Below are 56,929 nucleotides of genomic sequence, written 5' to 3'. Positions count from 1 at the left end.
CAGCAAGGCGGGCAGGCGCATGCAGGCTGGCTGCAACTGCGCTTCGACCTCGAACGCGAGCAACTGCTGCTGTCGGTCAGCGATTCGCTTGCCGCGGTGCTGCCCATCGTCATCAGCCGCGCCCGTGCCCTGTTCGACCTCGATGCCGAACCGATGGCCATCAATGCGGCGCTGCATGCGGCCTTTCCGCATGGCGACGGGCTGCGCGTGCCGGGCACGGTCGACGGCTTCGAACTGGCGGTGCGCGCGGTGCTGGGCCAGCAAATCACGGTGGCCGCGGCGCGCACGCTGGGCTCGCGGCTTGTCGAGGCCTTCGGCGAACCGCTGGCTACACCCATCGACGGGCTGAACCGGCTGTTCCCCACGCCCGCGGCCATTGCCGCTGCGAGCGGCGATGCGCTGGGGCAGCTCGGCATCGTGCGGCAGCGGCAGACGGCCCTGCACGCCATCGCGCGCGAAGTCGCGTCCGGCAAGCTGGCGCTGCATGCGGGGGCCGACGTGCCTTCGACCATCGCGGCGCTGCAGGAGCTGCCCGGCATCGGCGCCTGGACCGCGCAGTACATCGCGATGCGCGCGCTGCGTTGGCCCGATGCCTTCCCGGCCGGCGACGTGGCACTGCAAAAGGCGCTGGGCGTAACCACAGCGCGCGCTGCCAGCGAGGCCTCGCAAGCCTGGCGGCCATGGCGCAGCTATGCGGTGCTGCGGGCCTGGCATGCACCCTCTTCCACTCCTGCGACCGCCACCGAAACGGCGGCCGCGGAATTCCCTCTCATCACTACGGCAGGCCTCACCGCCTGAAATGTCATGAAGTTCAAGAGCAAAGTCATCTACACCTCGCACATCGACACGCCTCTCGGCGGCATCACGATGGCGGCCACCGACCAGGGCCTGGCCGGCGTCTGGTTCGACCAGCAGCGCCACTGGCCCGACACCAGCGGCTGGATCACGAAGGACGACCACCCCGCGCTGGTCGAGGCGGCCGCGCAGCTGCACGACTACTTCGCCGGCAAGCGCGACAACTTCGACATGAAGCTCGACCTGTCGCACGGCACCGCGTTCCAGCAGAGCGTGTGGCAGCAACTGCTGGCCATTCCGGCGGGTGCCACCACGAGCTATAGCGCGCTCAGCGTCAACGTGGGCAACCCTGCTGCGGTGCGCGCAGTGGGCGCGGCCGTAGGGCGCAACCCGATCAGCGTGATCGTGCCTTGCCACCGCGTGCTGGGGTCGGACGGGTCGTTGACCGGTTACGCTGGCGGGCTCGACCGCAAGACCGCCCTGCTGGAACTCGAAGGCGCGCTGTAAAAACTTCCAACAAAGAAGAGACAAAGAGCGAAAGACGCATGACCACAACGAACAACAACATCGCAGCTGCCAAGCCCCTCGCACCCACCGCCTGGCTCATCGACCTGGTGCTGCTGGGCGCGCTCTGGGGCGCGTCTTTCCTCTTCATGCGCATCGGCGCGGCGGAGTTCGGCGCGCTGCCGACGGCTGCGGTGCGGGTGGCGATTGCCGCACTGTTCCTGCTGCCCATCGCGCTGCTGCGCGGCCATGGGCCGTCTCTCGCCAAGCACTGGAAGGCCAGCTTCGCGGTCGGCGTCTTCAACTCGGGCATGCCGTTCGCGCTGTTCTGCTTCGCGCTGCTGACCATCAACACCGGTCTCGCCGCCGTGCTCAATGCCACGACGCCGATGTTCGGCGCACTTGTGGCCTGGGCCTGGTTCCGCGAGCGGCCAGCGGGCTCGCGCATCGTCGGGCTGGTGATCGGCTTTGCCGGCGTGGCAATGCTCGCCAGCCGCAGCGCCGGCCTGCATGCGGGTGCCAGCGGCAATGCCGCACTCTTCGCGGTGCTGGCCTGCCTGGGCGCATGCCTTTGCTACGGCATCTCGGCCAGCGCCACGCGCGCCCATCTGGGCGGTGTGCCCGCGCTGACCACAGCCACCGGCAGCCAGATCGGCGCCACGCTGTTCCTCGCCCTGCCCGCCTTCTGGCTCTGGCCCGCGCAGATGCCCAGCCTGCGCGCCTGGCTCGCGCTGCTGGCGCTCGGCATCGCCTGCACGGGCGTCGCCTACATCCTGTTCTTCCGGCTGATCGAACGCGCCGGCCCGGCGCGCGCGCTGACGGTGACCTTCCTGGTGCCGGTGTTCGCGCTGTTCTACGGCGCGGTGTTCCTCGGCGAGAACATCACGCAGTGGATGCTGATCTGCGCGGCCGTCATCGTCTGCGGCGTGGCGCTGTCGACGGGCATCGTCAAGCTGGGGTGGCCCCGCAAGGCCTCGGCCTGAGAGTGCTTAGGCCGGGCGCCTACACGGCGCCCGCGACGACGTTCACCGAGAGTGCGAGCACCAGCATGTTGAACGCGAAGGCCAGCACGCTGTGCAGCAAAGTGATGCGCCGCATCTCCTTCGACGTCGCCTGCACGTCGGACACCTGCGAGGTCATGCCGATCACGTACGAGTAGTAAAGAAAGTCGAAGTAGTCGGGGGCGTCGTCCTTGCCCGGAAAGTCGAGCCCGCCGTCGGGCGTGCCGCTCTTCTGGTCGATGTAGTAGCGGTGTGCGTAATGAAAGGCGTAGATCGTGTGCATCATCAGCCACGAGCCCGCCAGCGCCACCAGCCCGAGCGCCACGTGCGCCGCGCGCTCCCAGCCGCTCAGCGCCTTCACCTGCTGGAGCAGCATGGCGATGGCCACCACGCTGGCGCCGACCACCACCAGCATCGAGACCAGGATCACCACGTTGGGCTGGTCCAGCGACTGCGCGCGCTCGCGCGTACGCTTCGCATCGAAGGTGTCGGCCAGCCACCACGACAGCACCTGGTAGACCGCCACGGCCACGCACCACCCGGCCAGCGCGCGCGCCATGCCGCTCATGGGCGCCGGCATCAACGCCGCGGCGGTGGCGCAGCCGGAGACAGCGCCGTAGAGAAGACGTTGGGGACCGGTGGTGGTGGAAAGGTGTTTGCGCATGGCGGCACTGTAGCGCCGCACAGTCTCCCGTCGTCGGCGTTCAAGGGAGTTATGCCCGGAGACATTCGCTTCTAGCGCTGCCTCGGCTCTGCTTCGTCCGACAGCAATGCTGCACGCACTTCCTTCTTCAGCACCTTGCCCACCTTGGAGCGCGGCAGGTCGAGCCACACCTCGATCTGTTTGGGCGCCTTCACGCTGCCGATGCGCGCCTTGACGAAAGCCTTGATCTCTTCCACGTTCACCTGCCGACCGACATGCGGCTGCAACACGGCCACCACGCGCTCGCCCCATTTCTCGTCAGGCAGGCCGACGACTGCGCTGTCCTGCACGTCGGGGTGTTGCATCAGCACCTGCTCCACTTCGGCGGAGTAGACGTTGAAGCCGCCCGAGATGATCATGTCCTTGGCGCGGTCCACGATGTAGAGAAACCCGTCGGCGTCGAGGTAGCCGATGTCGCCGGTGTGGTGCCAGCCGTGGCGCGAGGCCTCTTCGGTGGCGCGCGCGTCCTTGTAGTAGCCGAGCATCACGAGCGAGCCGCGCACCACGATCTCTCCGCTCTCGCCCGTGGGCAGCAGCGCGCCGTCGCCGTTCATCACGCCCACCTGCACGAGCGGCCCGGGGCGGCCGGCCGATGACAGACGTTGGCGTGCGACCGTGCCGTCATTGTTGAAGTGGTCGCGCGGCGACATCATCGAGATCATCATCGGCGCCTCGGTCTGGCCGAAGAGTTGGGCCATGACGGGGCCGATCTTCTGCAGCGCCTCTTCGAGCCGCGCGGCCGACATGGGCGCCGCGCCGTACCAGAAGCATTGCAGCGAATCGAGCTTCGCATCTGCCAGCTGCGGGTGCTGCAGCAGCATGTAGATCAGCGTGGGCGGCAGGAAGGTGTGAGTGACGCCGTGTTCTTCGATGAGGCCGAGGAATTCGCCAAGGTCGGGCTTGGGCATGATCACGACCTGCCCGCCCAGCGCCATCACAGGCAGGCACAGCACGCCGGCCGCATGCGTGAGCGGCGCAAGCGCGAGGTAGACGGGCCGGCCCTCGAAGGGGTAGCCCATCAGCGTCAGCGCCGACATCGCCTCGAGGTTGCGCCCCGACAGCATCACGCCCTTGGGCTGGCCGGTGGTGCCGCCGGTGCCGGCGATCATCGCGACGTCGTCGACCACCTGCACATCGATGGGGGCATCGCCTGCATCCCCCAGCCATTGGTCGAGCGATGGCGCGAAGGGCTGCGCCTTGTCGAGGCAGACCAGCGTCGTCACCTTGGGCAGGTCGGACCGCATCTGCTCGACAAGCGGTGCGTAGTTGCTGTGGAAGATCAGGCAGCTGCAGTCGAAGGCGTCGAGCACGTAGCGGTTCTCGGCTGCCTCGTTGCGCGGATTGATCGGACACCACACGGCCGCTGCGCGCGACAGCCCGAAGACGCATGCGAAGGCGACCGGATCGTTGCCCGACAGCACCGCCACCTTGCTGCCCGGGGCGATGCCGCTGCGCTGCAGCGCCCGCGCCACCCGGTAGCTGAAGCGCTGCGCGTCGCCGTACGACAGCAGCACGGCCCCCATGCGCAGGCAGGGCGCCGCGGCTCCCAGCGAAGCGCCCTTGTCCAGGTAGTCGATCAGGCGCATGGAAGTCAGCCCAGCCGGGTGAGCACGGGCTCCTGCACCAGTCCGAAGCTGCGCAGCGCGCCCAGCAGCTCGCGATGCCCGAAGGCCTGGCAACCCGAGGCGAAGCCGGCGCGGCGCGGTGCCTGCTGCAGCAGCGAGGCGGCCGCATAGGCCTGCAACAAGCCGGTCTGCTTGTAGTTGCAGTTCCCGAAAATCACGCAGTGCATGCGGCCCAGCGGACCCGAGGCATGCACCGAATCGACGGACTTGTTGATGCGCGGGTTCTCGCGCGGGGGCATGGTGTTCATCACGCCTGCCGCCGTCTGGGCCAGGGCGGCATAGCGATCGTCGTCGTTCATGCCCTCGGTGGCCTTGAGCGCGGCTGCCACGATGTGCGGCACGCCCTGCATCAGCGCCTTGTTGAAGACCCCGCCGAGCACCTTCACATTGGCCACGCGCGGATCGCGCTTGAACCATACCGGATGCGAGGTGCCACCCCATGGAAGTGCCAGCGCCGCCTCGTGCTGGCCGGGAATCGACAGGTGGTACAGGCCCGCGTCGGGTTGCCACTCTACGTATTCGTTCTGCTCCAGGTAGTAGGCCTTGGACGTGGCCGCGTTGACCAGGATGGTCTGGGTGGATGCGATGGTCGGGCTGCCGCCCCAGAACACGGCGATGTCCAGCGTGTCGAGCCCGGGTGTCTCCAGGCACAGCTGCGCGGCGATCTCGCCGGTGGTGTACATCTGCGCCAGGCCGGGCGAGAGCAGCAGGCCCGCGGCGGCGAACCTGGCGCCGTACTTCTGCTCGAGCGTGATGAGCCAGTCCTGCTCGCCAGTGGTGTCTGTGTAGTGGCATCCCGCGGCCAGGCAGGCCTCGACCACCTCGGGGCCGAACTTGGCGAAAGGCCCTACCGTGTTGAGCACCACCGAGGCGCCGGTGAAGAGCTCCGTGAGCGCCGCCACCGAATGCTTCACCTCCACCACCTCATAGCTAGCGGTCTCGATACCGGGCACGTTCGACTTCATCGCCGCTTCCAGCTTCTGCGCGCTGCGGCCCGCGGCAACGAAGGGGATGTTGTACTCGCGCAGGTATTCGCACACCAGTCGGCCGGTGTAGCCGGAGGCGCCGTAGACGACGACGGGCTTCTTCTTGCTGCTGCTCATGTTGTGTCTCCGTTTTTTTGCTCACATGCCCATGCCGCCATCCACCGCAATGCCCGCGCCGGTGATGAACCGGGCCGCATCGGAGCAGAGGAAGACCACTACATCGGCCATGTCGCCGACCTCACCGAGACGGCCCAATGGCGTCTGGCCGATCACGTCGCCCACTGCCGCCTCGACGCTGGGTGCGAGCCCCGCGGCGACGATGTCGTTGGCGAGCTTCATGCCCATGTCGGTGGGCACCAGTCCGGGGTAGATGCAGTTCACGCGCACGCCGTAGCCCAGCTTGCCGGACTCCATGGCCGCGACGCGCGTGGCGCGGTCGACCGCGGACTTGGTGGCCGAGTAGCCGGCAATGGCCGGGAAAGCGATCGTCGCCGCTACAGATGCGATGTTGACCACAGCCCCGCCGCCGCCCGCGCCGCCACCGGGACGCATCGCACGGAACGCGTGCTTCATGCCCAGCAGCGTGCCGGCCACGTTCACGTCGAGCATGCGGCGCAGGTCGTTGCCGTCGACGTCGATCACCAGCGAGGTGATCTCGATGCCGGCGTTGTTGACGAGGATGTCGAAGCCGCCGAGCTCCTTGACGGTGGTTTCGGTGGCAGAGGCCCAGTCGCCGTCTTTCGTGACGTCGAGCGGAACGAAGCCCACCTTCGCTCCAGAGGCAGACAACCTGGAAGCGGTTTCGCGCCCCAGGTCGGCAAGCACGTCGCCAATCATCACGGAGGCGCCGGCCGCCGCCAGTGCTTCGGCAATGCCCGCGCCAATGCCGCGCGCACCGCCCGTCACCAGGGCCTTGCGCCCTTTCAAGTCGAACTTGGCCATCACTTGTCTCCTGTAGATGTGTTGTGAGATGGAGCGGTCATCGTAGAAATCGACTTTACGGGTGTCAAGTTTTTCTTTGACGATTGTCAAAACTTCGTAAAATGACATGCGTGGCACGCCGGATGCGGGTTCTCCCGCTTGCGTGCTATGGTTTGGAATCACGAAGAACACAGGGGCCGGCATGCGTGCGGTCCGGCTTTCAATGACGACACATCAACGGCTGAAGAAACACGCTGAACGAGTGCCCAAGGCTCGGGTCGACAAATTCTCGGAACGGCGCGCCGAACTGGGCGAGGCCGCACTCACCACGCTGGCGGCACTGGGCTATGCACGCACGAGCCTGCGCGAGATCGCCCAGAACTCAGAGTTCTCGCACGGCGTTCTGCACTACTACTTCAGCGACAAGGTCGACCTGATCATCTGCAGCGTCAAGCAGTACAAGGCACGCTGCGTCACGCGCTACGACCACGCGGTGGAAAGCGCCACCACCTACGACGAGCTGATGGATGGCTTCCTGCAGAGCCTTGGCGACACGCTGCGCGACGAAGGCCACGTGCACCGCCTCTGGTACGACCTGCGTTCGCAGGCGCTGTTCGAGGAAGCCTTCCGCGCCGATGTCGTGCAGATCGACAAGAGCCTCGAGGACATGATCTGGCGCATCATGAGCCGCTTTGCCGAGCTCTCGGGCGAAGCACCCGGCATGCCGCCCTCGGCCACCTATGCGCTGTTCGACGGGCTGTTCCAGCAGGCACTGCTGAAGCACCTGTCGGGCGATGCGAAGGCCATCGACGACATGCAGGTCGATGTGCGCCAGGCCATCTCGCGCCTGTTCGCTGCCCCTGCCAAGGCCGCAGCGCCGGCCCGCAAGCGCCGCGCCTGAAACGAAGGGCCGGGCTTCAGGGCCTTGGCCCTTTCGCCGGCGCGACGGCACGCGCGCCCGCCCACTGCCCGCTCTCGCACAGATCGCGCACCACGTCGCCGATCAGCGTGCACACGGCGCGCTTCGCGTTCGTGGTCGGCAGATGCACCGACACGCACAGCCCGAGCGTGCGAAACATCGAAGGCGAGTCGATGCGGTGCGCAACGAGCCGGCCTTCCTGCACTTCGCGCTGGGCGAGTCCGAACGGCATGATGGTCGGCCCGAGCCCCGCCTCCACCGCCGCCTTCAGCGTGTAGACCGAATTGATCTCCGCGGCCACCTGCGCCGTGGAATGCCCCTCACGCTCCAGCACCGCATCGACCAGCCAACGCGTGCAGTGGCCGTGCGCATTGGCAGGCCACACCAGCGGTCGCGCGGTGGCCTGCGCAATGCTCACGTCGCCGGGCGGCAGCGCATGCGGGCTCTGCGGCGATTCGAGGAACACGAAGTCTTCCTCCACCAGCGGGACGAACCGGATGTCTTCCGCCGGCATGGCGGGCGAGAACACCGCCACGTCGACCCGGCCGCGCAGCAGCTGGTCGGCCATGTTGCCTGTGAGTTCCTCGTTGAGATGCAGCACCACGTCGGGATAGCGCCGGGCCGCCGCGCGCATCAGCGGCAGCGCGATCATGGGCGACACGCTCTGCGGCAGCGCCGCCACCACCGAGCCCGCCACCGAATCGGCCGCGACATGCACCGCGGCCTTGGCGTCACTCACCTGTTTGGTGATGCCCTGTGCGTATTCATAGAAGACCTTGCCCGCCTCGGTCATCGCCACGCCGTTGCGGCTGCGAAGCAGCAGCTGGGTGCCTAGCTCGGCTTCGAGCTCGGCCATCTGCTTGCTCAATGCCGACTGTGCAATGAAGAGCTGCTGCGCGGCGCGCGACAGGCTGCCGCAATCCACGATGGCAACGAAGTACTTGAACTGACGCAGCTCCATCGAAGGGCCTCCGGCCGCGCACTGCGGGGTGCAGGCGAGGCCGGGGATTCTAGGCCGCACATCTCCGCTCGGGCACTCGGGCACTCAGGCCCCGGCCGGAGCAACGACCTTTCCCGGGTTGAAGATGTTGTGCGGGTCCAGCGCCTGCTTCACGGCACGCATCAGCGCCACCGTGTGCTCTCCGTGCTCCTCGACCAGGTACTTCATCTTGTGCATCCCCACGCCATGCTCGCCGGTTGAAGTGCCGCCGTGGCGCAGCGCGCGCTGCACAAGCCGGTGGCTGAAGGCCTCGGCGGCTTCGTTCTCTGCCGCGCTGTTCGGGTCCACCAGCACCAGGCAATGGAAGTTGCCGTCGCCGACGTGGCCGAACACCGGCACCAGCAGGCCGTGTTCGGCGATGTCGGCCTGCGTCTCCTCGATGCACTGCGCGAGCGCGGACAGCGGCACGCACGCGTCGGTGGTCAGGCTGCGGCTGCCCGCTTTCAGCTGCAGGCAGGCGAAGTAGGCGTGATGGCGCGGCGTCCACAGGCGCGAGCGCTCCTCTGGCCGGTTGGCCCACTGGAAGGCGCCGCCGCCGTGGTTGCCCGCGATCTCCCGCACAATGCCGGCCTGCTCGTCGATCTGCGCCTGGCTCGCGCCGAACTCCAGGAACAGCGTCGGGTTCTCGCCCAGGTTGGTGTGGCTGTACGCGTTCACGGCGCGGATGGTCAGCGCGTCCAGCATCTCGGCGCGCGCCAGCGGCACGCCCATCTGGATCGACTCGATCACGCAGTCGACCGCCGCGCGCACTGACGGAAAGTGCACCACCGCTGCCGCATACGCCTCGGGGTGCGGATGCAACCGCACGGTGGCCTCGGTGATCAGCCCCAGCGTGCCTTCGGAGCCGCAGTACAGCTGCGTGAGGTTGTAGCCCGCCGAGCTCTTGCGTGCCCGCGAGGCGGTGTGGGTGATGTCTCCGTTGGCCGTGACCACCGTCAGGCTCACGAGGTTGTCGCGCATGGTGCCGTAGCGCACGGTGTTGGTGCCCGATGCGGCCGTGGCGATCATGCCGCCGATGGACGCATTGGCACCAGGGTCGACCGAGAAGAAAAAGCCGGTGCCCATCAGCTCCGCGTTCAGCTGCCCGCGCGTCACGCCGGCCTCGACCGTGGCCGTGAGGTCACCGGGGCGAATTGCCAGCACTCTGTTCATCTGCGAGAAGTCGATGCACACGCCGCCTTCGACCGCCAGCAGATGCCCTTCCACCGACGAGCCCACGCCGAAGCCGATGACCGGCACGCGCTCGCGGGCGCAGGCCCGCACCACGAACGCCGTCTCTTCGGTGCTGCGCACGAACACCACCGCATCGGGCGGTTGCGGCAGATAGGTCGACTCGTCGGTGCCGTGCTGCAGCAGCACGGCCGGGCTGGTGGAAAAGCGCTCGGCAAACTTGCGCTGCAGCAGCGCGATCAGCTCAGGCGACGGGGAACGCCGCGTGCTCGAACTCACGACCGTGTCCATGGGGTTCCTTCAAGGAGGCAGACAAATAGATCAGCGCTTCGGCTTCACGAACAGCACCAGCACCGCGCCAGTCACCAGCAGCGCGGCAAGCATGTGCAGGCCGGCATCGGTGCTCTGCGTCGCATCCTTGATGAGGCCGATAAGAAACGGCGCGCTGAAGCCCGAGAGGTTGCCGAAGGAGTTGATGAGCGCAATGCCCGCGGCCGCCGCGGCACCGCCGAGAAAGGCCGTCGGCATGCCCCAGAAGACCGGAAAGGTCGACATGATGCCCATCGTGGCCAGCGTGAGGCCGGCCATCGCGAGCGTCGCGTTGCCGTGGAAGGCCACGCTCAGCACCAGGCCGATCGCGCCGACGATGGCGGCCAGCGCGCTGTGCCAGCGGTACTCCAGCCGGCGGTCGGCGCTGCGGGCCACGAAGTACATCGCGACCACGCCAAAGGTCCACGGAATGGCGCTGAGCAGGCCGATGTCGAGCGCGCCCTTCACGCCAATCGCCTTGATGATGCTCGGCAGCCAGAACGAGATGCCGTAAAGCCCCGAGGTGTAGGCGAAGTACACCAGCGCCAGCAGCCACACGCGGCCGTTGCCCAGCACGCTCAGGATGCGCGGCTCGGCCTTGCCGGCGTCTTCGGCGGCAATGTCGCGGGCGATGAGTTCGCGCTCGGCAACGGTGAGCCACTGCACGTCCTTCACGCGGTCGTCGAGGTAGCGCCACACGACCAGGCCCAGCGCCACGGTCGGCAGGCCCTGCAGGAGAAACAGCCACTGCCAGCCCGCCCATCCGTTGACACCGCTCATGCCCTGCAGGATCCAGCCCGAGATCGGCCCGCCGAGGATGCCCGCGAACGGAATCGCCGCGAGGAACAGCGACGTGGCCTTTCCGCGCCGCGCGGCCGGATACCAGTAGGTGAGGTACAGGATGATGCCGGGGAAGAAGCCCGCCTCGGCCGCGCCGAGCAGGAAGCGGATCACGTAGAACGACACCGGCGAACTCACGAACATGGTGGCCGCCGAGAGCAGACCCCAGGTGATCATGATCCGCGCGATCCAGCGGCGCGCACCCACGCGGTGCAGCACCACGTTGCTCGGCACCTCGAACAGGAAGTAGCCGATGAAGAAGATGCCCGCGCCCAGCCCGTAGACCGCATCGCTGAACTGCAGGTCGCCCTGCATCTGCAGCTTGGCGAAGCCGACGTTCACGCGGTCGAGGTACGCCACGATGTAGCAAACGAACAGCAGCGGAATCAGCCGCCATCCGACCTTGCGGTAGACGGCGTCGGAGGTGCTGTCGAAGCGGCCACTGTAGGGCGGCGTTGCGATGGTGCTGGTGCTCATGGGTGCGTCGCTTTCGTTCGTTCTGGCCCGGTTGCAGCCAATAGTCTCGTTCGCACCCCGCCGCGCCGGTGCGGGTTTCTACGCAAGATTCATATGGATTGAAGATCCGCGTATCTCCGAACGAGATGTGCATGCCGCCGGTTCGCCGAAGTGTTGTTTCATCAGGGCTAACCCTGCGGTCAGGGCTCTGTTCCTCCGCCCCAATGAATGTAATAATTTAGTTACAACATTACCCATCAACCGGAAGAAGGCCTCCATGAATCACCGCACTCTTCGTCCTTCGCTTCGCACCGTCGCTCGCGGTACAGCGGGGCTGCTTCTGGCAGTCGGCGCCTCGGCGCACGCCTTTGTGATCGGTGTCAGCGAGGGCGTGAGTTACAACGTGTCCGACGCGCAGGTCAGCGCCCGCTTCGAGCCCATTGCCGAAGTGCTGTCCAAGGCGCTCAAGCAGCCGGTGACGGTCAAGGTGCTCAACTCGTACAACGGCGCGCGCGACGCGCTGAAGCAGCAGCAGGTCGACTTCGCCTTCGTGCACCCGTCGCACGTGGCGCTCGCCGCCATCAAGGGCGGGCAGTACAGCGCCTTCGCCTGGACCACCGGCTACACCGACTACAAGGTGTCGTTCCTGTGCAAGGAGCAGCAGCCCATTTCCGACTGGAAAAGCGTGGCGGGCAAGCAGCTGGTCATGCCCGATGCCGACTCGATCACCGCAGTGATCACGCGCGCGATGCTGCGCGAACAGGGCCTGCAGGGTCCGACGGCGGTCAAGGTCACCAACACGCGCTTCCAGGAGGCCGTGCCTTTCTACGTGCAGAACGGCTTTGCGGCTTATGGCGCGACGGCGGCCTCCAGCGTGGTCAAGACCTGGAAAGACGGCGGCGGCAAGGTTTGCGCGGAATCGCGCGCGGTGCCAATCAAGCAATGGCTCGCGTCACGCAAGCTCGACGCGGCCACGGTGGCTGCAGCACGCGAAGCCTTGCTGAGCCTGGCGCAGACCGATGCGGGCAAGCGCGCGCTCGCGGCATCCAGCTACGTCGGCTTCGTTGCGCCTTCGGCCGATGTCGAGGCTTCGCTGATGAGCTGGCTGGGGATCTGAGGGCAAGCCAGAGAGGGCAAAGCCGCACGCGCACGCCATCTGCCCGACCCGGGCAGAATCCGGCGCTTGCAGTTTCCTCCCTCTCAAGGACTCCCTCCATGACCGATCTCTCGAGCTTTCCCATCACGAAGAAATGGCCCGCGCAGCACCCTGACCGGCTGCAGCTGTACTCGCTGCCCACGCCCAATGGCGTGAAGGTGTCGATCATGCTGGAGGAAACCGGCCTGCCCTACGAGCCGCACCTCGTGAGCTTCGAGACCAGCGACCAGATGTCGCCGGAGTTCTTGTCGCTCAACCCGAACAACAAGATCCCGGCCATCATCGACCCCAACGGCCCGGGCGACAAACCGCTGGCGCTGTTCGAATCTGGCGCCATCCTCATGTACCTCGCCGAGAAGACCGGCAAGTTCATTCCGCAGGACGCCGCCGGCCGCTACGAAACCCTGCAGTGGGTGATGTTCCAGATGGGCGGCATCGGCCCGATGTTCGGCCAGCTCGGCTTCTTCAACAAGTTCGCTGGCAAGGACTACGAAGACAAGCGCCCGCGCGACCGCTACGTGGGCGAGTCGAAGCGCCTGCTAGGCGTGCTCGACAAGCACCTGGCAGACCGCGCATGGATCATGGGCGACAGCTACACGATCGCCGACATCGCCACCTTCCCGTGGATCCGCAACCTGATCGGCTTCTACGAGGCAGCGGACCTCGTTGGCTTCAAGGATTTCAAGAACGTGGCGCGTGCGCTCGAAGCATTCGTGGCGCGCCCCGCCGTGGTGGCGGGGCTGGGCATTCCGAAGCGCGGCTGATCCGGTCAGTTCGCGATCAATTCGCGATCAGTTCGCGGATAGGTCCATCAGCATGCGCGAGAGCAGGTAAAGCCGCGGCACCACGCTCTCGACTTCCGCGTATTCCTCCGGCGTGTGGATGCCGCCACCCACAATGCCGAAGCCGTCGAGCACCGGCACGCCGACGCCCGCCACCAGGCTCGCGTCGGCCGCGCCGCCGCTGCTCTCGATGGTGAGCTTCTTGCCGATCTCGCCGTAGATGCCTTCGGCCATGCGCACCAGCTTGTCCGACGCGGGCAAACGCGGCATCGGCGGCAGGCCGCGGATCAGGCGCACGCGCACTTCGGTCTCCGGAATGAGCTTGTTCTGCGAGATGCGGATCAGGTCTTTCTCGACACGATCGAACTCTTCCGGCGTGGCCACGCGCACATCGCCCTTGGCGCTGGCCGTCGCGGGAATCACGTTGGTCGGGCCGTTGGCCGTCAGCACCGTGAAGTTGACCGTGGTCTTCTTCGCCGCATCCGCCGTCTTCGACAGCTGCAGCACCTGGTGCGCCACCTCCATCGCCGCGTTGCGGCCCGCCTCGGGCGCCACGCCCGCGTGAGCCGCCACGCCCTTCACCTCGATGAGCGCGGTGGCCGAGCCCTTGCGCTCGACCACGAGGCCGTCGGCCGGGCGGCCTGGCTCCAGGTTCAGCGCCACGTCGTGCTGCTTGGCAATGCGCTCGATGAGCGCGCTGGTGCCGACGGAGCCAACCTCTTCGTTGGTGTCGAGCAGGAAGGTGATCTGCCCATAGTCCTTGAAGCCGATCTGCTGCAGGATCTTCAACGCATACAGGCCGGCCACCACGCCGCCCTTGTCGTCCATCACGCCGGGGCCGTAGGCGCGGCCGTCCTTGATGTAGAAGGGCTTGGCTGCGGCCGTGCCTTCCTTGAAGACGGTGTCCATGTGCGCGAGGATCAGGATCTTCTTCTTGCCCTGGCCGGTCAGCGTCGCGACCACGTTGGTGCCGGGGTGCGGATCGGCCGGAAAGGTCTCGATGCGCGCACCGAGCTTGCGCAGTTCTTCCACCGCGATCTCGCGGACCTTTTCCAGGCCAGCGGTGTCGGCCGAGCCTGAGTCGATGTTGACCATGCGCTCCAGCATCTTGACCGCCTCGTCCTTGCTTTGCGTGGCCGCGTCGAGCACGCCCTGGTGCGGCTTCTGGGCCATGGCGTTACCAGCCAGCAGCATGGCGCAGGCGAGTACGGCGCCGTGGCAGGCGGTGCGCGCCCAGCGGCGGGTGGATGTGGGGGTCGAAGAAATCTGGAAGAGATGGCGCGAATGAATCGTCATGTTGTGCGTTCTGTGCTTTCTGTGGAGGGACGGGGGAAGCGGCGGCAGGCTATCACCCGCTTCGAGAACGGGTCAAGCAGGATGCGGGCCGCGGCACACCGCACCGGCACGCACCTCTAGCCGGGGAAGTCCTCGCCGCGCAGCTCGATCGGCTGGCCATGCGGCGTGCGGTCTGCTGCGTGGTCCCAGGCGTGGCGGTAGCGGGCCAGTTCGTCGTCGGAGCTGGCGCCCTTGCGGGCCACGATGCCTTCGAGCGCGGCGAGCCAGTGGCGGTAGTAGGTCTCGCCGGTGTCGGGGTCGCCCGCGGCCTGTGCAGCGGCAATCTGCCCGGCCAGCACCTCGGCCCATTCCGGCCAGGTGAAGAGGCCGCGTTCATGCAGAGCGAGCGTCATCGCGAAGGCCTGCGCCTCCCACGGTGCATTGAACACGGGCCCATCGGCATCGCGCGGCATGCCGGGCGACAGGGGCATGTCGCTCACGCCGTGGCCTCCAGATAGCTTTCCCACGCATCGACCGACACCGACAGGTTCTGGCGCGGCGCTTCGTCGCCCCAAAGCTCGGCTTCGTCGAACTCCACCGTGTAGAGCCACTGCGGCTGCTCGCCGAGCCCCTGCGCATGACTGTCGGCGAACACGTGCGCGCCATGTACGTGCGTGATGGTGCCGCGCTTGCCCTGCACATAGCCCGGCAGCCGCGTGTGATGGTCGACCTTGCCGAAGTGCATGCGCACCGGCTGGCCCATGGCGAAGTGCGCCGGGGCCGACGCAGGCCGCCCGGTCGGCGAGCCCTTGGCAAGAACGGCAGGCACATTGCCCACCTCCAGCACGCGGGCCACGGGCGCGGGCGCGTGGCGCATCTCTCCGCTCGCGATCTCGTCGGGAAAGAGCTGCCCGCGCTGCAGCATCAGTTGTTCGAGCGCGCTAAGCCAGATCTGGTAGTAGCTCAGGTCGCGATAGTCCGGCAGCGTCTCGCGCACGGCGCGGCTCGCATCGATGTTCCATGAGCCGGTCGCGCCCATGGCCAGCACGAGCGCCAGGGCGCGCGGCTCCCAGGCCGCATGAAAGAGTTCACCCTCGGGCTCCGGCACCACTTTGCCAAAGCCGGGCTGGCCGCCAAGGTCGGCCTTCGTGACGTAGCTCATGCGGCGCTCCCCTCTTCGGCAGGCACCTCGACCAGCCGCGTGCCGATCATCGAATCGCGCGAGACCAACGCGGCGAGTTCATCTTCACTCAGGTCTTCGGTGCCGGTGGGGCGCTGCGGAATCACGAGGTAGCGCACCTCGGCGGTCGAGTCCCACACGCGGATGCGCGTGGCCTCGGGCAGCGTCACGCCGAAATCGGCGAGCACGCCGCGCGGGTCTTTCACCACGCGCGAGCGGTACGGCGCGCTCTTGTACCAGGTGGGCGGCAGGCCCAGCACCGGCCACGGGTAGCAGCTGCACAGCGTGCAGACCACCATGTGGTGCAGCTCGTCGGTGTTCTCGACCGCCACCATGTGCTCGCCCTGCCGGCCCGTGTAGCCCAGCGAGGCGATCGCCGCCGTGGCATCGGCCAGAAGCCACTGCCGAAAGGCCGGATCGACCCAGGCCCGCGCCACCACGCGCGCGCCGTTGCGCGGGCCGACGCGGGTCTGGTAGGTGTCGATCAGCGCATCGACCGCGGCGGGGTCGATGTAGCCCTTCTGGGTGAGTACGCTTTCGAGGGCGCGCACGCGCAGGTCCATCTCGCCTAGTTCGCTGTGTCCGTGGGAGTGGTCATGGCCGGTCATCGGCCAATGCTAGCGCCGCCCCGTAAAATTCCCAACATGACCTCGCCCACCCGCCCCGTCCGCTCCCAGTACGAAGATTTCATGCGCCATGTCGACACTCATGGCGTCTTCAAGAGCGACCGCACCGGCACCGGCACCAAGAGCGTGTTCGGCCACCAGATGCGCTTCGACCTGAACGAGGGCTTCCCGCTGATCACCACGAAGAAGGTGCACCTGAAGTCCATCATCCAGGAGCTGCTGTGGTTCCTGACCGGCTCGAGCAACAACAACTGGCTCAAGGAGCGCGGCGTCACCATCTGGGACGAATGGGCGCGCGAAGACGGCGACCTGGGCCCCGTGTACGGCGTGCAATGGCGCAGCTGGCCCACGCCCGATGGCGGCCACATCGACCAGATTTCCGACGTCATCAAGACCCTCAAGACCAACCCCGATTCGCGCCGCATCATCGTGAGCGCATGGAACGTGGCCGAACTGTCGAAGATGGCGCTGATGCCTTGCCACGCCTTCTTCCAGTTCTACGTGGCGCCGCCGCAGGCCAAAGGCGAGCGCGGCAAGCTCAGCTGCCAGCTCTACCAGCGCAGCGCCGACATCTTCCTGGGCGTGCCCTTCAACATCGCAAGCTACGCGCTGCTCACGCACATGGTGGCGCAGCAATGCGACCTCGAAGTGGGCGACTTCATCTGGACCGGCGGCGACTGCCACATCTACAGCAACCACGCCGAACAGGTCGCGCTGCAGCTGAGCCGCACACCGTACCCGTACCCGACGCTGCACATCAAGCGCAAGCCAGCGTCGATCTTCGACTACCAGTACGAAGACTTCGAAGTGCTGGACTACCGGCACGGCGATCCGATCAAGGCACCCGTGGCGGTGTGAAGCCCGACGCCCTTCCCGCCACGCCGGGGAGCACCGCGGCTGGAGCCACAGTCCCGCCTCGTCCATTCGCGGAGCGTGCCGGCCTCGTCGCAATGACCGTGGCCGCCGAGCTGACCTTCCTGGCAGCCTCGTTGCTGGGATGGGCGCCGATGATCATTCTCCAGGCGGTCTTTCTCGGGCCGACCACAGCAGCAGTAGTGGGCTCGGCCCTCACCGTGTGGGTCTGGTGGATCTTCCAGCCGAACCTCGACATCTCCGGCATCGAATTGCCGCGCGAGAAAGCACCCGCGCTGTTCGAAGCACTCGACGAGCTGCGCCAGAAACTCGACGCGCCTCCCATCCACCGCGTCATGCTGTGCGAAGACCTCAACGCTGCGGCCCACCTTTCCGGCGGGCTGCTGTCGTTGGTCGGTGGCCAGCGCACACTCCTGCTCGGCGTGCCGCTCCTGAAGTTGCTGTCGAAAGACGAGGCGACTGCGGTCATTGCGCACGAGCTGGGGCATTTCTCACGCCATCACGGCCGCCTGGGGCACTGGGTCTACAACGTCCGCGCCAAGTGGCGTGTCTACCTTGACGGTGACGAAAGACGAGACTCTGGCCTCGATCGGCTGCGCCGGTGGATTGCCTCGGCCTTCCTGCCGCGCTTCATGCGCATGTCGGCGAGCCGCTCGCGCGCCTGCGAGTTCGAGGCCGATGCATTGGCGGTGCGGGCGACAGGTAGCGGCCACCTCGCGCAGGCTCTCATCAAGCTGGACATCGCCGGGAGCCTGATGCGCCACGGCCTGCGCCGGAAACTCAACGAGCTGCAGGCCGAATCGCCGCATGCACCGGCAGCCTTCTGGGACCTCGTTGCGGACTTCGTGCGCGACACCGCCCCCGACAAACTGCAGGCCGCGCTCGATGAGGCGCGCAGCCTGCCGCGGCGCGTGCACGACACTCATCCCAGCCTCGATGCCCGCATCGAAGCCATAGGCGCGTCGCTGAATCTGCCCGACTGGACACCCGCAGACTGTGCCGGCCAACAACTGCTGGGGGCCGACTGGCCCACGCAGCTCAATGCAGCGAATGCGCGATGGTGCGAGCAGAAGGCGCCGGCATGGCGCTTGCGTCATCTGCGGCTGCGTGCGCTGCAGGCACGTCGGCTCGCAGACGCGGCCGGTGACGATGCCGTCGAACTTGCGCACCTGCAGTCCGAAGACGAGATCAAGGCCTCCGACGACACGCTGCAGGCACTCGAACGCCACGCCCGGACGCATGCGGCCGACGCGCTGGCCCAGTACGGCCTCGGCCTCGCGCTGCTGAATCGCGCGCGGCCCGAAGGCATTGCGCAAGTGCGTTCTGCCATCAAGCTGGACAGGCGCCTTGCGGTGCCGGGCTACGAAGCCATCCTTTCGCATGTACATCTGCACGGCACCGAAGACGAGATCCACGAGTTCTCGAAGCGCCGGGACCTTGCTGCCGAGAAGCAGGGATTGCTGCGCAAGGGCTTCTGGCGCCACCTGATGGACGTGCCCCTCACGCCGCTGCAACCCTGGGCCGCACAGCTGCTGTCCGAGGTGCTGCGCGAGGAAAAAGCACTCGACGGCTGCTGGGTGGCGCGCACGCGCATGAGCAGCGAGACCGGCGAAATCTATGACATCAACCTGCTGATCGCGCGCGTCCACCATGCGAAGCTGGAAGCGGACGACCTCGACGAGGATGCGCTCTCCGCCCGGTATGCGACGTACCTCGCGGCTCTCTGCCCTCCGAACGAACTGCTGCGGCTCTCCGTCTACTTCGACACAGAGCCCATCAACCCGCGCCTGCTGGCGCGCTTCATGGACGTACCGGGCTGCGAACTCCACAAGCCAACCGGTACCATCAACGCGAACATGATAAAAATCGACTCGCTCTGAAGCCGATACCTTGCCTGCCATGAACGTCAATCTCATCTTCGCCCGCGCCGCCAACGGCGTGATCGGCGCGAACAACACGATCCCCTGGCACATCCCGGAGGACATGGCGCACTTCAAGCAACAGACCGCGGGCGCGCCGGTGATCATGGGCCGCAAGACCTGGGATTCGCTGCCGCCGCGCTTCCGGCCGCTGCCGGGCCGACAGAACATCGTGGTGACGCGGCAAGCCGACTGGCGGGCCGAAGGCGCACTTCGCGCGGGCAGCCTGCAAGAGGCGCTGTCGCTTTGCGAGTCGTCGTCGAAGCCCGACGCCGTATGGGTCATCGGCGGCGCGCAGATCTACGCCGAGGCCGAGCCGCTTGCGCAGCGCGCAGTAGTGACCGAACTCGCGCGCGACTACGAAGGCGATGCCTACGCTCCTGAACTCGACGCCGCCGTGTGGCGCGAGACGCAACGCGAATCGCATGTCTCGGCCAAGGAAGGCCTGGGCTTCAGCTTCGTGATCTACGAGCGCGTCGCCCCCACGAAGAAATGAGCGACAGCGCTCCCCATCGACTGCCCGTGCCGGACTTGCGGCGCCGGTCGCTGGTGGCGGGCGCAGCGCTGCTTGCGGGCCTTGCGCCGCTGCAGGCAGTGCAAGCGGCCGAGCCGCTGGAGCCCGACGAAGAAGCGCTCTTCATGACCGGCACAGCGCGCCCCACCGTCGACGGCCGGCTCGAAGTCGATATCCACGCGTGGATCTTCGAGCGCGAGCATCGCTGGGGGCTCAACACGGCCCTCGCACGCTATCTCGGCCTGAGCCTGAAGAAGCTCTCGCCCGCCGCGCGCCTGCGCTTCAACCAGCGCACCGCGCTGTTCCATGCGGAGTCGGAAGAAGACAAGGTGATCGACGTCGACTTCGACGGCGGCCCCGCACGCGTGACGATGCCGCCATCGGGCAAGGACGGCCGCAGCAACCTGCGCATCGTGATCGACGCACCGCGCGCGCCACTGCTGCCAACGTCGCCATTGCCGCAGGAGTGGGTGCAGTTCCATGGCGTGGCCGGCCCGGGTGAGCTGCTGCATCGCTTCAGGGGCCATGCGCTGGTTGTGCCCGCGCAGGGCGTGTCGGTCATCTCGGACATCGACGACACCATCAAGCGCACACAGGTGCGCGACCGGCGCGAGATGCTGCTCAACACTTTCGCGCGCCGCTTCGAGGCCGCGCCACGCATGGCGGCCTGGTATCGCGCGCTGGCGAAGACGCCCGACACGCGCTTTCACTACCTTTCGGCGAGTCCGATCCAGCTCTACCCGGCGCTCTCGGATTTCATCCGCAACGCCGACTTTCCCGCGGGCAGCATGCATCTGCGCGAAAGCACCACGTGGCGCACGCTGATTCCCGGCGAGCAGGATTCGCGCGAGCACAAGCTCGGCGTGATCAACCGGCTGCTCACCGAATTTCTGCAGCGCCGCTTCGTGCTGGTGGGTGACTCGGGCGAAGCCGATCCCGAGATCTACGCGCAAACGTTTCACTCGCATCCGCAGCGCATCGACAGCATCGTGATCCGCGACGTGACGGGCGAAGGCCGCACCTCCGATCGCTATCGCGCGACCTTCGAGGGCATCGATCCGGTGCGATGGCACATCGTGATGCCCGACACCACGGCGTGGCCCGTGCAAGCGCTCAACTAGCCGCCGAGTTACCGGAAACAAACTGGCGCCTTCGTGGCTCCAGCAGCGCGAAAGGAACACTTCGGTACACCCGAGGAAAGGCATGCGCGGCGCAGGGTTTAGACAGCGCTAATTGTTTGTGCGCACAATGCCGTAAACGCCCTCAACCAAAAGGAGACGGCTCATGTCCATGGAATTTCTACGGGTTATCGCCGAGCAGAAATTGCCATACGTTATTCACACGCCGGCTGACATCGACAGGCTGCGCGTGCTGCGTGCGGCAGAGTTGGTGACCGCCTTCATTCCGCCTTCGGACCGCGCCCCCGATGCGCGCGCGATCCGCCAGTTGGCCCAGGTCGAATCGATCACCGCCAAGGGCAAGCTGGCACTCAACAAAGCCACTTCGGCATTCATCGAGCTCTAGCAAGGCGCCCCCGCGGCTTCGCACGAAGCCCGCGACGTTCGCGCCATTGACGCAGCCCCGCGCTGCGCTCACCCGGGTTCCCCGGGTTCTCCATTCCAGTTACACATCGCGCCGTCCCGCGCACGCGGGAGCACGCGCGCGATAGCACCGCCCCCGCCTTCCTGTCATTGAACTTTGGTCCGATGCGCCAGCCGGCGCGTCTGCCTAGCATTCGGCTACCCACTTGCGTGATAAATCACTCATTTGTGTAACTTTACAAAGCTCAGGTACTTGTTTTCATTGAGTTTTGTCCACCGCAAACGGGACCCCTCCCCAATTCTGGGGATTGTTAGCAAATATCTCGATTTGTATCTTCCATCCGTCTTTGATGCATGCCGGGACTGCAACGGCAACGGACCGCGCACCGCCCCAACGAGGCGACGAGCGTCGAGAAATTTCAACGTGTGTTCTTGTCAATTCAACCTTTTCTGAGAGCGAAAAATGTCGAATAGCCTGCAAAACTGGGTAGGACGCAATCGTCCGCCGCGCGTCCAGATCACCTATGACGTGGAGATCGGCGACGCCGTCGAAAAGAAGGAGCTGCCGCTGGTCGTGGGCCTGCTGGCCGACCTGTCGGGCCAGCCCGCACAGCCGCTGCCGAAGCTCAAGGAGCGCCGCTTCGTCGAAATCGACCGCGACAACTTCGATGAAGTTCTGGGCAACATCACTCCCCGCCTCGACCTCTCGGTGCCCGACACCATGAAGGGTGAAGGCAACCTGAAGATCGAACTGAGCTTCAAGGAATTCAGCGACTTCCACCCCGAAGCCATCGTTGACCAGGTACCCCGCCTGGCCAAGCTGCTCGAAGCCCGCCAGCAACTGCGCGACCTGCTCGCCAAGCTCGACGGCAACGACGAACTCGACGACCTGCTCGAGCGCGTGCTGCTGAACACCGAAGACCTGAAGACGGTCCAGAGCCAGGCCAGGGCCGAAGCCGGCAGCGCACCCGCGCAAGCCGCACCGGCAGCAGCCGCAGCACCGCAAGCGGCTGCGGAAACCCAATCGTCCCCCGAAGCCGAAGCACCGGCAGCGTGATCAACCACGCCGGCCGCAGCCCTTCGGGCGCAATCCGGCAACTTTTGAATGGTGATAGAGATGGCCAACAAATCCAAAGCCGCTGAAGCCGGCAGCGCAGCAACCACCGTCACGACCAGTGACCTCGGTCTGCTCGACAAGATCGTCCTCGAAGGCAACATGACGACCGAGCCTTCGCAGGGCGCCTACGCGAAGAAGCTGATCGGTCAGCTGGCTTCGCAGATCCTCGACGAAGGCATGAAGACCAGCCCCAACAAGGGCGTGGTCACGCTGATCAACGAGCGCGTCGCCGAAATCGACCGCCTGCTGACCGACCAGCTCAACGCGATCCTGCACGCCCCCGAGTTCCAGGCCCTCGAAGCCTCCTGGCGCGGCCTGCACGACCTGGTGACCGGCACCGAGACCGGCAGCAACCTGAAGCTGCGCCTGCTCAACGTGAGCAAGAAAGACCTGCTGAAGGACCTGGAGACCGCCGTCGACCACGACACCAGCGTGCTCTTCAAGAAGATCTACGAAGAGGAATACGGCACCTACGGCGGCCACCCCTATTCGCTGCTGATCGGCGACTACTACTTCGGCCGCCACCCGCAGGACATCGCCCTGCTGGAGCGCATCTCCCGCGTGGCCGCCGCCGCGCACGCGCCCTTCATTGCAGCCGCCGCGCCCGCCCTGTTCGACTTCAAGTCGTTCACCGAACTCGGCATTCCGCGCGACCTGTCCAAGACCTTCGAGAGCGCCGAGCTCGCCACGTGGCGCGGCTTCCGCGAATCGGAAGACTCGCGCTACGTGTCGCTGGTGCTGCCGAGCTACGCAGCCCGCCTGCCCTACGGCGCCAAGACCATTCCCGTCGAGAACTTCAACTACGAAGAAGACGTGGACGGCACCGACCACGGCAAGTACCTGTGGGCCAACGCGGCCTACCAACTGGGCCTTCGCATCACGCAGGCTCACTCGCTGTACGGCTGGACCACGGCCATCCGCGGCGTCGAAGGCGGCGGCAAGGTCGACGGCATGGTGGCCCACGCCTACAAGACGGACGAAGGCGACATCGCCCTGAAGCCGCCGACGGAAGTGACCATCACCGACCGCCGCGAAAAGGAACTGAGCGACCTGGGCTTCATCGCCATCGTCAACTCCAAGGGCTCGAACACCGCGGCCTTCTTCGGCGGCCAGACCGTGAACAAGCCCAAGGTGTACGACAAGGATTCGGCCAACGCCAACGCAGCAGTCTCGGCTCGCCTGCCCTACATCCTGGCGGCCTCGCGTTTCGCGCATTACCTGAAGGTGATCGTGCGCGACAAGATCGGCAGCTTCCAGACGCAGGCCGACATGCAGAAGCACCTGAACAACTGGGTTGCCAACTACGTGCTGGTGAGCCCCTCGGCGCCGCAGGCCATGAAGGCCAAGTACCCGCTGAGCCAGGCCCGCGTGGACGTGACCGAAGTTCCGGGCAAGCCGGGCTCGTACCGCGCCATCGCCTTCCTGAAGCCGCACTTCCAGCTCGAGGAACTCTCGGCCTCGATCCGCCTGGTGGCCGACCTGCCGGCTGCCGCCGCCTGATCGCCCCTTCATTCATCTGCATCGACAGACGAACCAACAGATTCACTGAAAGAACATTCACATGCCTATCTATCTCAAGATCCCAGGTGTCACCGGCCAAACCCAGATCGAGGGTCACAAGGACGAACTGGAAGTCCAGAGCTTCCAGTTCGGCGCCGGCCTCGCCGTGACGGCGGGCACCTCCAACCAGGAACGCACCGCGGGCAAGCCCAGCTTCTCCGAAATCACCGTGACCCGCACCAGCGACTCGGCCACGCCCCAGCTGCTGCAGAAGCTCGCCGGCGGCGAGGTGTTCGCGGGCGACACCATCATCACCTTTCCGCGCGAAGACAAGAGCGGCCTGCTGCCCTTGATGGTCGTGACCCTGACCGACGTGATCCTCAGCGGCCTCTCGGTGTCCAGCGGCGGCGACCTGCCGCAGGAAAGCGTCTCGCTGAACTACGCGGCCATCAAGGTCGAGTACACGAAGCAGAAGGAAGAAGGCGGCCAGGAAGGCATCGCACCGTTCGGCTGGGATCTCTCGAAGAACGTCGCGGTCGCATGACGGCTCGACGCTGACACCCGGCGCCTACCGTGTCCGAACTCATCAAAGGGGGCGTCGCACCCCTGTTCGACCGGCTGGCGTCGGCGCCGTCCGAGCACGCCCGCGGCGCTGCTCATCTCGAAACGATGGAGTCCTTGCAGGACTCCATTGGTCGTGAGCTGCGCCGCCTGTTCAACACGCGCTCGCCGCTGTCGGCCTCCGACTATGCGCAGGGCAGCGGCACGGTGCTGGAGTACGGCATTCCGGATTTCTCCGCGCTCAGCGCGCAGAACGCCGCCGACTTGCAGCAGCTGGCTGCCACGCTGCGCCAGGCGGTGCAGCGCTACGAGCCGCGCCTGACGGACGTGAGCGTGCAAGTGAGCGCCACGCCCAACCGGCATGAAGTTGCACTGGTGCGCATCGGCGCACAGGCGCGGGCCGGGCTCGCGCTGCGCCACGTGGATTTCGAAATGCTGCTCGGCACGCCCGACAGCCTGATGAAGATCGCCTGACGTGTCCGACATCCAGCACAGCGACCTGCTGCAGTACTACAAGCGCGAACTGTCCTATCTGCGAGGACAGGGGTCGGACTTCGCCCAGCGCTATCCCAAGGTCGCCTCGCGCCTCTCGCTGCACGGCGGCGAATCGCTGGACCCGCACACCGAACGGCTGATCGAGTCGGTGGCCTTCCTGTCGGCGCGCGTGCATCGCGACCTCGACCAGGAATTTCCCGACGTCGCCTACGCGCTGCTCGACAACCTCTGCCCGTCGCTGGTACAGCCGCTGCCCTCGATGTCGGTGGCGCAGTTCGGGCTCGATCCGGCGCAGGGCAAGGTCACGTCGGGCTTTCGCGTGGCACGGCACACCATGCTGCATGCGAGGACGCAGGCCACGCAGTCGCAGGAATGCCGCTTCCGCACCGCATGGGACACCGTGCTGTGGCCGCTGCGCATCGCGCACGCCGCCATCGACGCCGACGCCGTGCTGCGACTCAGGCTCGAATGCAATACCGAGGCCGACTTCTCCGAGCTGGAGATCGACAGCCTGCGCCTCCACCTGCAAGGCGACTGGATGACCACGATGCCGCTGTACGACGCGCTGGTGTCGGGCGTGAAGTCGGTAGGCGTCACCCCCGAAGGCGGCGCGCTGCAGATGCTGCCGGCCGACGCGTGGCGCGAAGTCGGCTTTGCCGAAGGCGAAGAAGTTCTGCCGCAACCCGCCAACGCACAGCCCGCCTACGGCCTGCTGCAGGAGTACTTCGCGTTTCCGCGCAAGTTTCATTTCTTCGACCTGCATCACCTGCGCTCGCGGCTGGGCCGCGGACGCAGCTGCGAGCTGGTGTTCCAGCTCGACCGCACCACCAGGGTGCTGCGGCACATCGACGCCGACAACTTCCAGCTCGGCTGCACGCCCATCGTCAACCTGTTCCCGCGCGTGAGCGAGCCGCTGGTGATGGACCAGCGCCACTACGAATACATGCTGGTGCCCGACCGCCAGCGCGACGCGACCACCGAGGTGCATTCCATCGTCTCGGTGATCGCCTCCGACCCGGACGCCGACAAGCCCGTCGACGTGCCGGGCTTCGCCGCGCTGGGCCACGTGGACGGTGCACAGGGCGCGCAAGGCGGCGCGGTGTTCTGGGCCGCGCGGCGCGAGCCCTGCCTGCGCCAGAACATTCCCGGCACCGACGTCTTCCTGTCCTTCGTCGACCAGGGCAAGACGCACAGCCGGCCCGCGCAACCGGTGGTGTATGCGCACCTGCTGTGCACCAACCGGCGGCTGGCCGAGCAGGTGCCCGTGGGTGCGCGCCTGGTGGCCGAAGGCCCGTCGCAGCCCACGCACGTGCGCTGCCTGTACGAACCCACCGCGCAGCGCGATCCGCCGCTGGGCAGCGAAACGCTGTGGCGGCTGGTGTCGCTGCTCACGCTCAACCACCAGTCGCTGGTTGACGGCTCCACCGGCCGCGAGCAGTTGCGCGAGATGCTGCTTCTGTTCGCCTCCGACAGCCGGCGCGACCATGCGCAGATCCGCGGCATTGCCGGGCTCTCTGCGCGCGGCGTCACCGCCCACGTGGGCACCGAAGCCTGGCGCGGCTACTGCCGCGGCACGCAGGTCACGCTCGAATTCGAGGACGACGCCTTCGTCGGCGGCTCCCCTCTCATGATGTCGGCCGTGCTCGCGCGCTTCTTCGCGATGTACACCTCGGTGAATTCCTTCGTTCGCCTCGTGGTGCGCAACGGCGAAGAGGTCAGAAAACAGTGGGCTCCGATGACGGGCCGGCAGGTGGTTCTGTGATCGAACAACTCACCGTCCGCCCGCAGGACTTCAACCTGTTCCAGGCCATCAGCCTGCTCGAGCGCGCCGCGCCCGAGGCGGTGCCCGTGGGCCGCTCGCAAGGCCCGCGCGAACGCGAGGCCGTGCGGCTGCATGCCTTCGTCACGCTGGCGTTCGAAGCCAGCGACGTGCGCGAAGTCGGCACCGATGCATCGACCGGCGAGCCCTTCGAGCTCACCACGCCCGCCCTTTCGCTGGGCGGCAGCGGCGGCCCGCTGCCGATGCCCTTCACCGAGATGCTGCTGGAGCGCCGGCAGCAGCGCGACCACGCAACGGGGGACTTCCTCGACATCTTCAATCACCGCTTCCTGGCCTTCCTGTACCGCAGCCGCCGCAAGCACCACGTGGCGCTCAACCCGCAGTCGCCTTCGAGCTCCACGCTGGCGTCCACGCTCGATGCGGCCAGCGCACTGGGCCTGCGCGCCGGCGTGCGCGCACCCGACGGCTCTGCCCTGTGGCTGCGCCATGCCGGCCTGCTGGGCGGCGCGCCGCGCGGCATGACCGCGCTGCTGGCCCTGCTGCGTGACCGACTCGGCGTGCAGGTGCACGGCACGCAGTTCCGTGGCCGCTGGCTCGCGCTGGAACCCGATGCCTCGGCGCGGCTGGACATGCGCACGCCGCTGGGCGGCGGCGCCGTGCTTGGCAAGCGCGTGTGGGACCAGGGCGCCGGCATCCGCCTCACCTTCAGCAACCTGAGCCAGCAGCGCCTGCGCGCCCTGCTGCCACGCGGTGCCGACCATGCGCTCGCCAAATGGCTGGTGCGCCGCTTCATCCCGCAAGACCTGAAGGTCGAGATGGAGCTGAGCCTCGCTCCCACCGAGTTGCGCAGCAGCGTGCTCGGCGCCGCGAACCCGATGCGACTGGGCTGGACCTCGTGGGTCGCGGGCCCGACCTTTCGCGGCGCACTGCCGCCCGTTCATCACACCCTGACCAGCGACGGCGGCGACGCGCCCGGCGCCTGACCCGAACACTACTCATGGACATCGACATCCGCACCCTGCTCGGCCGGCTCAACCCGGAATGCAAGCGCGCCATGGAACAGGCCGCCGAGCTGTGCGTGCAGCAGACTCACTACAACGTCGACCTCGAACACCTGCTGCTGAAGCTGGTGGACAACGACGCGCCCGACCTGCGGCTGGTGTTCGGCCGCTTCGGCCTGCGCCCCGACACCGTGCAGGCACAACTGCAGAAGTCGCTCGACACCTTCAAGCGCGGCAACGGCCGCACGCCGAGCCTCACGCCCGACTTCGCGCCGCTGTTCCAGGAGGCCTGGCTCATGAGCTCGATGCTGCTGGGCCAGCAGCACATCCGCTCGGGCACGCTGATGCTGGCGCTGCTCGATGTAGACCGCCTGCGCGGCCGCCTGGTCGACGCCGCGCCCGCGCTGCTGCAGATTCCGCGCGGCACGCTGCGCGACGAACTCGCCGGCCTGCTGCAATCGTCTCCTGAAGATGCGGCCGCTTCGGCACTGTCCGCCGCGCCGATAGCCTCGGCACCTGCCGCGAATCAGTCGGCTGCGCCATCGGCGCCAGACGCCGGTGCGCCTCCGCTGCAGATGCCCACCGCGCGCCGCAACAACTCGGCCACGCCCTCGCTCGACCAGTACACCGTCGACATGACGCAGCTCGCGCGCGACGGCGCGATCGACCCCATCCGTGGCCGCGACGGCGAGATCCGCCAGATCATCGACGTGCTGCTGCGCCGCCGCCAGAACAACCCCATCCTCACCGGCGAGGCCGGCGTCGGCAAGACGGCGGTGGTCGAAGGCTTCGCGCAACGCGTGGTGCAGGGCGACGTGCCGCCCGCGCTGCGCCAGGTGTCGGTGCGCTCGCTCGACCTCGCGCTGCTGCAGGCGGGCGCCGGTGTGAAGGGCGAGTTCGAGAACCGGCTCAAGTCGGTCATCGCCGAGGTCAAGGCCTCGCCCACGCCGGTGATCCTGTTCATCGACGAGGCGCACCAGCTCATCGGCGCGGGCGGCGCCGAGGGCCAGGGCGACGCGGCCAACCTGCTCAAGCCTGCGCTCGCGCGCGGCGAGCTGCGCACCATCGCCGCCACCACCTGGGCCGAGTACAAGAAATACGTGGAGCGCGACCCGGCTCTGGCACGGCGCTTCCAGGTCGTGAAGGTCGAGGAGCCGAGCGAAGAAGTGGCCATCGACATGCTGCGCGGCATGGTCGAAACGCTGGAGAAGCACCACGGCGTGGAGATCGTCGACGACGCCGTGCGCGAGGCCGTCAAGCTCTCGCACCGCTACATCACCGGGCGCCAGCTGCCCGACAAGGCCATCAGCGTGCTCGACACTGCCTGCGCGCGCGTGGCCATCGGGCAGAACGGGCTGCCGGCCGAGCTCGAATCGGCCGCGCGCGACATCTCCACGGGCGAGAGCGAACTGCGCGTGCTGCGCCACGAGGCCGCCACCGGCGGCGACCACCAGGACGCCATTGCCGCGCTCACCGCGCGGCTCGACCTGCTGCGCCAGAAGCACAAGCGCCTGTCCGACAAGGTCGACGAAGAGAAGCACGCGGTGATGGAAATCGTCGCGCTTCGCCGCAAGATTTCTGACAGCCTGCGCGACAACGCACCACCGCCCGACGAGGAGAACGACCCCGCGCTGCTCACCGCCGCGCTGCGCCGCCTCGAGAAGGGCCTGGAGGCGCTGCAGAGCGACGAGCCCATGGTGCCCGTGTGCGTCGACGGCGTGATGGTGGCCGAAGTCATCTCCGGCTGGACCGGCATTCCGGTCGGCAAGATGATGACCGACGAGCTGCACACGGTGCTCAACCTGAAGGAAAAGCTCGCCGAGCGCGTGGTCGGACAAGACGACGCGCTCGACGCCATCGCGCGGCGCGTGCGCACTTTCCGCGCCGACCTCGACGACCCCGGCAAGCCCGTGGGCGTGTTCATGCTGGTGGGCCCCAGCGGCGTGGGCAAGACCGAGACGGCCTTCGCGCTGGCCGACCTGCTGTATGGCGGCGAGCGCAACGTCATCACCGTGAACATGTCGGAGTTCCAGGAGGCGCACACCGTCTCCAGCCTCAAGGGCGCGCCGCCCGGCTACGTGGGCTACGGGCGCGGCGGCGTGCTGACCGAGGCCGTGCGCCGCCGCCCCTACAGCGTGGTGCTGCTCGACGAAATGGAGAAGGCCCACCCCGACGTGCTGGAGCTGTTCTTCCAGGTGTTCGACAAGGGCACGATGGAAGACGGCGAAGGCGCGCAGATCGACTTCAAGAACACGCTGATCCTGCTCACCTCCAACGCCGCACAGGACGTGATCACGCAGGCCTCGCAAGGCGGCCGCAGGCCCGACCCCGAAGAGCTTGTGGAGCGGCTGCGCCCCGAGTTGCTCAAGCAGTTCAGCCCCGCCTTCCTGGGCCGGCTGGCACTGGTGCCTTATCACCACCTGGGCGATGAGCAGATCCGCTCGATCGTGAACCTCAAGCTAGGCAAGCTGGCGCGGCGCTTCGCGCTGAACCACCACGCCGCCTTCACCTGGGACGTGCAGGTGGAAGACGCCATTACCGCGCGCTGCACCGAGGTGGACAGCGGCGCGCGCAACATCGACCACATCCTGGCCCATGCGGTGCTGCCCGAGCTTTCGCGCCAGGTGCTGGAGCGCATCTCGATGGCCGCCGCGTTCACCGCGGTGCACATGGGCATGGACGGCGACGGCGCGTTCGCCTTCAGCTTCGAACCGGCAACGCTGAGCTGATAGATGAACATGCGCGAAGGCTTCACCCAGCACGCCGCCTTCCTGACGGTGAAGACCGTGCTCGGGCCGGACGAACTGCTGCTCGACGCCTTCCAGGCCGCCGAGGGGTTGTCGCAGCTGTTCGCGTGCTCGCTCACCATGCGCTCCCCTTCGAGCGAGCTGAAGGCCGCCGACCTGATCGGCACCTCCGCCACGGTTGCGCTGCAACGGCCCGAGAAGGAAACCCGCTTCTTCAACGGCATCGTCTCTCGCTTCACCTACCTGGGCAGCAACCGGGACTTCGCGACGTATTCGCTCGAACTGGTGCCGCGCATGTGGCTGCTCACGCTGGGCCGCGACCGCGTCATCTACCAGAGCATGAGCACGCCCGACATCCTGCAGAAGGTGCTCGGCGAATTCGGCGTGGCCTTCAGCACGCAGCTGCAGGGCACCTACGCACCTCGCGAATACTGCGTGCGCTACGACGAGACGGCCTTCGACTTCGTCTCGCGCCTGATGGAAGAGGAAGGCATCTTCTACTTCTTCACCTTCGCGGACGGCGCGCACACGCTGGTGCTGGCCGACAGCAACTCGGCGTGCATGCCCTGCCCCCACGCGGAAAAGCTCGTCATGCGCAGCAGCGAGGAGGGCTACGCCCACACCCATGCCGTTACCCGCTTCGAGTCGGACGCCCGGCTGGTGACCAAGGACCAGGCAGTGGACGACTACGACTTCCTCACGCCCGACACCGATCTGCGGCAGCAGCACGATGGAAAGATCGGGCGCGGCCTCGACTACGAATATCCCTCGCGCGTGCCTGCGGCGGCCGGCGCGGCGCGCGCGCGCATCCGCCTGGAAATGCACCAGACCGGCAGCCAGTCGGGCCGCGGCGACAGCCATTGCCACTACCTGACGCCGGGCACCACCTTCACGCTGGAAGAGCATGCTCGCGAGGATCTCAACGTGAAGCACGTGGTGCACAGCGTGCGGCACCACGCCGAGCGCGAGCACTACAGCAACAGTTTCGAGACCCTGCCTCCCGAGCTGCCCTTTCGCCCGCAACGCCTCACGCCGCGACCGGTGGTGGCCGGCAACCATACGGCGCAGGTGGTGGGCCCGGCCGGCGAAGAAATCTGGACCGACGAGCACGGGCGCATCAAGGTGCAGTTTCCGTGGGACCAGCTGGGCAAGAAGAACGACAAGAGTTCGTGCTGGATCCGCGTCTCGCAGATGTGGGCCGGCAAGGGCTGGGGCGCCCTCTTCCTGCCGCGCATCGGGCAGGAGGTGGTCGTGAGCTATGTCGATGGCGATCCCGACCGGCCGCTGGTCTCGGGCAGCGTCTACAACGGCACGAACCCCACGCCGGTCACCCTGCCTGGCATGTCGTCGCAAAGCACGATCCGCTCGCGCTCGACCAAGACCGGCGACGCGGGCAACGAAATGCGCTTCGAGGACAAGAAGGGCTCCGAAGAGTTCTACCTGCACGCCCAGAAAGACATGCGCGTGGAAATCGAGAACGACCTGACCACCACGGTGATGGCCGGCAACGAGCTCCACACCGTCACAAAGGGCAACCGCACGGTCAAGGTCGACACGGGCAACGAAATCCACTCGGTGAAGGGCACACGCGCGCTGGACGTCACGGGCAACGAAACGCACGACAACAAGGCCAACTTCACGCAGACGGTCACCGGCAACTACGAGCTCAAGGTCACGGGCAACCTGGTGATCGACGTGACAGGCACCCTGCTCATCAAGTCGGCCCAGACGCTGGACCTGAAGGCCGGCACCGACCTGGGCGCCAACGCCGGCATCAACTTCAAGGCCGAGGCCGGCGTGGCGCTGTCGGCCAAGGGCGGCGCCTCGCTGTCGAACGAGGCGCCTTCGATCAGCAGCAAGGCCTCGGGCATGAACGCCGTCGAAGGCGGCGGCATGGTCACGCTCAAGGGCGGGCTGGTGAAGATCAATTGAACGATTGAACGCCATGGCACTTCCTTCTCTCCCAACAAAAGACCTGGCCTCGGTGCCTGAAGCCGTGGTGCGCGAAGCCCTCGACGGTGCAGGCCAGACGGTGGTGCGCGCGTCGTTCCTGGGCGACGTGCCGCACGGGCCGATGCAGGTGTTCTCGGCCGCAGGCAAGCCCGCGATGGAGGCTTCTTATCAAGCCGGCGTGCCGCACGGCGCCATGCGCCTGTTCGACGAACGCGGCCAGCTGCTGCAGGAAACGCAGCGCTTCGGCGGCGTGGCCGAAGGCACCACGCGCAGCTACTACCCCAGCGGCAAGCTCATGCAGACGCACCAGCACGTGCGCGGCACGCTGCACGGCGATGCCGTGGCATACGCCGAGTCAGGCGACGTCACGGCACGGCTGCGCTACGTGGCCGGCCGCCTCGAAGGCGAAGCCACCTACTACAACGAAGGCCGCATGGTGCGGCGCGAGCAGTACCGCGCGGGCCTGCTCAACGGTGAAGTGCTCGACTACCTGGCAAGCGGCGGCGTGGCGCAGTCGTCCACCTACGTGGCCAGCGTGCTGCACGGCCCGCTGCGGCGCTTCTGGCCCAACGGGCAGCTGATGGAAGAAATCGCCTACCGCCAGGGCAAGCCGCACGGCAACCCGCGCCGCTTCGACCAGACGGGCCGCGAGGTCGTGGAGACGGCCGCATCGCCGGGCTTCATGAAGAGCCTGGAAAAAATCGTGAGGGGAGGCTGAGCCATGGGCATGCACGTCTGCATGGGGGCCACGCTGCAGTGCAGCTTCGGCGCCGCGCCTTCCAACCTCGTGGTGCTGCCGGTGAACGCGGTGGTCACCAGCGGCGTGCCGGCCGCCACCATCATGGACAACAAGCCGATCGCCAACATCCTGCCCTTCGGCACCTGCAACAGCATGTCGAACCCGATGGTGGCCGCAGCCACCGCCGCCGCGCTCGGTGCCTTCACGCCGATGCCCTGCATTCCGGTGACGGCCGCGCCCTGGGCACCCGGCTCGCCCACGGTGCTGGTCGGCAGCATGCCCGCCCTGCAGGACAGCTCGAAGCTCGCATGCAACTGGGGCGGCGTGATCCAGGTCGTCGTGCCGGGGCAGTTCACTTCAATGGTCCCCTGACCTGGTCACCACCTACTCCTGCCCACCCCATGTCTCAATACGTTTTCACGATGAGCTCCCGCATGGTCGCCATCACGGTGACCTGCCTGGTGCTGCTGTGCGTCCTACTGTTCCTGATGGGCGTGGAGATCGGCAAGCTGCTGGCGCCCGCGCCCATCGCTGCTGCTCCTGCCGTCACGGCGCCCGCGCCAATGCAGTCGCCCTCCCCCGCACCTGCCCCCGCAGCCGCGCCGGCTCCCGCCGCCTCCACCCAATGACCAAAGTAGATCAAAGCATGTCGAACAACACACGACACCTCACGGGCATGCACAGCGCGCTGCGTCGCCTCGCCCTTCCGACATTGCTGGCGCTGGCCGGCCTCTGCGCGGGCGGCCCCGCTGGCGCGGCAGGCGAACGGCCCGTGGCGCAGGGCGTGATCGCCGTGCCAGCCGCACTCGCTGCGCCTGCCGCCGCAGCGCCCGCGTTTCCGGTCGAGCCGGCAGCCCCCGTCGCACCACCGGCTCCCGTGCTCACCAACGGCCTCGTGCGCGTGCCCGACGGCCGCCTGCTCGCGCCCGACATCGCGCGCATCGTGACGCGCGGCGAGCTCGTGGTGGCCATGCTCAAGGTCGACACGCCGCCGTTCTTCTTCTTCGACGACGCCGGCCAGTGGACCGGACTCGAGGTTGGCCTTGCGCAGTCGCTCGCCAAGGAGCTGGGCGTGAAGCTGCGCTTCAACCGCGAGGCCGGCACCTTCAACGCGGTGGTCGACCTGCTGGCCAACGGCCAGGCCGACCTGGCCATCAGCAAGCTGTCGCGCACGCTGGCGCGCACGCAGACCATTGCGTTCAGCGACGCCTACCTCACGCTGAACCACTCGCTGATCTTGAACCGCGTGAAGTTCGCGCAGCTCTCGCACGGGCGCCCGCTGCCGGAGGTCATCCGCAACTTCAACGGCAGCATCGGCGTGATCGCCAAGTCGTCTTTCGCGGACTACGCGCGCACCAACTTCCCGCACGCCAAGGTGCAGGAATTCCCGACCTGGAACGAGGTGCTGGTGGCCCTGCACAAGGGCGAGATCGTGAGCGCCTACCGCGACGAGTTCGAGGTCAAGCGCGTGCTCAAGGCCGACCCCACCGTGTCGCTCGTGCTGCGCACCGTGACGCTGAAGGATCTTGAAGACACGCTGGGCATCGGCGTGGCCGTGACCGACACCACGCTGCTGGCCTACGTCAACCAGTTCCTCGCCCAGCGCACCGAGAAGCTGGACATCCAGAAGGTGCTGCAGGCACTCGACCGCTGAGCCGCAAAGAACACGCACCCATCATGAATTCCTCCAAGCTCTACGCCTTCGTCCTCAACCCCTGGGTCGTGATCATCAGCCTCGGGGCCGGCGTGGCCTTCGGCATGCTCGCGCCCCCGCTCGCGACCACCCTGAGTTTCGTGGGCGACATCTACGTCGACCTGCTGAAGATGATCACGCTGCCCTTCATGGTCTCGGCCGTGATCTTCAGCCTGCAGCGGCTGTTTCGCGACGGCGGCACGGCCAGCCTGCTGGGGCGCGTGGCGCTGGTGTTCCTCGCGTTCTCGGCCTTCGTGGCCATTGCCGGCGCGGCCACGCTGCTGCTGCTTCGCCCCGGCGAGAACCTGCCGGCCAGCACCATGCAGACCTTCGGCCAGATCGTCGGCGGCGACTTGAGCGCCAGCGACACGGCCATGAGCCTGCGCGGCACCGACGAAGTGAAGAAGACCGCCAGCTTCGCCGACATGCTGGTGAGCCTAGTGCCCGCCAACATCTTCACGGCACTGGCCAACGGCGACACGCTCAAGACGCTGGTGTTCGCGCTGCTGTTCGGCCTGGCGGTGGGGCACGTGCCCACGCGCATTTCAGACGGCCTCACCCAGGCGCTCGAAACCGTCTATCACGCCTGCCAGACGCTGATGCGCTGGCTGAGCTTTCCGCTGCCCGTGGTGCTGTTCTGCATGAGCGCGGCGCAGCTGGGCAAGACGGGCATAGAGCCGCTGCGCGCGATGGGTGCCTTCGTGCTGGCTTTCCTGGTGGTGTCGACGGTGCTGCTGGCGGTGGCCTGCGTGATCATCTGGAAGCGCTCCAACGGCACGCTGGGGCAAACGCTCAACGCCATGCGCGGCCCCTTCGCGCTGGCACTGGCCACGCGCAGCAGCGCCACCTGCATGCCGATCATGATCGAGAGCCTGGTCACGCGGCTGGGCTTCGCGCGCTCGCGGGTCGAGCTGCTGGTGCCGCTCACGGTGTCACTGCTGCGCATCGGGCCCGTCGTGTACTACGTGTGCGCCACGCTCTTCATCGCGCAGATCTACGGCCGCTCGCTGTCGCCGGTGGAAATCGGCATCGTGCTCACCTCTTCGGTGCTCGCGGGCTTTGCCTCGGCGGGCATGACGGGGCTGGTGACGGTGTCGCTGATCGGCATGACCTGCACCTACCTGGGCCTGCCCTTCGAGGCGGCGTTCATCCTGTTCCTGGCGGTGGACCCGGTGTGCGACATGCTGCGCACGCTGGTGCTGGTCATCGGCAACACCGCGGCCGTCGCGGTGGTGTGCCCGCGGCCTTTGAAGATCTAGAGGGCACGCACTCATGTCACGCATCGGCGTCCTCGGCGGCATGGGCCCATCGGCAACGGTGGACTTCATGGAAAAGATCATCCAGCTCACGCCCGCCACGCGCGACCAGGAGCACCTGCCGGTGATCGTGGCGAACCTGCCGCACGTGCCGGACCGCTCCAGCGCCATCCTGGGCACGGGGCCCGACCCGCTGAGCGCGCTGCTCGCGGGCATCGACGTGCTCAACGACATCGGCGTGGGCGTGATCGCGATTCCCTGCAACTCGTCGCACCACTGGTATGCGCAGATGGTCGAGCACAGCCGGGCACCGGTGATCCACATCGCTCAGTCGTGCGTGGCCGCCATTGCCACGACACCGAACGAACGGCCGGTGCGGGTGGCGGTGCTCGCCACGCGCGGCGCGCTGGCCTCGGGCTTTTACCAGCAGGCGCTGCGCGAACGCGGCATCGACTTTCTCGTGCCCGACGCCACAACCGGCCAGGACCACGTGGACGCCTGCATTCGCGCCGTAAAGGGCGGCGACGTGCAGGCCGGCGCGGCAGCCTTCGAGCTTGCGCTGGAAGCACTGGCCGCCACCGGCGCCACCGCGGTGATCATGGGCTGCACCGAATTGCCGATCGCCGCGAAGGCCGCGAGCGCCGCCGGGCACAGCGCCCTGACGCTGATCGACAGCTCGCTGGAGCTGGCCCGCGCCACGGTCGCTTTCGCACTCGACAAGGGATGGAACAAGCCGACATGGGTTTCCTGACGCGCATGTCCCACAGCCTGCTCGCCCTGCTTCTGTGCATGGCGGCAGGCGGTGTCGTGGGCGTCTATGCGCCCATGGTGGGCGACGTGGGGTACACGGCGGCGCAGGTCTATCTGGCAATCGTGAGCATGGCGGCCATTCCGCTGCTGGTGGTCGCCACCTTCTTCGGCCTGCGCCAGACCATGGGGCTGCCCTTTCCGGGGCGGCGCATCGCGATGATCGCGGGCCTTGCATTGCTGCTGGTGATGAGCTGCGCGGGCACCGGGCTGGCGCTGGGCTGGGTCAACGCGCCGGGCGCGCACCTGGACGCCGAATCGCGCGAGCACCTGGGCGAGCTGGTGCAGCAGGCCGGCGACGGCGGCGACCTCGAAATGCGCCTGCACGACAGCAGCACGCAGGCAACGGCCATCGAGCGCCCCCGCGTCACGCTGGTGCCCGACAACTTCTTCCGCGTGCTGGTGGAGGGGCGTTCGCTGGGCATCCTGTCGTGCGCGCTGCTGTTCGGCCTGGCCTTTGCCGCGCTGGCGCGCACGCAGCACGCCGCGCTCAACCACATGTTCGAGGGCATCTACCGCACGCTCGAACTCATCATCGCGCGCGCCAACATCCTGCTGCCGGTGGTGGCCTTCGGAATGTCGGCGCACGTGTTCGCGCAGACCGACGCGGTGACGATCCGCGCCATGAGCGGCTTCCTGCTGCACTTCGTGGCGCTGGTGGCGCTGCTGGCCGTGGGCGCCATCGCGGTGATCCACCGGCGCGGCAACCAGCCGCTGGCCGACGTGCTGCAGCACCTGAAGACGCCGATGCTGGTGAGCCTGATGTCGTCGAGCACCACGGCCAGCATTCCGCACACCATCGAGGCGATGAGCGCGCGGCTGGGCTTCAGCCGCGGCATCGTGGAGCTGGTGGTGCCCACCGCCTCGGTGTTCCTGCGCGCGGGCTCGGCGCTGTACTACGTGCTGCTGGCGCTGTTCGTGGCCAACCTCTACGACCGCACGCTCAGCGCGGCCGACATCGGAATGATCGGCATGGGCGCGACGGTTGCGGCCTTCGCCTCGGCGGGCAACAACAGCCTGACCAACGTGGGCTACGCGGGCATCGTGCTGGCGATGCTGCAGCTGCCCATCGAGGCCGCGCTGGCGCTGTTCCTGGCCATCGACCTGATCTGCGAGGGGCCGCGCAACCTGCTGACGCTGCTGGCCACCTGCGTGCTGATTTCCGTCGTATCGGCGGGCCTGCCGTCGGAGCGTGTCACGGCGCCTGCCGCAGACGTGGCACCCGCGAAGCCGCTGCGCTTCGTGCTCACGCGCGGAAACGTCATGCTGCTGGCGGGCTGCAGCGTGCTGGCCTCCCTGCTGATTTTGCTGATGGGCATTGCCGTGGGAGCGCGGCAGGCGCAGCCCTCCGCCGCGTATGCGACTTCGGCCGCGGCGAACCCTGGAATCTCGCGATGAACCGCACAAAGACTTCTCTCTTCAGATGGATCGCCGCCCTGCTGCTGCTCTCGCAGCTGGCCGCATGCGGCAGCCTGTTTCCCAAGGGCACGCGCGTGAACTGGAGCGAGCTCACGCTGTCGGCCTCGCCCGATGCCAACCAGAACAGCCCGGTGGCGGTCGACGTGGTGATGGTGCTCGACGACACCATGCTCGCCCGCATCACCGAGCTCACCGCAGCCAAGTGGTTCGGCGCACGCGCCGACCTGCAGAAGACCTTTCCGCAGAGCCTGTCGTACCTCTCGTGGGAGCTGGTGCCGGGCCAGACGATTCGCGTGCCCTCCAGCGCCTTCGGCTCGCAGCGCGTGGCGGCCGTGCTCGTCTTCGCGAACTACACCACGCCCGGCGCCAATCGCGTGCGGGTGGAAGACCTCAAGGGCGCCGTTGTCGCCCGCTTCGACGTTCAAAGCTTCGACGTGTCGACCACACGCTGAACAACCCGGACCCTCGCCAGTGAACACCGCATTCCATCTTTCTTCTTCCTGCGCAGGAGCCCGCCATGTCTGACGTGCACAGCGCCGCCCCCATCGCCGATCGCATCGAGTGGCATGAAGGCATGCTGCTGTCGCCTCAGCACTTCCAGCAGCTCTCGGCGCGCACCGATTCCCTCGTGGCCTGGCAGACGCTGGCCGCCGCGCCCTTCAGCTGGGGCGTGCGCCGCCTGGTGTTCGACCAGGGCCTGCTGCCCGCAGGCCTGCTGCGCGTGCTGGCGCTCGACGCCATCCTGCCAGATGGCACCGCCGTGCAGTACTCGGCCGCCGAGGCCGCGCACGGCGCGCTCGAACTCTCGCTCGCACCGCATAAAGACCAGCTGGCCGTTGAGCCGCTCGACATCTACCTCACGCTGCCGGTTGCCGGCCCCGCGCGGCATCGCGGTGCGACCGTGCGCTTTCGCTCGGTGTCCGGTGCGCCGGTGGAAGACGCCGTGTCGGACGCCGAGCCCGCGAACATCCCCCGCATGCTGCCGCGCCTGGCGCTCAGCGCGGGCGCGGTGCCTCCCGGCACGCACGTACATCTGCGCCTGGGCCAGGTGTTCAAGGACAACGAAGTTGTGAAGCTGGGCGACGCGCAGCCGCCGCTGCTTGAAGTAGCGCGCGACAACCCGCTGTGGACTGCGGCCGCAGGCCTGTTGGGCCAGTTGCGCGGCAAGGCGGCCTTCGTCGCGAAACAGACGGCTGTGCCCTCTTCGCGCGTGGACGACCGCCTCGCGCACCTCGAACTGAAGGACCGGCTGCGCAGCCTGCTGTCGGGCCTGCCGCACGCCGAGGCCGTGCTGCGCACGCCGCACCTGCATCCGCTGCCGATGTACTGGTCGCTGTGCGCGCTGCTGGCTTCGCTGAGCCAGCTGCGTCCGGGCGGCCTGCCGCCGGTGCCGATGGACTACGACCATGCGAACCCCTCGCGCGTGTTCCAGCCTCTGCTGCTGGCGCTGCGCGACGCGGTGTCGGAGGTGAGCCAGGAGTACCGCGAGCACAAGTTCGAGTTTCGCCAGGGCGCGTTCGAGACCACGCTGCAGCCGCAGTGGCTGGCCGGCGCGCGCATCGTCGTCGGCCTGCGCGGCCAGTCCGACAAGGACCTGCTGGCCTGGATGGACAGCGCCATCGTCGGCGCGCAGTCGGCCTACCCCTCGCTGCGCGAGCGCCGCGTGCTGGGCGCGGTTCGCCGGCCCATCGAGTCGGCCGACGAGCTTGGCCTGCGCCCCGGCTCGGGCTACCTGCTCTACGCCATCCAGACCAGCACCGCACTGACAGTAGCCGGCGAACTGCTCGTGATCGCCAACGCGAACGAAGGCGCCACCGCGCAGCCTCCGCAGGAAATCGTGCTGTTCATCAAAGACTGATCGACCCCCATGGCACGCACCCTTCCCGACCTTGCGGTCGACGACCACATCACCAAGCAGTTCCGCGCGTTCTACGACGAGATCGTGAAAGCGCGCGACCGCACCGCCGAATCGCGCGAAACCGACATCGACATGGTGGCGCAGGCGCTGGCCCGCCACCTGGAAAACCTGCTCGAGCTGCAGTCGCTCGAATCGCGCCGCGAGAGCACGCGCTTCGAGCTGGAGAACGTGGCCGACGCGCGCTACCTCAAGGCCGCGCTGGCCGACGAGATCCTGCTGCACACGCCGTGGATCGGCCGCGAGCGCTGGACCGCGCACCTGCTGGAGTCTTCGCTGTTCCGCACCAACATCGCGGGCGACCTGGTGTTCAGCCGCATCGAAGAACTGCTGTCGGGCCGCGAGCCTTCGCGCCGCGACATCGCGCGGCTGTATCTCTTCGCGCTGGCGCTGGGCTTCCAGGGCAAGTACCGCGGCGGCGGCGAAGAAGCACGCCTGCTGGGCTATCGCGAAGAGCTGTTCCAGTTCGTCTACCAGCGGCAGGCCGACTTCTCGGGCCGCGACCGCGTGGTGTCGGAGCGGGCCTATGCGAGCACGCTCTCGCACATCGCGCCGCGCAAGCTGCCCACGCTGAGCCGCTGGACGGTGCTGTTCCTGCTGTGTACTGCCTCGCTGCTCGCGGTGTCGGAGCTGTTGTGGCTGTGGCAGTCGTGGCCGGTGCGGCAGGTGCTGCAGCCGGGCGCGGTCGATGCATCGGGGGCCTACCAGCGATGAACGACATGCGCCATTCAAAGAGCCCCAGGAGGTCGTCGCCATGCTGACAGACCAGCTCTTCCTCATTTCCATCGCAGTGCTCACGCTGGTGGTGCTGCTCGTGCTCGGCATGGTGCTGTACTTTGCGGCGCGCCGCTCGCACGCCAAGCCGTCGAGCGATCCGAAGGTCGCGCGCATCCGCTTCGACTCGCTGCGCAGTTCGTTCCGCCAGGCCGTCGAGCTGATCGAAGGCAACATCGCCTCGCGCGCCGACCGCTACGGCATTCCATGGATCATGCTGCTCAACGAGGGCGACGACCACCGCCAGCTGCCCATCGAGCAATCGGGTGTGGCGAGTGCACTGAGCACCGAGTCGGCCTCTGCCGCGACCACGCAGGGAATCTCGTGGCATTTCTTCGACCGCGGCGTGGTCATCGACATCCAGGGCGCCTACCTCGGCTCGCCCGATGACGACGATGCCTCCGAAAAGCCATGGGACGAGTTCCTGGGCATGTGCCGGGCCTACCGGCCGCAGCGTCCGTTCGACTCGGTGGTCATCACCATTCCGGCGGCGCTGCTGCTCGACGACAGCACCGACGGACGGCTCGAACTCTCCAAGCGCGCCAAGCTCGCGCACCGCCGCCTGTGGCTCGCGCAGAACCGCTTCGCGATGCGCTTCGCCGTGTACGTGCTGGTCACTGGCGCAGAACATCTCGAAGGCTTCAGCGCCTTTGCGAGCGCCCTGCCCGAGCCGCTGCGCGCGAGCATGCTGGGCTGGTCGTCTCCCTACGACCTGTCGACCACCTACCAGCCGGGCTGGGTCGACGAGGCTGTAGGCACCGTGGTGCGCTCGGTGTCCGACGTTTCGGCCGAGCTCTTCGCCACCGACACCGCGCCGCAGGGCGCCGGACCGCAGCTGCTGCTGCCTTCGCGCATCGAGGCACTGCGGGGCCAGCTGCAGCTGTACGTTGACGAGCTGATGCGCCCGAGCGCGTACCACGAGCCCTTCTTCTTCCGCGGCATCTACCTGACGGGCGACAGCGGCGAATCGGCGCAGGCCGTTGCCGCCATCGACGCCGAGCACGACAGCTACGGCCAGAAAGACCTCGAGCCCATCGGCGGCGACCTGATCGCGCAGCTGATGCGCCAGCCGGCATTCCTACGTGACCTGTTCGAGAAGAAGATCTTTCTCGAATACGGGCTCACGCGGCCGTCGCGCACACAGACGCTGGCGCGCCCGGTGCTGCACCGCGCGCTGCGTTGGACGGCGATCCTGTTCCTCAGCGGCTGGGGCATTGGCCTGGTTGTGGCCACATGGCAGCTGCACCGGCACAACAGCACGCTGGTGTCGGCGCTCTCGCAGCTGCAGCACGACGCGCAGTACCGCATGCGTGCACTGCAGCGCGGCGAGACTATTCCGACCGCGTGGTACCGCAACAAGGCGCTGTCGCTGCTGGCCATGAACGAGCGGCTGCGCACCGACGGCACGTATTCCTTCTTCATGCCCGGCTCGTGGCGGCCCTTCGACGACCTGAACGAACGCGTGATAGAGCGCATCGAGCGCGAGTTCGGCGACATCGCAGTGAGCACGCTGCGCCGCGAGCTGATGGCCCGCGTGAGCCAGCTGAGCGGCGTGGAGCAGGACGAGGCCACCGGCGAATTCATCGTCGGCGCCAACTGCAGCCTGCCGCCGAGCTTCAAGACCATTGGCGATGCGCCGCGCAAGAACGGCCTGCTGGTGGAAGACCAGCCCGAGTTCGGCGCTCTGCAGCGCTATCTTGGTTCGGCCGAACAGCTCGACACCGCACTGCAGGCGGTGGAGCGCCTGCGCCAGCCCTCCACCGGCAACGCGGAAGACCTGCGCGTGGCCGTGCGCTACGCGCTGGGCGCCGAACTGCCCGCCGACCTGAGCCGCAACCTGCGCTACTTCCGCCAGGCGGCAGAGGGCAAGGCGCTGGCGATTCCGCTGACACCGGTGCAGTCGGCGCTGCGCTGCGCGCTCGACAAGGGCACGGCGCAGCTCGACACGCGACTGTTCGTCAACAACGAGCTGCTGGTGTCCGAGCAGTCGCTGGGGCGGCTGCTGCCATCGCTTGCCAGTGCGGGCACCTTCGCGCGCACCACGGCCAGCTATCGCGAAGTGATCGCCGCCATCAAGGACCAGGAAGACCTGGTCGCCTCGGGCAAGGGCGGCTGGATGCGCCAGCCGGTGCTGGTGCTGGGCGCTTCATACGACCGCACGATCGCGCGCATCGAGCAGAACCGCCTGCTGGGGCAGGAGCCGGCCGATGCGGTGCGCGGCCGCGCGCAAGATGCCTTCCAGAAATTCCGCGCCGAGTTCAACCTGCGCTTCGGCGGCGCGCAGCCCGGCCTCGTGTGGCAGGACAAGGAAGGCCGCTTCGCACTGGCGCCCGAACGCATCGCGCTGCGCGACGCGCTCACCGCGTTGCTGGCGCAGCCCTTCATGGCCGCCGCACGCGACCGCGAGCTGCCGGGCGCGGGCCTGCGCTCGACGACCACGTGGGACCTCATGCGGCTCGACCAAGCGCTGGCCGTCGGCGACATCCGCAAGCGCTACATGACCGACGGCATGACAGCCTTTCCGGCCACGGTTCGCCCGGGCGTCGAGAGCGCGCTGAACGCGCACTTCGCGCAACTGGTGGTCGACCAGGTGGCCGAGGCCGCGACCGGTGCCAACGACGGCATGCGCCCCACGTCGGGCGCGCTGATGGCCACCGACACGCAGGCTGCGGCTTATGAAGCCTCGCGCCAGCGCCTGGCCAAGATACAGGCGCTGCTGTACGAGATGGGCGCCGGTCCGCGCGCCGAAGACCTGCGCGCGATGATGTCGCGCGACGCGCTGCAACGCCTGGAAGGCGTGGACGAAGCCTTCAACCAGTCGGAGCTGTACGCCATGCGCGGACGCGACTTCCAGGGCTGGCGCGGCGAGCGCGGGCCGATGCTGGTCGCCTTCGGCGTGCCGGACACGGGCTCGCTCGCGGCCTACCTGGGCCAGCAGTTCAATCGCACCGAAACGCTGGGCAAGCTGGCCGACAGCTACATCGCGGCGCTCGACGGCGCGGGTGCGGGCTCGGTGCTCGCGCAGCGCTGGCAGGCGATCAATCGCGACCTGGAGCGCTACCGGCTGAAGAACCCGAACAGCAGCCTGCTGCTGCTCGAGCAGTTCCTCGGCACGACCGGCGCCGAGATCGACCGCGAGACCTGCGCCGCCAAGCTGGCCGGCAAGGCGCCTGCAGCACGCATCGGCGACTACTTTGCCGACCGCCACCAGCAGATCTACAGCGCCCTGCTCGCGCGCTGCTACGAGCTGCAGTTCGGCGACCAGCAGGAGTTGTGGACGCAGTTCTCCACGCGCTTCAACCGCTCGCTGGCGGGGCGGCATCCGTTCGGCGCGGCGACGGGCCGCGCCTTCGATCTGGCCGACCCGGCGGACGTGAACGACCTCGCGCGGGCCTTCGACCCGCTGTCGCGCGCGTTGAAGGACAACCGCACCGACGGCACCGTGCGCACCTCGGCCATGCCGGGGACGGCCGCGCGCCGCTTCGCCGAGCAGTTCGGCCGCGCACGCGACTTCATGCTGCCGCTGTTCCCGACCGAAGAAGGCGCCGCGCCGGGCTATGACCTGAGCGTGGACTTCCGCGTGAACACCGGTGCCGAGATCGAGGGCAACAAGATCATCGACTGGTCCTTCGAGGTCGGCGACCAAGTGCTCAAGCAGCGCGACCCACCGCGCACGCTGCGCTGGGAATACGGCATGCCGGTGGCGCTGGTGCTGCGCATCGCGAAAGACTCGCCGCTGGTCGCGCGCGCCGACCCGCAGCAGCACGCATTGCTGACCGACGGACAGACCGTGAGCTTCCACTTCGCGGACCCGTGGGCGCTGTTCACGCTGGCGCAGCGCCAGCGTGAAGCCGACACGGTGCAACGGCCGGACGGCCGCTCGCAGCTGCTGAAGTTCGAGTTTCCGCTGGTGGCCCAGTCGGCTGGCGACACCGCCCAGTCGCCTGCGGGAGGACGCGCGCGCGTATTCCTGCGCGTTGCCGCAAGCCCCGCCGGCAAGAAGACCGCCCTGATCTGGCCCGCCGCGTTCCCGATGCGCGCCCCTGAATGGAACACGCCCTGATGGCCGCCGTGCTCGCTCCCCTGAACACCGAGGCCGCCAACGGCTTCGCACCCGACCTCGCGGCCTTCCTGGCGCCGCTGCAAATCGAAGGCGAAGGCCCCGCCGGGCCGCCGCTGCGCTACGACCCGGTGTACTCCCGCATCCGCGATGCGCGCATGGAGGAAGACGCCAGCCTGCCGATGGGCGAATGGACGCGCCCGCTCAAGAAGGCCGACTGGCGCGCCACCGAGATGCTCTGCGCCGAGGTGCTGCAGCGGCGCAGCAAGGACCTGCAGGTGGCCGCGTGGCTCACCGAGGCGTGGGTGCATCGCCATGCGATCGACGGGCTGATCGCGGGCACGCGGCTGCTCGAAGGGCTGGCGCGCGACTTCTGGCAAGACGTGCATCCATGCATTGGAGAAGACGGCGACGCCGACATGCGAACGGCCACCTTCGTGTGGCTCAACGACACCCTCGCGCAGACCTTGCTGATGCGCGTGCCGCTGCTCGCGTGGCCGGATTTCTCCCCGCCCTTCATCAACCTGGGCGACTGGCAGCGCGCGCTGACCACCGAGTTCGGCGCCGGTGCGGGCAATACCAAGTCGAAGGCGAAGGAAGTGGCGGCAGAGCCGAGCGCGCAGACGGTGTCGCGCCAGGACATCCTCGATCAGGCCGCACGCGACCTGCATGCGCTTGCCGCGCTCGACGACCGCGTGGCGCTGGCCGCCGATGCATGGCGCGACCTGGGCGCACTGCTCGACGAGCGCCTGGGCGCGGACGCGCCGAGCCTGTCGAAGGTGACGGAGATGCTGCTTCGCACGCGGCAGGCGCTGCGCAGCCTGCTGCAGGAGCGCGACCCGCGCGATGAAGAACCACCGGCCATGCCAATGGAGCCGCCCGCAAGTTGGGCGGCGGACACATCAACGCCTTCCGCGACCTCGATGGACGACAACGACATGAGCGAAGCCCCTTCTCCTCCTCTTTCTCTTTCTCCTTCCGCGCCGCTTCCGCAGGCCGCGGCGAGCGGGCGCATCGGCAGCCGCGCCGAGGCCTACCAGCTGCTGGAGCTGGCCGCCGCCTACCTGCTGCGCGAGGAGCCGCACAGCCCCACTCCCTACCTCGTGAACCGCGCGGTGGCGTGGGGACGCATGCCATTGCCGCAACTGATGCAGGAAGTGCTCCGCGAGGACGGCGACCTGAATCGGTACTTCTCGATCATTGGTGTGCGGCCCGACGCCTAGACGTCATCCATTCCTTTCAACACGTCTTTTCAGTCCCCTCACAGTCATGGCTACTCCCACTCCCCTGTTCAAGGCGGTCGCGCTCTAGGCAGCCGTCGTCACCAGGCTCCGACCATCATGGCCCGCTTTACTTGCTTCAACCCCATCTGCCGGCGCACCGTGGAGAGCGCATGGAAACCTCCTGCCTGCCCGCATTGCAAAGGCGGCGACATGCGCCAGGAAGTCCAGCCGGCGGTGTTACCTGCCAGCAAACCGGTCGTACGCGCGCTGCCCCTGGCCGGCAAGGCGACGGCATCGACGTCGTCAGGCACTGCAGTGACTCCCTTCGTCCCGCGAGGTCCGATTCAGACGGTCGACCTGCTGGTTCAGGTCTTCGATCTGTTCGATGAGCGGACCGTCGGATTTCTGGCACGGGTCTGCAGAAACTGGCATGCGGCGGCCGGCGTCGTGCTGCGTCGCTACGTGGCCGATGCACGCGGATTCGGCTCGGGATCGGGTCTCACGATGAAGAGCCAGATACTGGGCCTCCTGGCGAATACAAGGAACCTTTCGCTGGCCGTGGACAAGTTCATGCCGGTCAGCTACGGTGACGATGACAGCATCCTGGCGTATATCGTCAAGCACAGGATCAAGCTCACGCTGAAGCTGGGTACGCCGAATCAGAAGCTTCTGACACAGTTGGACAAGGCGTCGCAGAATCCCAATTTCATATACAAGCGGCACGAAATCCAAGCCTTGAGGAAGAAGCGCGAGGTGCCCGCCCTTCTCAACTACCAGGCCGAGACCGTCACTCAATTCGGCGACCTTGAGCATGAACTGCACGGCGGGCACGTTCAGACAGGGCTGATGCACAACAAGTTCTGGATCCTCGACAACAACGGCATCGTCACCGGCTCGCCCAACGTGAGCTTCTCCGCCATGGAGGGCGGCAACTTCGAGAGCTGCATCTATATCCGCAGCGCCAAGTTGGCTCCGCTCTACCAGCGCTACTTCCAGTTGCTGAGCACTCCCTACTCCGATGATTCCGTGGAATGGCAGGCCTTCGAAAAGCAGGTCACTCACTACAACCGCAACTCCACCCGCGTGAAGGCCGCTTTCGCTCCGACCGTGAACATCAGCGACTTCATCGTGGACAACTTGCACGGAGCGGTGAAGATCACGGTACGCCAATTTCTCGTGAGCACGGCAGGCATCGACGACGACACCAGCATCGTGCCTGTTCTCTGCGGGATGGCGGAGCAAGGGGCCGATATTGAAGTCTTCCTCGACGAGGCCGCCTATGACAAATATGGATTCGTACAGAAGGCCGCACTGCGACTGATGCAAAGCGGCGGCAAGGTCTACCTGCAGACTCCCGTGACAGTGGTGGGTGGGCAGGAACGGCTGCAGCACGACAAGCTGATCCTTGCCACCTTCCACAACGGCGTGAAACGCACACTGCTCGGCAGCGCGGGCGCCACCGTCAGCGTGATCGCCAACATCAATGCCGAGAACTTTCTGTGCCTCGACCTTCCCAAGGTCTACGACGAGCTGATGAAACACCACCAGAACACGCAAAAAGGCGGCACCACCAAGGCTCTGCTACTGTGAAGCTCTGACGCCGCGCCGAAAGCGTTGGCGGCTGGCGACGACCTGGCGGAATCGCGCGGCACCCCTTCAACCCAGCACGTCGTTCACCTGCTCCCGAAATTCGCTCAGGCTCACGGCCGCCCCAATCTCCCGCGGCAACGCATCGCGCACCGAGAACACGCCAAGAATCTTCGCCCCCGCCGCCAGCGGCAGGTGGCGAAAGCCCCGTTCGAGCATGAGCACGACGGCGTCGGACACCAGCGTTTCGGGCGGCACGCAGATGGGGTTGGGCGTCATCACGTCGCGCACCGCCGTGCGATCAGGGTCCAGCCCCTTGGCAAGCACCCGGGTCATCAGGTCGCGCTCGGTCAGGATGCCCAGCAGCGTGTCGGGCAGGTCCATGATGAGCACGCTGCCGCAGTTGGCGCGCGTCATCACGCAAGCGGCGTCGCGCACGTTCGCCTGCGGACCCAGGCTGATCACATGCTTGCGCGAGATGGACTGGAAAACAGTGCGCTCGGTCATGATGCACCCTCCGGAAGTGGCGTCGTGGATGGTGCCGCCGACAGCGGCTCAGCGCAAGGAGGCGTTGAGCCGTTCCAGCGCCGTGGCGCCGGGGCAAAGCTGGTCAGGCCCCATCGCGTTGAGCGGCTGGTCGCTGGTGTTGAGCGCCGTGTGCAGGTCGGTGGCCAGCGGGTCGACGTAGAGCAGGCCGGTCACCACCTCCCCCATCTCGTGGTGCCGCTGCATGTAGGCCATGGCGGCGTAGCGGTCGCCAGGGTTGTAGTCGGGGTGCAGGCTGCGCAGGCGCAGCAGCGTGCCGTCATGCTGGCGTACGTCCATCACTTCGCCCGGTTCGATATCGACGGCAATTTCGTCTCGCCCGCTGATGAAGTCGATGCGGCTCACCGCCTCGTTGTGCTCGCGCACGTAGTCGTAGCTCTTGGTGCTGCCGGGGTGGTTGTTGAAGGCAACGCAGGGGCTGATGACGTCGATGAAGGCGGAGCCGCCATGGCTGATCGCCCCTTTTATCAGTGGCACAAGTTGCGCCTTGTTACCCGAAAAGCCCCGTCCCACGTAGCTGGCGCCCAACTGCAGCGCCATGGCCACGAGATCCACCGGGCTGTCGGTGTTGACGACGCCCTTCTTGCTTTTCGAGCCCTGGTCGGCGGTGGCCGAGAACTGGCCCTTGGTGAGGCCGTAGACGCCGTTGTTCTCCACGATGTAGGCCATGCGCACGCCGCGCCGCATGGCGTGGGCAAACTGGCCCAGGCCGATGGAAGCCGAATCGCCGTCGCCCGAAACGCCCAGGTACAGAAGGTCGCGATTGGCCAGGTTGGCGCCGGTCAGCACGCTGGGCATGCGGCCGTGCACGGTGTTGAAGCCGTGCGATGCGCCCAGAAAATAATCCGGCGTCTTCGAGCTGCAGCCAATGCCCGAGAGCTTGGCCACGCGATGCGGCTCGATGTCCAGCTCCCAGCAGGCCTCGATGATGGCGGCGGAGATCGAGTCGTGGCCGCAGCCGGCACACAACGTGGAGATCTTGCCCTCGTAGTCGCGTCGCGTGTAGCCGACCTTGTTGGTGGCCAGCGTCGGGTGCCGCAACCGGGGCTTGGCAAGGTAGGTCATGCAGGCTCTTTCGTGTCGGTGCTGCCGGAGGCTTGCGTCTGCTGTTGCACGTGCGCGCTGATCGACTGGACGATGAAGCGTGCGGTGATGGGCGTGCCGTCGAAATGCAGCACCCGTATCAACCGGGCCGGATCGGCGTCCAGCTCATTGACCAGCAGGCTGCGCATCTGCGCGTCGCGGTTCTGCTCGACCACGAACACCTTTTCATGCTGTGCCAGGAACTGCACCACGCTGTCCGCAAAGGGAAAGGCGCGCAGCCGCAGTGCATCGAGATGGATGCCGCGTTCTTCCAGCGCCTGCAGCGCTTCGTGCATCGATGGGCTGGTGGAGCCGAAATAGATCACGCCCAGCTTGGTCTTTTCGGTGGCCGGCCTCAGCACCGGCTGCGGCACCAGGGTCGCCGCGGTTGCGAACTTCTTCAGCAACCGTTCCATGTTGTAGATGTAGTCCGGCCCACGCTCCGAGTACCGGGCATAGGCGTCGCGCGTGGTGCCGCGCGTGAAGTAGCTGCCCTTGGTCGGGTGCGTGCCCGGCAGCGTGCGCCAGGGAATGCCGTCGCCATCCACGTCCTTGTAGCGGCCGAAGTCGCGGCCCGCCTCGAGCTCTTCGGCGCTCATGACCTTTCCGCGGTCGTAGGCCTTGCTGTCGTCCCAGGCAAAGGGCTCGCACAGGCGCTGGTTCATGCCGATGTCCAGGTCGGTCATCAGGAACACCGGCGTCTGCAGTCGGTCGGCCAGGTCCAGCGCCGCGGTCGCATGCTCGAAGCACTCGTGCGGATCTTCGGGAAACAGCAGCACGTGCTTGGTGTCTCCGTGCGAGGCATACGCGCAGGAGAGGATGTCGGCCTGCTGCGTGCGCGTCGGCATGCCGGTGGAAGGGCCGCCGCGCTGCACGTTGATGAGCGTGACAGGAATCTCCGCAAAGTAGGCCAGCCCGATGAACTCGCTCATCAGCGAAATGCCCGGCCCCGAGGTCGCGGTGAAAGCGCGTGCGCCGTTCCATCCGGCGCCGACCACCACGCCGATCGATGCAAGCTCGTCTTCCGCCTGCACGATGGCAAAGCGGTGCTGGCCGGTGGCCGGGTCCACGCGGAATTTGGTGCAGTACTTCTGGAAGGCCTCGGCCACCGAAGACGACGGCGTAATCGGATACCAGGCCGCGACCGTGGCACCGCCATACACGCAGCCCAGAGCGGCGGCGCTGTTGCCGTCCACGAAGATGCGGTTGCCGACCCCGTCGGCGCGCCGCACCCGCAGCCCCAATGGCTCGTGAAGGTTCTCCCGCGCGAAGTCGCAGCCCAGGTGCAGCGCCTGCACGTTGGAGGCGAGCAGCTTTTCCTTGCCCTTGTACTGTTCGCCGAACAGCTTCTCGACCACCTCCGGCTCGATGCCGAGCAGGATGGCCAGGGCGCCCACGTAGACGATGTTCTTGAACAGCTGGCGCTGCCGCGGGTCCTGATAAACGGCGTTGCAGATTTCGGTGAGCGGCATGCCGATCACGCGAACGTCGCTGCGGAACTTCGATGGCGGCAGCGGCCGCGTGCTGTCGTAAAAGAGATAGCCGCCGGGCTCCAGCTCGGCCAGGTCAGCGTCCCAGGTCTGCGGGTTCATCGCCACCATCATGTCGGTGCCGCCGCGCCGCCCGAGATGGCCCTGCTCCGTCACGCGCACCTCGTACCAGGTGGGCAGGCCCTGGATGTTGCTGGGGAAGATGTTGCGCGGGCTCACTGGCACGCCCATACGCAGGATCGCCTTGGCGAACAGCTCGTTGGCCGAGGCCGAACCCGAGCCGTTGACGTTGGCGAACTTGATGACGAAGTCGTTGACTGCCTCTATCTGCTTCATGCCGTCACCCCCGCCTCCGCCCCTGCAGGCGTCATCTTCAGCAAGAACTTCTGCATATCCCACGCGCCCGTGGGGCAACGCTCGGCGCAAAGGCCGCAGTGCAGGCAGACGTCTTCATCCTTGACCATCACGCGGCCCGTCTTGAGCCCGCCGGACACATACAGGTCTTGCGCCAGGTTCAGCGCCGGCGCCTTGAGCCGGGAGCGCAACTCGACTTCTTCGCCGTTGTCGATGAAGTTGATGCAGTCCATCGGGCAGATGTCCACGCAGGCATCGCATTCGATGCAGGCAGCTTCGGTGAACACGGTCTGCACGTCGCAGTTCAGGCAGCGCTCGGCCTCCTTGAAGGCGGTGGCGGCGTCGAAGCCCAGCTCCACCTCCACGCGGATGCTGGCCAGTGCCGTCTCTGCCTTGGCCCACGGCACCTTGTAGCGCAGGTCGTTGGAGGTGTCGTTGTCGTAGCTCCACTCGTGGATGCCCATCTTCTGCGACACCAGGTTGGTCATCGGCGCCGGGCGAACGTAGACCGGCTCGGCACGCAGCAGCTTGTCGATCGACACCGCAGCCTCGTGGCCATGGGCCACGGCCGTGATGATGTTCTTGGGGCCGAAGGCCGCATCGCCGCCGAAGAACACGTTGGGCACCGTCGACTGGAAGGTGTTCTCGTCCAGCTTCGGCAGGCCCGACTTGTCGAAGGCGATGCCGCAGTCTCGCTCGATCCACGGGAATGCGTTTTCCTGGCCCACCGCCACCAGCACTTCGTCGCATTCGAAATACGCGTCCGGCTCGCCGGTAGGCACCAGCGAGCGGCGGCCCTTGTCGTCGTACTCGGCACGGACGATCTCGAAGCGCATGCCCAAGAGCTTGCCTTCTTCGTGAACGAAGGCCTTGGGCACGTGGAAGTCGATGATCGGAATGCCTTCGTGCTGGGCGTCTTCCTTTTCCCAGGGCGAGGCCTTCATCTCAGCAAAGCCGCTGCGCACGATGACTTTCACGTCGGTGCCACCAAGGCGGCGGGCCGAGCGGCAGCAGTCCATGGCCGTGTTGCCACCGCCCAGCACGATCACGCGCTTGCCGATGCTGCTGACGTGGCCGAAAGAAACTGAGTTGAGCCAGTCGATGCCGATGTGGATGCTGGCCGCCGCTTCCTGCCGGCCAGGCACGTCCAGGTCGCGCCCGCGTGGTGCCCCGCAGCCGACGAAGATCGCGTCCCACTCCTGTGCCATCAGCGCCGTCATCGAGTCGATGCGCTCGCCGCTGCGGAACTCGACGCCCAGGTCGAGGATGTAGCCCGTCTCCTCGTCGATGACCGACTCCGGCAGGCGAAAGCGCGGTATCTGCGTGCGGATGAAGCCGCCGGCCTTGGCTTCGCCGTCGAACACCGTCACTTCGTAGCCGAGCGGCGCCAGGTCGCGTGCGACGGTGAGCGAGGCCGGCCCCGCACCGACGCAGGCAACGCGCTTGCCGTTCTTCGGCTCCAGCTTCGGCATGCGCGCGCGCACGTCGTCCTTCATGTCGGCCGCCACGCGCTTGAGCCGGCAGATGGCCACCGGTTCGGGCTCCCCTGTGTTGCCCTCTTCCACCCGCCCTCGCCTGCAGGCCGGCTCGCAGGGCCGGTCGCAGGTGCGACCCAGGATGCCGGGGAAGACGTTGGACACCCAGTTGATCATGTAGGCGTCGCTGTAGCGGCGCTGCGCGATCATGCGGATGTATTCAGGGACGGGGGTGTGCGCCGGGCAGGCGTACTGGCAATCGACGACCTTGTGGAAATAGGCCGGGTTGGCAATGTTCGTTCGCTGCAACGCGTGTCTCCTGGCTGTCGCCTGGAACCCCGGAGGGGCCGACGAGTGGCTTTTCCGCCAGTATGCGCCGCGCAGGCGAATGCGCAACCTTGGTGAAATCCCGCAGCTAGCCGGCCGACCCCTCCAGGGCAACGGCAAAGAGGGCATCGATCAGCGGCCGCTCCCTGCGGATGGAAAGGCAGCACAGCGAATAGCTGATCGACAGCTGCTCATCGTCGATCGCCACTGCCGCAAGGCCCGGCAGCGGAATGAACTCCACCTGCGTGACGAAGCCGACGCCCATTCCGTTGGCCACCGCGTGCAGGATGGCCTCGCGGCTGTTGATTTCCATGGCGCAGTTCAGGTTGACTTTCTGCTGCAGGCAGGCGCGCTCGACGCGATGGCGGGTCTTGGAACCGGGCTCGCGCAGGATGACCGTTTCGTGTTCGATGTCGCGGGTGGTGATCGATGCGCGCTTCGTCCACGCATGGCCCTCGGGCACCACCGCGACGATGCGCTCCGTGCGGTAGGGCGCGATGTGCAGGCCTTCGGCCGCCGCGGGTTCGGCGACGATGCCCACGTCGATGGAGAAGTCCTGCAGCCCCCGGAGGGTGGACTCCTCCGACCCGATCGACACCGTCAGGTCCAGCGACGGATGCGCCTCCTTGAAGTTGCGCGCCAGCTCCAGCGCAATGGGCGGCGACACCGCGCCGACGCGCACCAGCCCCACCTTGAGCTTGCGCGCGCTCTCCAGGAAGAGCATCGCCTCCTCCTCCTGCCCGAACAGGCCCTGCGTGATGGCATAGAGCCGCTCGCCGGCCGCGGTGAGCCGCACGCCGCGCCCGCTGCGCAGGAACAGTTCCACGTTGAAGCGGGCTTCCAGGGCCTTGACCTGGTCGGTCACCGTCGGCTGCCCGATGTGCAGGTATTGCGCCGCCGAGGTGAAGCCGCCCGTCTTCGCCACGGCATGGAAGCATCTGATCGATTTGTAGTACTGGTGGAACATGCATTCGGGCCCCGGTGAAGCCGGCGGCTCCTTCAGGAAGAAAGCCTCTCACAAGCACGCCCGGGCGCGAATGAGCGCTTTCCCGGTCGCGATGCCCGCACGGGCGATCCATCGATTTTCGACCATGCGGACACCGGAAATGCGATTGGACGCGATAGCGGACCGCTTCGACACTGGCCGCCATACGAGACAACCGAAGCGAAAGACCCGATGCCCCACGCGTACCACAACCCCGTTTCCATCCACTGCGGCCGAGGCAGTCTGGAGCGGTTGCCCACGATCCTCGCCGGCCGCCGCGTCGTCGTCGTCACCTTTCCCGAAGCCCGCGAGCTCGGACTGGTCGCCCGCCTCCGCGAGCTTCTGAAAGACTCGCTGCTCGGCGTGATCGACGACGTGCGCCCCAATCCCGACGTGGCGCACTTGAGCGCCCTCTACAACCGCTTCTGGCAATCGCCCGAAGCATGCGACGCCATCGTCGCCGTGGGCGGCGGCAGCGCCATCGACACGGCCAAGGCACTGATGGTGGGCACGGCAAGCGGCCAGTTCGACGAGCTCGTCGGCCTGTTGGCAACCGGCAAGCCCTTTGCCCCCACCAGCGTCAAGCCGCTGATCGCGGTGCCGACGACGGCGGGCACCGGCAGCGAAGTGACGCCCTGGGCCACGATCTGGGATGCCGCCCGGCAGAAGAAGTACTCGCTGCACCTGGAGGCCACATGGCCTGAAGCCGCCATCGTCGATCCCGAGCTGATGCTCTCGGTGCCGGCGGGCACCACCGTGTCGACGGGGCTCGATGCGCTTTCCCACGCGCTGGAATCGGTGTGGAACGTGAACGCAAACCCCATCTCCGACACCTTCGCCATCTCCGCCGTGCAGGACATCTTCGAGTGCCTGCCGGCGCTGCGGGCCGATCTCGGCAACATCGAACTGCGCGAGCGCATGGCGCTGGCCGCGCTCAAGGCCGGCCTTGCGTTCTCCAACACGAAGACGGCCCTGGCCCATTCGATCTCGTACGAGATGACGCTGCGCTACGGCCTGGCGCACGGGATCGCCTGCTCGTTCACCCTGCCGATCGTTCTTGAAAAGGCATGGGCCCGCTCTCCCGATCGGGACCGCACGCTGCAGCGCCTGTTCGGGCCCGACCTGACCATTGGCGCCCGGCGCTTGCGCGACTTTCTCCAGGGACTCGGCGTGAAGACCGAGTTCGGGGACTACGGCGTGGCGGACAGCGAAGCCGCGGCCATGATCGCGCGCGCCATGGATGGAGCGCGCGGCAAGAACTTCATAGGGGCGGTGTCCGCCCAGTAGTCGGTCAGTCAGTTAGTCGGTCAGTCGGTTGAATCTGTAGAGCATCGAAAAAAATGCCGGCATTCGAGCCGGTCCCACGGACCCACGTCCGTCAAGAACAGGAGACAAAGACATGCAATTGGCAAATCAAGGCCTGCAGGCCGGGGCGTACGCGCCGCCTCTCGAACATTCATTCCGGCGCGCGCAGTGGCGAATGCTGCTGGCCGCGATGTTCTGCTACCTCTTCTTCTATACCGGCCGGCAGACCTTCGGCTTCGCCATCCCGGGGCTGCAAAAGGAATTCGGATTGTCGAAGGAGGTCCTGGGTTGGGCCTCGGCCAGCCTGCTGTGGTGCTACGCCATCGGCCAGGCGATCAACGGCAACCTCGCCGACAAGTTCGGCGGCCGGCGCGTGATGACCGCGGGCGCCATCCTGTCCTGCGCGGCCAACTGGGTGGTGAGCTTCGCCGTCGGGTTCAAGACGCTCGCGATTCCATGGGGCGTCAACGGCTACTTCCAGGCGCTCGGCTGGGCGCCGGGCAGCCGCCTGCTGTCGAACTGGTGGGGCACCGGGGAGCGCGGCAAGGTCTTCGGCTTCTACACCTTCGCTGCCGGATGCGCGTCGGTCCTGTCGTTCGTCACGTCCATCGTGGTGGTCAACGTACTGCACCTGGACTGGCGCTGGATCTTCAGGCTGCCCGTGCTGCTGATGCTGGTGGGCGGCATCGCGTTCTACCTGATCGCCCGGGAGCGCCCCGAAGACCTCGGCTTCAAGTCGCCCGACACCGGCATCGCCAACGAGGAAGACGCAAAGGCCGCCGCCCAGCACACGTCCGAAGAAAGCTCGTGGACGCGCTACAAGGCCGTGCTCTGCAACCCGAAGCTGCTCGTCGCGGCACTCGCCATCGGCTTCCAGAATGCCGCGCGCTACGGGCTGATCGTCTGGGTGCCGGTGCACTTTCTCGGCAAGGACTGGAGCAAGATGGCCGACGGCATGATCGATCCCGCATGGATCTCGGTCGCACTGCCGGTGGGCATGGCCTTCGGCGCACTCACCAACGGCTGGATCTCCGACCGCGTCTTCGGCTCGAAGCGCTACAAGGCCATCGTGCTGTACATGCTGCTGGGCGCGGCAGCCTCGGTCGGCATGTACCTGCTGCCCACGAGCATCGGCGGCCTGGCACTTCTGTTCCTCGCAGGCTTCTTCGTCTACGGCCCCGCCTCTTCGTTCTGGGCGCTGTGCCCCGACCTCGTGGGCGCCAAGCGCTCGGGCACCGCCACCGGCGTCATGAACTTCTTCTCGTACCTGCTGGCGGGCCTCGGCGAACCGCTGATCGGCCGGCTGCTGGATCACTCGGGCAACACCTCGATGGTCTTTCCGATCGTGGCCGCCAGCTGCCTCATCAGCGCCTTCATCGCGGTCTTCATCCGTCGCTGAAACAGCCCTTTTCTCTTCACCTCCAAGGAACCCCCTCTCATGAAACCCGACTCGCTGGAAGTCAATGCCCGCAGCTACCGCTGGATGAGCCGCCCCGTCGTGGTGGTGTGCGTCGACGGCTGCGAACCTGCGTATCTCGATGCCGCCATCGCAGCCGGCGTAGCCCCGTACATCGAGCGCATGCGCAAGAGCGGAGCCGACCTGCTGGCCGACTGCGTGGTGCCCTCCTTCACCAACCCGAAC

General features: G+C 67.0%; 50 protein-coding genes and 1 pseudogene (1 of these 51 cut by a window edge). 35 read left to right on the top strand and 16 right to left on the bottom strand.

What is annotated here, in order from left to right; genetic code table 11:
• The 3 genes in view from ACSFCA_RS19190 to ACSFCA_RS19180 are tightly spaced (at most 38 nt apart) and all read left to right on the top strand, a layout consistent with a single transcriptional unit that may run on beyond the window.
• Window positions 1–798, top strand: partial view of a DNA-3-methyladenine glycosylase 2 family protein gene (locus ACSFCA_RS19190; RefSeq protein WP_435460878.1) — the 3' portion only. It extends 801 nt beyond the left edge of the window; 798 of the gene's 1,599 nt are visible here — the last part of the coding sequence; its start codon lies off the left edge, out of view; it ends in the stop codon at window positions 796–798.
• A 6-nt stretch (window positions 799–804) separates the two neighbouring features.
• Window positions 805–1,302, top strand: a complete 498-nt coding sequence (locus ACSFCA_RS19185; RefSeq protein ID WP_435460879.1) for a methylated-DNA--[protein]-cysteine S-methyltransferase — start codon at window positions 805–807, stop codon at window positions 1,300–1,302.
• A 38-nt stretch (window positions 1,303–1,340) separates the two neighbouring features.
• Window positions 1,341–2,282, top strand: coding sequence for a DMT family transporter (locus tag ACSFCA_RS19180; RefSeq protein WP_435460880.1), 942 nt, complete (start codon window positions 1,341–1,343; stop codon window positions 2,280–2,282).
• A 19-nt stretch (window positions 2,283–2,301) separates the two neighbouring features.
• On the opposite strand, the gene ACSFCA_RS19175 is transcribed toward ACSFCA_RS19180, so the two are convergent.
• The 4 genes from ACSFCA_RS19175 to ACSFCA_RS19160 all read right to left on the bottom strand — a co-directional run bounded on the left by ACSFCA_RS19175 (window position 2,302) and on the right by ACSFCA_RS19160 (window position 6,556).
• A complete protein-coding gene (locus ACSFCA_RS19175; protein ID WP_258350435.1) occupies window positions 2,302–2,964 on the bottom strand; it encodes a DUF1345 domain-containing protein in 663 nt (220 codons plus the stop codon).
• A 71-nt stretch (window positions 2,965–3,035) separates the two neighbouring features.
• Window positions 3,036–4,589 (bottom strand): AMP-binding protein, encoded by a 1,554-nt coding sequence (locus tag ACSFCA_RS19170; protein ID WP_435460881.1) that lies wholly within the window; start codon window positions 4,587–4,589, stop codon window positions 3,036–3,038.
• A 5-nt stretch (window positions 4,590–4,594) separates the two neighbouring features.
• Window positions 4,595–5,731, bottom strand: coding sequence for a DUF5938 domain-containing protein (locus tag ACSFCA_RS19165; protein ID WP_435460882.1), 1,137 nt, complete (start codon window positions 5,729–5,731; stop codon window positions 4,595–4,597).
• 21 nt (window positions 5,732–5,752) lie between these two features.
• Complete coding sequence (locus ACSFCA_RS19160; RefSeq protein ID WP_435460883.1) at window positions 5,753–6,556, bottom strand: SDR family NAD(P)-dependent oxidoreductase; 804 nt, start codon at window positions 6,554–6,556, stop codon at window positions 5,753–5,755.
• Window positions 6,557–6,797: 241 nt separating this feature from the next.
• On the opposite strand from ACSFCA_RS19160, the gene ACSFCA_RS19155 reads away from it, so the two are divergent.
• Window positions 6,798–7,436: a TetR/AcrR family transcriptional regulator gene (locus ACSFCA_RS19155; protein WP_258350439.1), complete on the top strand. Its 639-nt coding sequence runs from the start codon at window positions 6,798–6,800 to the stop codon at window positions 7,434–7,436.
• Window positions 7,437–7,452: 16 nt separating this feature from the next.
• Here the strand turns inward: ACSFCA_RS19155 and ACSFCA_RS19150 are convergent, their stop codons facing one another.
• The 3 genes from ACSFCA_RS19150 to ACSFCA_RS19140 form a co-directional block, all read right to left on the bottom strand.
• The gene (locus ACSFCA_RS19150) at window positions 7,453–8,415 is read right to left on the bottom strand and encodes a LysR substrate-binding domain-containing protein (RefSeq protein WP_093058230.1); all 963 of its coding nucleotides are present in this window, start codon (window positions 8,413–8,415) and stop codon (window positions 7,453–7,455) included.
• Window positions 8,416–8,499: 84 nt separating this feature from the next.
• A complete protein-coding gene (locus tag ACSFCA_RS19145) occupies window positions 8,500–9,915 on the bottom strand; it encodes an FAD-binding oxidoreductase (RefSeq protein ID WP_435460884.1) in 1,416 nt (471 codons plus the stop codon).
• Between the two features lie 30 nt (window positions 9,916–9,945).
• A complete protein-coding gene (locus ACSFCA_RS19140; RefSeq protein WP_435460885.1) occupies window positions 9,946–11,250 on the bottom strand; it encodes an MFS transporter in 1,305 nt (434 codons plus the stop codon).
• 256 nt (window positions 11,251–11,506) lie between these two features.
• Here ACSFCA_RS19140 and ACSFCA_RS19135 point away from each other — a divergent pair, with 256 nt between their 5' ends.
• Entirely contained in the window at window positions 11,507–12,346 is an 840-nt protein-coding gene (locus ACSFCA_RS19135; RefSeq protein WP_435460886.1) for a phosphate/phosphite/phosphonate ABC transporter substrate-binding protein, read from the top strand.
• A gap of 98 nt (window positions 12,347–12,444) precedes the next feature.
• Complete coding sequence (locus tag ACSFCA_RS19130) at window positions 12,445–13,149, top strand: glutathione S-transferase N-terminal domain-containing protein (RefSeq protein WP_435460887.1); 705 nt, start codon at window positions 12,445–12,447, stop codon at window positions 13,147–13,149.
• Window positions 13,150–13,176: 27 nt separating this feature from the next.
• Here the strand turns inward: ACSFCA_RS19130 and ACSFCA_RS19125 are convergent, their stop codons facing one another.
• The 4 genes from ACSFCA_RS19125 to nthA all read right to left on the bottom strand — a co-directional run bounded on the left by ACSFCA_RS19125 (window position 13,177) and on the right by nthA (window position 16,230).
• Entirely contained in the window at window positions 13,177–14,463 is a 1,287-nt protein-coding gene (locus ACSFCA_RS19125) for a M20/M25/M40 family metallo-hydrolase (RefSeq protein ID WP_435460888.1), read from the bottom strand.
• Window positions 14,464–14,579: 116 nt separating this feature from the next.
• Window positions 14,580–14,933, bottom strand: a complete 354-nt coding sequence (locus tag ACSFCA_RS19120) for a nitrile hydratase accessory protein (RefSeq protein ID WP_435460916.1) — start codon at window positions 14,931–14,933, stop codon at window positions 14,580–14,582.
• A 5-nt stretch (window positions 14,934–14,938) separates the two neighbouring features.
• Window positions 14,939–15,604 (bottom strand): nitrile hydratase subunit beta, encoded by a 666-nt coding sequence (gene nthB / locus ACSFCA_RS19115; protein WP_435460889.1) that lies wholly within the window; start codon window positions 15,602–15,604, stop codon window positions 14,939–14,941.
• Entirely contained in the window at window positions 15,601–16,230 is a 630-nt protein-coding gene (nthA, locus tag ACSFCA_RS19110; RefSeq protein WP_435460890.1) for a nitrile hydratase subunit alpha, read from the bottom strand. The genes nthB and nthA overlap by 4 nt, the downstream gene beginning before the upstream one ends.
• 36 nt (window positions 16,231–16,266) lie before the next feature.
• On the opposite strand from nthA, the gene ACSFCA_RS19105 reads away from it, so the two are divergent.
• From ACSFCA_RS19105 to ACSFCA_RS18980, 26 genes are all read left to right on the top strand, one after another.
• Window positions 16,267–17,106 (top strand): thymidylate synthase, encoded by an 840-nt coding sequence (locus ACSFCA_RS19105; protein WP_435460891.1) that lies wholly within the window; start codon window positions 16,267–16,269, stop codon window positions 17,104–17,106.
• Window positions 17,107–17,198: 92 nt separating this feature from the next.
• Window positions 17,199–19,001 carry a M48 family metallopeptidase gene (locus ACSFCA_RS19100; RefSeq protein WP_435460892.1) on the top strand — a complete coding sequence of 601 codons (1,803 nt, stop codon included), beginning with the start codon at window positions 17,199–17,201 and terminating at the stop codon, window positions 18,999–19,001.
• Window positions 19,002–19,020: 19 nt separating this feature from the next.
• On the top strand, window positions 19,021–19,536 hold the full coding sequence (locus ACSFCA_RS19095; protein WP_258350451.1) for a dihydrofolate reductase: 516 nt from the start codon (window positions 19,021–19,023) through the stop codon (window positions 19,534–19,536).
• Window positions 19,533–20,675: a phosphatidate phosphatase App1 family protein gene (locus ACSFCA_RS19090; protein ID WP_435460893.1), complete on the top strand. Its 1,143-nt coding sequence runs from the start codon at window positions 19,533–19,535 to the stop codon at window positions 20,673–20,675. Before ACSFCA_RS19095 ends, ACSFCA_RS19090 begins: the two co-directional genes overlap by 4 nt.
• 163 nt (window positions 20,676–20,838) lie before the next feature.
• On the top strand, window positions 20,839–21,078 hold the full coding sequence (locus ACSFCA_RS19085; RefSeq protein WP_007829428.1) for a hypothetical protein: 240 nt from the start codon (window positions 20,839–20,841) through the stop codon (window positions 21,076–21,078).
• A 480-nt stretch (window positions 21,079–21,558) separates the two neighbouring features.
• A complete protein-coding gene (gene tssB, locus ACSFCA_RS19080) occupies window positions 21,559–22,152 on the top strand; it encodes a type VI secretion system contractile sheath small subunit (protein ID WP_435460894.1) in 594 nt (197 codons plus the stop codon).
• Window positions 22,153–22,212: 60 nt separating this feature from the next.
• Window positions 22,213–23,712 carry a type VI secretion system contractile sheath large subunit gene (tssC, locus tag ACSFCA_RS19075; protein ID WP_435460895.1) on the top strand — a complete coding sequence of 500 codons (1,500 nt, stop codon included), beginning with the start codon at window positions 22,213–22,215 and terminating at the stop codon, window positions 23,710–23,712.
• Window positions 23,713–23,773: 61 nt separating this feature from the next.
• Complete coding sequence (locus ACSFCA_RS19070) at window positions 23,774–24,256, top strand: Hcp family type VI secretion system effector (protein WP_093058217.1); 483 nt, start codon at window positions 23,774–23,776, stop codon at window positions 24,254–24,256.
• 29 nt (window positions 24,257–24,285) lie between these two features.
• Window positions 24,286–24,747: a type VI secretion system baseplate subunit TssE gene (gene tssE / locus ACSFCA_RS19065; RefSeq protein ID WP_258350457.1), complete on the top strand. Its 462-nt coding sequence runs from the start codon at window positions 24,286–24,288 to the stop codon at window positions 24,745–24,747.
• Window positions 24,748–24,757: 10 nt separating this feature from the next.
• Window positions 24,758–26,530: a type VI secretion system baseplate subunit TssF gene (gene tssF / locus ACSFCA_RS19060; protein WP_435460917.1), complete on the top strand. Its 1,773-nt coding sequence runs from the start codon at window positions 24,758–24,760 to the stop codon at window positions 26,528–26,530.
• On the top strand, window positions 26,527–27,531 hold the full coding sequence (gene tssG / locus ACSFCA_RS19055; protein ID WP_435460896.1) for a type VI secretion system baseplate subunit TssG: 1,005 nt from the start codon (window positions 26,527–26,529) through the stop codon (window positions 27,529–27,531). The genes tssF and tssG overlap by 4 nt, the downstream gene beginning before the upstream one ends.
• 14 nt (window positions 27,532–27,545) lie before the next feature.
• A complete protein-coding gene (tssH, locus tag ACSFCA_RS19050) occupies window positions 27,546–30,278 on the top strand; it encodes a type VI secretion system ATPase TssH (protein WP_435460897.1) in 2,733 nt (910 codons plus the stop codon).
• Between the two features lie 3 nt (window positions 30,279–30,281).
• The gene (locus ACSFCA_RS19045; RefSeq protein WP_435460898.1) at window positions 30,282–32,228 is read left to right on the top strand and encodes a type VI secretion system Vgr family protein; all 1,947 of its coding nucleotides are present in this window, start codon (window positions 30,282–30,284) and stop codon (window positions 32,226–32,228) included.
• Window positions 32,229–32,241: 13 nt separating this feature from the next.
• Entirely contained in the window at window positions 32,242–32,967 is a 726-nt protein-coding gene (locus ACSFCA_RS19040) for a toxin-antitoxin system YwqK family antitoxin (RefSeq protein WP_435460899.1), read from the top strand.
• Window positions 32,968–32,970: 3 nt separating this feature from the next.
• On the top strand, window positions 32,971–33,360 hold the full coding sequence (locus tag ACSFCA_RS19035) for a DUF4280 domain-containing protein (RefSeq protein ID WP_093078883.1): 390 nt from the start codon (window positions 32,971–32,973) through the stop codon (window positions 33,358–33,360).
• A 29-nt stretch (window positions 33,361–33,389) separates the two neighbouring features.
• Window positions 33,390–33,617, top strand: coding sequence for a hypothetical protein (locus tag ACSFCA_RS19030; protein WP_258350462.1), 228 nt, complete (start codon window positions 33,390–33,392; stop codon window positions 33,615–33,617).
• On the top strand, window positions 33,614–34,642 hold the full coding sequence (locus ACSFCA_RS19025) for an ABC transporter substrate-binding protein (protein ID WP_435460900.1): 1,029 nt from the start codon (window positions 33,614–33,616) through the stop codon (window positions 34,640–34,642). The genes ACSFCA_RS19030 and ACSFCA_RS19025 overlap by 4 nt, the downstream gene beginning before the upstream one ends.
• Window positions 34,643–34,665: 23 nt before the next feature.
• Window positions 34,666–35,940, top strand: a complete 1,275-nt coding sequence (locus ACSFCA_RS19020) for a dicarboxylate/amino acid:cation symporter (protein WP_093058209.1) — start codon at window positions 34,666–34,668, stop codon at window positions 35,938–35,940.
• A 13-nt stretch (window positions 35,941–35,953) separates the two neighbouring features.
• A complete protein-coding gene (gene cuyB / locus ACSFCA_RS19015) occupies window positions 35,954–36,688 on the top strand; it encodes a cysteate racemase (RefSeq protein ID WP_435460901.1) in 735 nt (244 codons plus the stop codon).
• Window positions 36,661–38,142: a dicarboxylate/amino acid:cation symporter gene (locus ACSFCA_RS19010; protein ID WP_435477226.1), complete on the top strand. Its 1,482-nt coding sequence runs from the start codon at window positions 36,661–36,663 to the stop codon at window positions 38,140–38,142. Before cuyB ends, ACSFCA_RS19010 begins: the two co-directional genes overlap by 28 nt.
• On the top strand, window positions 38,139–38,615 hold the full coding sequence (locus ACSFCA_RS19005; RefSeq protein WP_258350467.1) for a hypothetical protein: 477 nt from the start codon (window positions 38,139–38,141) through the stop codon (window positions 38,613–38,615). Before ACSFCA_RS19010 ends, ACSFCA_RS19005 begins: the two co-directional genes overlap by 4 nt.
• Before the next feature lie 65 nt (window positions 38,616–38,680).
• Complete coding sequence (tssK, locus tag ACSFCA_RS19000) at window positions 38,681–40,021, top strand: type VI secretion system baseplate subunit TssK (RefSeq protein WP_435460903.1); 1,341 nt, start codon at window positions 38,681–38,683, stop codon at window positions 40,019–40,021.
• Between the two features lie 9 nt (window positions 40,022–40,030).
• Window positions 40,031–40,792, top strand: coding sequence for a DotU family type IV/VI secretion system protein (locus tag ACSFCA_RS18995; protein ID WP_093058205.1), 762 nt, complete (start codon window positions 40,031–40,033; stop codon window positions 40,790–40,792).
• 40 nt (window positions 40,793–40,832) lie between these two features.
• Window positions 40,833–44,915 (top strand): type VI secretion system protein, encoded by a 4,083-nt coding sequence (locus ACSFCA_RS18990; RefSeq protein WP_435460904.1) that lies wholly within the window; start codon window positions 40,833–40,835, stop codon window positions 44,913–44,915.
• Window positions 44,900–46,135 carry a type VI secretion system protein TssA gene (gene tssA, locus ACSFCA_RS18985; RefSeq protein ID WP_435460905.1) on the top strand — a complete coding sequence of 412 codons (1,236 nt, stop codon included), beginning with the start codon at window positions 44,900–44,902 and terminating at the stop codon, window positions 46,133–46,135. Before ACSFCA_RS18990 ends, tssA begins: the two co-directional genes overlap by 16 nt.
• Window positions 46,136–46,252: 117 nt before the next feature.
• Window positions 46,253–47,725 (top strand): phospholipase D-like domain-containing protein, encoded by a 1,473-nt coding sequence (locus tag ACSFCA_RS18980; protein WP_435460906.1) that lies wholly within the window; start codon window positions 46,253–46,255, stop codon window positions 47,723–47,725.
• Between the two features lie 66 nt (window positions 47,726–47,791).
• Here the strand turns inward: ACSFCA_RS18980 and ACSFCA_RS18975 are convergent, their stop codons facing one another.
• The 5 genes from ACSFCA_RS18975 to ACSFCA_RS18955 form a co-directional block, all read right to left on the bottom strand.
• A complete protein-coding gene (locus tag ACSFCA_RS18975; RefSeq protein ID WP_093058202.1) occupies window positions 47,792–48,229 on the bottom strand; it encodes a CBS domain-containing protein in 438 nt (145 codons plus the stop codon).
• 48 nt (window positions 48,230–48,277) lie between these two features.
• A complete protein-coding gene (locus ACSFCA_RS18970; RefSeq protein WP_258350473.1) occupies window positions 48,278–49,333 on the bottom strand; it encodes a 2-oxoacid:ferredoxin oxidoreductase subunit beta in 1,056 nt (351 codons plus the stop codon).
• Window positions 49,330–51,177 (bottom strand): 2-oxoacid:acceptor oxidoreductase subunit alpha, encoded by a 1,848-nt coding sequence (locus ACSFCA_RS18965; protein WP_435460907.1) that lies wholly within the window; start codon window positions 51,175–51,177, stop codon window positions 49,330–49,332. Before ACSFCA_RS18965 ends, ACSFCA_RS18970 begins: the two co-directional genes overlap by 4 nt.
• Window positions 51,174–52,979, bottom strand: a complete 1,806-nt coding sequence (locus ACSFCA_RS18960) for an FAD-dependent oxidoreductase (protein WP_435460908.1) — start codon at window positions 52,977–52,979, stop codon at window positions 51,174–51,176. The genes ACSFCA_RS18965 and ACSFCA_RS18960 overlap by 4 nt, the downstream gene beginning before the upstream one ends.
• 106 nt (window positions 52,980–53,085) lie before the next feature.
• Complete coding sequence (locus tag ACSFCA_RS18955; protein ID WP_258350476.1) at window positions 53,086–53,964, bottom strand: LysR substrate-binding domain-containing protein; 879 nt, start codon at window positions 53,962–53,964, stop codon at window positions 53,086–53,088.
• A gap of 210 nt (window positions 53,965–54,174) precedes the next feature.
• Here ACSFCA_RS18955 and psrA point away from each other — a divergent pair, with 210 nt between their 5' ends.
• The 3 genes and pseudogenes from psrA to ACSFCA_RS18940 all read left to right on the top strand — a co-directional run.
• Window positions 54,175–55,269 (top strand): iron-containing alcohol dehydrogenase PsrA, encoded by a 1,095-nt coding sequence (gene psrA / locus ACSFCA_RS18950; protein WP_435460909.1) that lies wholly within the window; start codon window positions 54,175–54,177, stop codon window positions 55,267–55,269.
• 112 nt (window positions 55,270–55,381) lie between these two features.
• Entirely contained in the window at window positions 55,382–56,686 is a 1,305-nt protein-coding gene (locus tag ACSFCA_RS18945) for an MFS transporter (RefSeq protein WP_258350480.1), read from the top strand.
• 39 nt (window positions 56,687–56,725) lie between these two features.
• A pseudogene (locus ACSFCA_RS18940) lies at window positions 56,726–56,929 on the top strand (phosphonoacetate hydrolase); the annotation flags it as partial.

It is taken from the genome of Variovorax multivorans, from assembly GCF_051216835.1.
GTDB lineage: Bacteria > Pseudomonadota > Gammaproteobacteria > Burkholderiales > Burkholderiaceae_C > Variovorax.
The sequence above is the reverse complement of the archived record's forward strand: the minus strand, read 5'-3'. Positions and strand labels throughout refer to the sequence as shown.

Excerpts from the sequence above, each read along its gene's own strand:
- ACSFCA_RS19100 (WP_435460892.1), top strand. The coding sequence starts at position 17,199 with ATGACCGTGGCCGCCGAGCTGACCTTCCTGGCAGCCTCGTTGCTGGGA.
- ACSFCA_RS19125 (WP_435460888.1), bottom strand. The coding sequence starts at position 14,463 with ATGACGATTCATTCGCGCCATCTCTTCCAGATTTCTTCGACCCCCACA.
- ACSFCA_RS18955 (WP_258350476.1), bottom strand. The coding sequence starts at position 53,964 with ATGTTCCACCAGTACTACAAATCGATCAGATGCTTCCATGCCGTGGCG.
- ACSFCA_RS19095 (WP_258350451.1), top strand. The coding sequence starts at position 19,021 with ATGAACGTCAATCTCATCTTCGCCCGCGCCGCCAACGGCGTGATCGGC.
- tssC (WP_435460895.1), top strand. The coding sequence starts at position 22,213 with ATGGCCAACAAATCCAAAGCCGCTGAAGCCGGCAGCGCAGCAACCACC.
- ACSFCA_RS19135 (WP_435460886.1), top strand. The coding sequence starts at position 11,507 with ATGAATCACCGCACTCTTCGTCCTTCGCTTCGCACCGTCGCTCGCGGT.
- ACSFCA_RS19070 (WP_093058217.1), top strand. The coding sequence starts at position 23,774 with ATGCCTATCTATCTCAAGATCCCAGGTGTCACCGGCCAAACCCAGATC.
- ACSFCA_RS18945 (WP_258350480.1), top strand. The coding sequence starts at position 55,382 with ATGCAATTGGCAAATCAAGGCCTGCAGGCCGGGGCGTACGCGCCGCCT.
- ACSFCA_RS19145 (WP_435460884.1), bottom strand. The coding sequence starts at position 9,915 with ATGGACACGGTCGTGAGTTCGAGCACGCGGCGTTCCCCGTCGCCTGAG.
- tssA (WP_435460905.1), top strand. The coding sequence starts at position 44,900 with ATGGAACACGCCCTGATGGCCGCCGTGCTCGCTCCCCTGAACACCGAG.
- nthA (WP_435460890.1), bottom strand. The coding sequence starts at position 16,230 with ATGACCGGCCATGACCACTCCCACGGACACAGCGAACTAGGCGAGATG.
- ACSFCA_RS19105 (WP_435460891.1), top strand. The coding sequence starts at position 16,267 with ATGACCTCGCCCACCCGCCCCGTCCGCTCCCAGTACGAAGATTTCATG.
- tssK (WP_435460903.1), top strand. The coding sequence starts at position 38,681 with ATGTCTGACGTGCACAGCGCCGCCCCCATCGCCGATCGCATCGAGTGG.
- ACSFCA_RS19025 (WP_435460900.1), top strand. The coding sequence starts at position 33,614 with ATGACCAAAGTAGATCAAAGCATGTCGAACAACACACGACACCTCACG.
- ACSFCA_RS18965 (WP_435460907.1), bottom strand. The coding sequence starts at position 51,177 with ATGAAGCAGATAGAGGCAGTCAACGACTTCGTCATCAAGTTCGCCAAC.
- ACSFCA_RS19010 (WP_435477226.1), top strand. The coding sequence starts at position 36,661 with ATGGAACAAGCCGACATGGGTTTCCTGACGCGCATGTCCCACAGCCTG.
- ACSFCA_RS19140 (WP_435460885.1), bottom strand. The coding sequence starts at position 11,250 with ATGAGCACCAGCACCATCGCAACGCCGCCCTACAGTGGCCGCTTCGAC.
- ACSFCA_RS18970 (WP_258350473.1), bottom strand. The coding sequence starts at position 49,333 with ATGACCTACCTTGCCAAGCCCCGGTTGCGGCACCCGACGCTGGCCACC.
- ACSFCA_RS19175 (WP_258350435.1), bottom strand. The coding sequence starts at position 2,964 with ATGCGCAAACACCTTTCCACCACCACCGGTCCCCAACGTCTTCTCTAC.
- ACSFCA_RS19160 (WP_435460883.1), bottom strand. The coding sequence starts at position 6,556 with ATGGCCAAGTTCGACTTGAAAGGGCGCAAGGCCCTGGTGACGGGCGGT.
- tssH (WP_435460897.1), top strand. The coding sequence starts at position 27,546 with ATGGACATCGACATCCGCACCCTGCTCGGCCGGCTCAACCCGGAATGC.
- ACSFCA_RS19005 (WP_258350467.1), top strand. The coding sequence starts at position 38,139 with ATGAACCGCACAAAGACTTCTCTCTTCAGATGGATCGCCGCCCTGCTG.
- ACSFCA_RS18995 (WP_093058205.1), top strand. The coding sequence starts at position 40,031 with ATGGCACGCACCCTTCCCGACCTTGCGGTCGACGACCACATCACCAAG.
- ACSFCA_RS19035 (WP_093078883.1), top strand. The coding sequence starts at position 32,971 with ATGGGCATGCACGTCTGCATGGGGGCCACGCTGCAGTGCAGCTTCGGC.
- ACSFCA_RS19150 (WP_093058230.1), bottom strand. The coding sequence starts at position 8,415 with ATGGAGCTGCGTCAGTTCAAGTACTTCGTTGCCATCGTGGATTGCGGC.
- ACSFCA_RS19045 (WP_435460898.1), top strand. The coding sequence starts at position 30,282 with ATGAACATGCGCGAAGGCTTCACCCAGCACGCCGCCTTCCTGACGGTG.
- ACSFCA_RS19130 (WP_435460887.1), top strand. The coding sequence starts at position 12,445 with ATGACCGATCTCTCGAGCTTTCCCATCACGAAGAAATGGCCCGCGCAG.
- psrA (WP_435460909.1), top strand. The coding sequence starts at position 54,175 with ATGCCCCACGCGTACCACAACCCCGTTTCCATCCACTGCGGCCGAGGC.
- nthB (WP_435460889.1), bottom strand. The coding sequence starts at position 15,604 with ATGAGCTACGTCACGAAGGCCGACCTTGGCGGCCAGCCCGGCTTTGGC.
- ACSFCA_RS19020 (WP_093058209.1), top strand. The coding sequence starts at position 34,666 with ATGAATTCCTCCAAGCTCTACGCCTTCGTCCTCAACCCCTGGGTCGTG.
- ACSFCA_RS19165 (WP_435460882.1), bottom strand. The coding sequence starts at position 5,731 with ATGAGCAGCAGCAAGAAGAAGCCCGTCGTCGTCTACGGCGCCTCCGGC.
- ACSFCA_RS19030 (WP_258350462.1), top strand. The coding sequence starts at position 33,390 with ATGTCTCAATACGTTTTCACGATGAGCTCCCGCATGGTCGCCATCACG.
- ACSFCA_RS19180 (WP_435460880.1), top strand. The coding sequence starts at position 1,341 with ATGACCACAACGAACAACAACATCGCAGCTGCCAAGCCCCTCGCACCC.
- ACSFCA_RS18975 (WP_093058202.1), bottom strand. The coding sequence starts at position 48,229 with ATGACCGAGCGCACTGTTTTCCAGTCCATCTCGCGCAAGCATGTGATC.
- ACSFCA_RS19170 (WP_435460881.1), bottom strand. The coding sequence starts at position 4,589 with ATGCGCCTGATCGACTACCTGGACAAGGGCGCTTCGCTGGGAGCCGCG.
- ACSFCA_RS19040 (WP_435460899.1), top strand. The coding sequence starts at position 32,242 with ATGGCACTTCCTTCTCTCCCAACAAAAGACCTGGCCTCGGTGCCTGAA.
- ACSFCA_RS18980 (WP_435460906.1), top strand. The coding sequence starts at position 46,253 with ATGGCCCGCTTTACTTGCTTCAACCCCATCTGCCGGCGCACCGTGGAG.
- tssB (WP_435460894.1), top strand. The coding sequence starts at position 21,559 with ATGTCGAATAGCCTGCAAAACTGGGTAGGACGCAATCGTCCGCCGCGC.
- cuyB (WP_435460901.1), top strand. The coding sequence starts at position 35,954 with ATGTCACGCATCGGCGTCCTCGGCGGCATGGGCCCATCGGCAACGGTG.
- ACSFCA_RS19120 (WP_435460916.1), bottom strand. The coding sequence starts at position 14,933 with ATGCCCCTGTCGCCCGGCATGCCGCGCGATGCCGATGGGCCCGTGTTC.
- ACSFCA_RS19090 (WP_435460893.1), top strand. The coding sequence starts at position 19,533 with ATGAGCGACAGCGCTCCCCATCGACTGCCCGTGCCGGACTTGCGGCGC.
- ACSFCA_RS19185 (WP_435460879.1), top strand. The coding sequence starts at position 805 with ATGAAGTTCAAGAGCAAAGTCATCTACACCTCGCACATCGACACGCCT.
- ACSFCA_RS18990 (WP_435460904.1), top strand. The coding sequence starts at position 40,833 with ATGCTGACAGACCAGCTCTTCCTCATTTCCATCGCAGTGCTCACGCTG.
- ACSFCA_RS19085 (WP_007829428.1), top strand. The coding sequence starts at position 20,839 with ATGTCCATGGAATTTCTACGGGTTATCGCCGAGCAGAAATTGCCATAC.